The sequence below is a fragment of the Paraburkholderia sp. UCT31 genome (assembly GCF_014397655.1).
GTDB lineage: Bacteria > Pseudomonadota > Gammaproteobacteria > Burkholderiales > Burkholderiaceae > Paraburkholderia > Paraburkholderia tuberum.
Genome location: NZ_VZQP01000041.1, coordinates 1 through 57,184, shown reverse-complemented (window position 1 = coordinate 57,184; position 57,184 = coordinate 1). Strand labels below are relative to the sequence as shown.

The 57,184-nt window shown below is 61.7% G+C and carries 51 protein-coding genes and 2 pseudogenes (1 of these 53 cut by a window edge); 30 read left to right on the top strand and 23 right to left on the bottom strand.

Annotated elements, in window-relative coordinates; translation table 11 throughout:
- Positions 1–183: the 3' portion of a nuclear transport factor 2 family protein gene (locus F6X40_RS28925; protein ID WP_187630165.1), read on the top strand. It extends 396 nt beyond the left edge of the window; the window shows 183 of its 579 coding nt (coding positions 397–579); its start codon lies off the left edge, out of view; the stop codon is at positions 181–183.
- A gap of 222 nt (positions 184–405) precedes the next feature.
- On the opposite strand, the gene F6X40_RS28920 is transcribed toward F6X40_RS28925, so the two are convergent.
- From F6X40_RS28920 to F6X40_RS28910, 3 genes are all read right to left on the bottom strand, one after another.
- On the bottom strand, positions 406–726 hold the full coding sequence (locus F6X40_RS28920) for a 2Fe-2S iron-sulfur cluster-binding protein (protein WP_184032234.1): 321 nt from the start codon (positions 724–726) through the stop codon (positions 406–408).
- 31 nt (positions 727–757) lie between these two features.
- Positions 758–2,011 (bottom strand): NAD(P)/FAD-dependent oxidoreductase, encoded by a 1,254-nt coding sequence (locus tag F6X40_RS28915; protein WP_184064357.1) that lies wholly within the window; start codon positions 2,009–2,011, stop codon positions 758–760.
- A 100-nt stretch (positions 2,012–2,111) separates the two neighbouring features.
- Positions 2,112–2,720 carry a TetR/AcrR family transcriptional regulator gene (locus tag F6X40_RS28910; protein ID WP_262421579.1) on the bottom strand — a complete coding sequence of 203 codons (609 nt, stop codon included), beginning with the start codon at positions 2,718–2,720 and terminating at the stop codon, positions 2,112–2,114.
- Positions 2,721–3,007: 287 nt separating this feature from the next.
- On the opposite strand from F6X40_RS28910, the gene F6X40_RS28905 reads away from it, so the two are divergent.
- From F6X40_RS28905 to F6X40_RS28880, 6 genes are all read left to right on the top strand, one after another.
- Positions 3,008–4,252: a cytochrome P450 gene (locus F6X40_RS28905; RefSeq protein ID WP_187630188.1), complete on the top strand. Its 1,245-nt coding sequence runs from the start codon at positions 3,008–3,010 to the stop codon at positions 4,250–4,252.
- Between the two features lie 72 nt (positions 4,253–4,324).
- A complete protein-coding gene (locus F6X40_RS28900; RefSeq protein WP_187630164.1) occupies positions 4,325–5,926 on the top strand; it encodes a GMC family oxidoreductase in 1,602 nt (533 codons plus the stop codon).
- Positions 5,923–6,693 carry an enoyl-CoA hydratase/isomerase family protein gene (locus F6X40_RS28895; RefSeq protein WP_187630163.1) on the top strand — a complete coding sequence of 257 codons (771 nt, stop codon included), beginning with the start codon at positions 5,923–5,925 and terminating at the stop codon, positions 6,691–6,693. Before F6X40_RS28900 ends, F6X40_RS28895 begins: the two co-directional genes overlap by 4 nt.
- Positions 6,694–6,730: 37 nt before the next feature.
- A complete protein-coding gene (locus tag F6X40_RS28890) occupies positions 6,731–7,897 on the top strand; it encodes a serine hydrolase domain-containing protein (protein WP_187630162.1) in 1,167 nt (388 codons plus the stop codon).
- 8 nt (positions 7,898–7,905) lie between these two features.
- Positions 7,906–8,763, top strand: coding sequence for a MaoC family dehydratase N-terminal domain-containing protein (locus tag F6X40_RS28885; protein ID WP_187630187.1), 858 nt, complete (start codon positions 7,906–7,908; stop codon positions 8,761–8,763).
- 62 nt (positions 8,764–8,825) lie between these two features.
- Entirely contained in the window at positions 8,826–9,647 is an 822-nt protein-coding gene (locus F6X40_RS28880; RefSeq protein WP_187630186.1) for an HpcH/HpaI aldolase/citrate lyase family protein, read from the top strand.
- Between the two features lie 74 nt (positions 9,648–9,721).
- Here the strand turns inward: F6X40_RS28880 and F6X40_RS28875 are convergent, their stop codons facing one another.
- Complete coding sequence (locus tag F6X40_RS28875; RefSeq protein WP_184064369.1) at positions 9,722–10,627, bottom strand: SDR family NAD(P)-dependent oxidoreductase; 906 nt, start codon at positions 10,625–10,627, stop codon at positions 9,722–9,724.
- Between the two features lie 152 nt (positions 10,628–10,779).
- Between F6X40_RS28875 and F6X40_RS28870 the strand changes: the two genes are divergently transcribed.
- Positions 10,780–11,982, top strand: a complete 1,203-nt coding sequence (locus F6X40_RS28870; RefSeq protein WP_187630161.1) for a cytochrome P450 — start codon at positions 10,780–10,782, stop codon at positions 11,980–11,982.
- A 33-nt stretch (positions 11,983–12,015) separates the two neighbouring features.
- Positions 12,016–12,186: a rubredoxin gene (locus tag F6X40_RS28865; protein ID WP_090808851.1), complete on the top strand. Its 171-nt coding sequence runs from the start codon at positions 12,016–12,018 to the stop codon at positions 12,184–12,186.
- Between the two features lie 52 nt (positions 12,187–12,238).
- On the opposite strand, the gene F6X40_RS28860 is transcribed toward F6X40_RS28865, so the two are convergent.
- The 5 genes from F6X40_RS28860 to F6X40_RS28840 form a co-directional block, all read right to left on the bottom strand.
- Entirely contained in the window at positions 12,239–13,435 is a 1,197-nt protein-coding gene (locus tag F6X40_RS28860) for an acetyl-CoA C-acetyltransferase (protein ID WP_187630160.1), read from the bottom strand.
- 49 nt (positions 13,436–13,484) lie between these two features.
- Complete coding sequence (locus F6X40_RS28855; protein WP_187630159.1) at positions 13,485–14,777, bottom strand: acetyl-CoA hydrolase/transferase family protein; 1,293 nt, start codon at positions 14,775–14,777, stop codon at positions 13,485–13,487.
- A 13-nt stretch (positions 14,778–14,790) separates the two neighbouring features.
- Positions 14,791–15,978: a CaiB/BaiF CoA transferase family protein gene (locus F6X40_RS28850; RefSeq protein ID WP_187630158.1), complete on the bottom strand. Its 1,188-nt coding sequence runs from the start codon at positions 15,976–15,978 to the stop codon at positions 14,791–14,793.
- Positions 15,975–16,961, bottom strand: a complete 987-nt coding sequence (locus F6X40_RS28845) for an NAD(P)H-dependent flavin oxidoreductase (protein WP_187630157.1) — start codon at positions 16,959–16,961, stop codon at positions 15,975–15,977. Before F6X40_RS28845 ends, F6X40_RS28850 begins: the two co-directional genes overlap by 4 nt.
- Before the next feature lie 107 nt (positions 16,962–17,068).
- A complete protein-coding gene (locus F6X40_RS28840; RefSeq protein WP_187630156.1) occupies positions 17,069–17,845 on the bottom strand; it encodes an enoyl-CoA hydratase in 777 nt (258 codons plus the stop codon).
- 218 nt (positions 17,846–18,063) lie between these two features.
- Here F6X40_RS28840 and F6X40_RS28835 point away from each other — a divergent pair, with 218 nt between their 5' ends.
- Together F6X40_RS28835 and F6X40_RS28830 are read left to right on the top strand one after the other, a co-directional pair.
- Positions 18,064–18,858: a crotonase/enoyl-CoA hydratase family protein gene (locus tag F6X40_RS28835; protein ID WP_187630185.1), complete on the top strand. Its 795-nt coding sequence runs from the start codon at positions 18,064–18,066 to the stop codon at positions 18,856–18,858.
- Positions 18,859–18,906: 48 nt separating this feature from the next.
- Complete coding sequence (locus F6X40_RS28830; protein WP_187630155.1) at positions 18,907–20,148, top strand: CaiB/BaiF CoA transferase family protein; 1,242 nt, start codon at positions 18,907–18,909, stop codon at positions 20,146–20,148.
- 338 nt (positions 20,149–20,486) lie between these two features.
- Here F6X40_RS28830 and F6X40_RS28825 read toward each other — a convergent pair whose 3' ends face one another.
- Entirely contained in the window at positions 20,487–21,251 is a 765-nt protein-coding gene (locus F6X40_RS28825; RefSeq protein ID WP_187630154.1) for an SDR family NAD(P)-dependent oxidoreductase, read from the bottom strand.
- Between the two features lie 248 nt (positions 21,252–21,499).
- Between F6X40_RS28825 and F6X40_RS28820 the strand changes: the two genes are divergently transcribed.
- Complete coding sequence (locus F6X40_RS28820; RefSeq protein ID WP_187630153.1) at positions 21,500–22,294, top strand: IclR family transcriptional regulator; 795 nt, start codon at positions 21,500–21,502, stop codon at positions 22,292–22,294.
- A gap of 109 nt (positions 22,295–22,403) precedes the next feature.
- Here F6X40_RS28820 and F6X40_RS28815 read toward each other — a convergent pair whose 3' ends face one another.
- Entirely contained in the window at positions 22,404–23,825 is a 1,422-nt protein-coding gene (locus F6X40_RS28815; RefSeq protein ID WP_262421578.1) for an MFS transporter, read from the bottom strand.
- A 236-nt stretch (positions 23,826–24,061) separates the two neighbouring features.
- Here F6X40_RS28815 and F6X40_RS28810 point away from each other — a divergent pair, with 236 nt between their 5' ends.
- The 3 genes from F6X40_RS28810 to F6X40_RS28800 all read left to right on the top strand — a co-directional run bounded on the left by F6X40_RS28810 (position 24,062) and on the right by F6X40_RS28800 (position 26,887).
- Positions 24,062–25,258 carry an amidohydrolase family protein gene (locus F6X40_RS28810; RefSeq protein WP_187630152.1) on the top strand — a complete coding sequence of 399 codons (1,197 nt, stop codon included), beginning with the start codon at positions 24,062–24,064 and terminating at the stop codon, positions 25,256–25,258.
- Between the two features lie 75 nt (positions 25,259–25,333).
- Positions 25,334–26,128: an enoyl-CoA hydratase/isomerase family protein gene (locus F6X40_RS28805; RefSeq protein ID WP_187630151.1), complete on the top strand. Its 795-nt coding sequence runs from the start codon at positions 25,334–25,336 to the stop codon at positions 26,126–26,128.
- 63 nt (positions 26,129–26,191) lie between these two features.
- The gene (locus F6X40_RS28800) at positions 26,192–26,887 is read left to right on the top strand and encodes an SDR family NAD(P)-dependent oxidoreductase (RefSeq protein WP_187630150.1); all 696 of its coding nucleotides are present in this window, start codon (positions 26,192–26,194) and stop codon (positions 26,885–26,887) included.
- Between the two features lie 61 nt (positions 26,888–26,948).
- On the opposite strand, the gene F6X40_RS28795 is transcribed toward F6X40_RS28800, so the two are convergent.
- From F6X40_RS28795 to F6X40_RS28765, 7 genes are all read right to left on the bottom strand, one after another.
- Entirely contained in the window at positions 26,949–28,100 is a 1,152-nt protein-coding gene (locus F6X40_RS28795) for an NADH:flavin oxidoreductase (RefSeq protein ID WP_187630149.1), read from the bottom strand.
- 375 nt (positions 28,101–28,475) lie between these two features.
- Positions 28,476–29,081, bottom strand: coding sequence for a TetR/AcrR family transcriptional regulator (locus tag F6X40_RS28790; protein ID WP_262421577.1), 606 nt, complete (start codon positions 29,079–29,081; stop codon positions 28,476–28,478).
- A 206-nt stretch (positions 29,082–29,287) separates the two neighbouring features.
- Positions 29,288–30,652: a hypothetical protein gene (locus F6X40_RS28785; protein ID WP_187630148.1), complete on the bottom strand. Its 1,365-nt coding sequence runs from the start codon at positions 30,650–30,652 to the stop codon at positions 29,288–29,290.
- Positions 30,653–30,682: 30 nt separating this feature from the next.
- Positions 30,683–31,534, bottom strand: coding sequence for an oxidoreductase (locus tag F6X40_RS28780; protein ID WP_187630147.1), 852 nt, complete (start codon positions 31,532–31,534; stop codon positions 30,683–30,685).
- Positions 31,535–31,570: 36 nt separating this feature from the next.
- On the bottom strand, positions 31,571–32,956 hold the full coding sequence (locus F6X40_RS28775) for a hypothetical protein (protein WP_187630146.1): 1,386 nt from the start codon (positions 32,954–32,956) through the stop codon (positions 31,571–31,573).
- The gene (locus tag F6X40_RS28770; protein WP_316251858.1) at positions 32,956–34,293 is read right to left on the bottom strand and encodes an acyl-CoA reductase; all 1,338 of its coding nucleotides are present in this window, start codon (positions 34,291–34,293) and stop codon (positions 32,956–32,958) included. Before F6X40_RS28770 ends, F6X40_RS28775 begins: the two co-directional genes overlap by 1 nt.
- Before the next feature lie 200 nt (positions 34,294–34,493).
- Entirely contained in the window at positions 34,494–34,991 is a 498-nt protein-coding gene (locus F6X40_RS28765) for a MarR family winged helix-turn-helix transcriptional regulator (RefSeq protein WP_187630145.1), read from the bottom strand.
- A gap of 112 nt (positions 34,992–35,103) precedes the next feature.
- On the opposite strand from F6X40_RS28765, the gene F6X40_RS28760 reads away from it, so the two are divergent.
- Both F6X40_RS28760 and F6X40_RS28755 read left to right on the top strand, forming a co-directional pair.
- Complete coding sequence (locus F6X40_RS28760; RefSeq protein ID WP_262421575.1) at positions 35,104–36,243, top strand: phosphotransferase; 1,140 nt, start codon at positions 35,104–35,106, stop codon at positions 36,241–36,243.
- 22 nt (positions 36,244–36,265) lie between these two features.
- Positions 36,266–37,219 carry an SDR family oxidoreductase gene (locus tag F6X40_RS28755; protein ID WP_262421574.1) on the top strand — a complete coding sequence of 318 codons (954 nt, stop codon included), beginning with the start codon at positions 36,266–36,268 and terminating at the stop codon, positions 37,217–37,219.
- A 270-nt stretch (positions 37,220–37,489) separates the two neighbouring features.
- Here F6X40_RS28755 and F6X40_RS28750 read toward each other — a convergent pair whose 3' ends face one another.
- Entirely contained in the window at positions 37,490–37,834 is a 345-nt protein-coding gene (locus tag F6X40_RS28750) for a BON domain-containing protein (protein WP_184032291.1), read from the bottom strand.
- Between the two features lie 495 nt (positions 37,835–38,329).
- Between F6X40_RS28750 and F6X40_RS28745 the strand changes: the two are divergent.
- A pseudogene (locus F6X40_RS28745) lies at positions 38,330–39,883 on the top strand (methyl-accepting chemotaxis protein).
- A 72-nt stretch (positions 39,884–39,955) separates the two neighbouring features.
- Complete coding sequence (locus tag F6X40_RS28740; protein ID WP_187630144.1) at positions 39,956–40,156, top strand: hypothetical protein; 201 nt, start codon at positions 39,956–39,958, stop codon at positions 40,154–40,156.
- A gap of 398 nt (positions 40,157–40,554) precedes the next feature.
- Here the strand turns inward: F6X40_RS28740 and F6X40_RS28735 are convergent, their stop codons facing one another.
- Genes F6X40_RS28735 through F6X40_RS28725 form a run of 3 tightly spaced genes read right to left on the bottom strand, consistent with a single transcriptional unit; the run spans position 40,555 to position 46,403 of the window.
- Positions 40,555–42,063 (bottom strand): efflux transporter outer membrane subunit, encoded by a 1,509-nt coding sequence (locus F6X40_RS28735; RefSeq protein WP_187630143.1) that lies wholly within the window; start codon positions 42,061–42,063, stop codon positions 40,555–40,557.
- Positions 42,064–42,092: 29 nt separating this feature from the next.
- Complete coding sequence (locus F6X40_RS28730; protein ID WP_187630142.1) at positions 42,093–43,235, bottom strand: efflux RND transporter periplasmic adaptor subunit; 1,143 nt, start codon at positions 43,233–43,235, stop codon at positions 42,093–42,095.
- Positions 43,236–43,253: 18 nt separating this feature from the next.
- Entirely contained in the window at positions 43,254–46,403 is a 3,150-nt protein-coding gene (locus tag F6X40_RS28725; RefSeq protein WP_187630141.1) for an efflux RND transporter permease subunit, read from the bottom strand.
- A gap of 87 nt (positions 46,404–46,490) precedes the next feature.
- On the opposite strand from F6X40_RS28725, the gene F6X40_RS28720 reads away from it, so the two are divergent.
- The 6 genes from F6X40_RS28720 (at position 46,491) to F6X40_RS28695 (ending at position 51,872) form a co-directional block, all read left to right on the top strand.
- Positions 46,491–47,150 (top strand): TetR/AcrR family transcriptional regulator, encoded by a 660-nt coding sequence (locus F6X40_RS28720; RefSeq protein ID WP_316251690.1) that lies wholly within the window; start codon positions 46,491–46,493, stop codon positions 47,148–47,150.
- A 323-nt stretch (positions 47,151–47,473) separates the two neighbouring features.
- Complete coding sequence (gene pdhA, locus F6X40_RS28715) at positions 47,474–48,562, top strand: pyruvate dehydrogenase (acetyl-transferring) E1 component subunit alpha (RefSeq protein ID WP_187630140.1); 1,089 nt, start codon at positions 47,474–47,476, stop codon at positions 48,560–48,562.
- Positions 48,555–49,532, top strand: a complete 978-nt coding sequence (locus tag F6X40_RS28710) for an alpha-ketoacid dehydrogenase subunit beta (RefSeq protein ID WP_187630139.1) — start codon at positions 48,555–48,557, stop codon at positions 49,530–49,532. Before pdhA ends, F6X40_RS28710 begins: the two co-directional genes overlap by 8 nt.
- A gap of 7 nt (positions 49,533–49,539) precedes the next feature.
- On the top strand, positions 49,540–50,655 hold the full coding sequence (locus F6X40_RS28705; RefSeq protein WP_187630138.1) for a dihydrolipoamide acetyltransferase family protein: 1,116 nt from the start codon (positions 49,540–49,542) through the stop codon (positions 50,653–50,655).
- 512 nt (positions 50,656–51,167) lie between these two features.
- Positions 51,168–51,371 (top strand): cold-shock protein, encoded by a 204-nt coding sequence (locus tag F6X40_RS28700; RefSeq protein ID WP_012428559.1) that lies wholly within the window; start codon positions 51,168–51,170, stop codon positions 51,369–51,371.
- A 276-nt stretch (positions 51,372–51,647) separates the two neighbouring features.
- Complete coding sequence (locus tag F6X40_RS28695) at positions 51,648–51,872, top strand: hypothetical protein (protein WP_184032310.1); 225 nt, start codon at positions 51,648–51,650, stop codon at positions 51,870–51,872.
- Between the two features lie 443 nt (positions 51,873–52,315).
- On the opposite strand, the gene F6X40_RS28690 is transcribed toward F6X40_RS28695, so the two are convergent.
- Positions 52,316–52,600 (bottom strand): hypothetical protein, encoded by a 285-nt coding sequence (locus tag F6X40_RS28690; protein WP_187630137.1) that lies wholly within the window; start codon positions 52,598–52,600, stop codon positions 52,316–52,318.
- Between the two features lie 536 nt (positions 52,601–53,136).
- Between F6X40_RS28690 and F6X40_RS28685 the strand changes: the two genes are divergently transcribed.
- From F6X40_RS28685 to F6X40_RS28665, 5 genes and pseudogenes are all read left to right on the top strand, one after another.
- Positions 53,137–53,424 (top strand): hypothetical protein, encoded by a 288-nt coding sequence (locus tag F6X40_RS28685; RefSeq protein WP_090810393.1) that lies wholly within the window; start codon positions 53,137–53,139, stop codon positions 53,422–53,424.
- Positions 53,425–53,795: 371 nt separating this feature from the next.
- Positions 53,796–54,067, top strand: a pseudogene (locus tag F6X40_RS43315) (translation initiation factor IF-1).
- Between the two features lie 493 nt (positions 54,068–54,560).
- A complete protein-coding gene (locus F6X40_RS28675) occupies positions 54,561–54,800 on the top strand; it encodes a hypothetical protein (protein ID WP_187630136.1) in 240 nt (79 codons plus the stop codon).
- Between the two features lie 62 nt (positions 54,801–54,862).
- The gene (locus tag F6X40_RS28670) at positions 54,863–55,078 is read left to right on the top strand and encodes a hypothetical protein (protein ID WP_184064443.1); all 216 of its coding nucleotides are present in this window, start codon (positions 54,863–54,865) and stop codon (positions 55,076–55,078) included.
- A 636-nt stretch (positions 55,079–55,714) separates the two neighbouring features.
- Entirely contained in the window at positions 55,715–56,836 is a 1,122-nt protein-coding gene (locus F6X40_RS28665; RefSeq protein ID WP_187630135.1) for a sensor histidine kinase, read from the top strand.
- The last annotated feature ends 348 nt before the right edge of the window (positions 56,837–57,184 follow it).

Sequence of the window (57,184 nt, the reverse complement as noted above, 5' to 3'; positions counted from 1 at the left end):
GAACAGCATTGGTATTCGACGGACTGGCTCGCTCGGCCCGGTGCGCCGCGCTTGCAGAACTGGCCCGGCAAGTATGAAGGCGATCGGTATCAGCCGCGTCTTCCGCAAGGATTTCCGACGTGGGCGGCGTTCTGGAGCAACAGCGAACAGCACGCGATCGACGCGTTGACGAAAGCGCCGTAAGCGCGGTCTCGTCTTCGGCTCCTGGCCCGCCACGTAGCCATTCGTGGGACTGGCGAGGAATGCAAGGAGTGAGGTCCGCGCAAACTTCCGCATCGTTTAGATCGACGCCGATCCCCTGTTCGCCGAGCGTCGTCAGATACGGCGACAGCGCCGCGCCGATGCCTGAGGCAGCGCCGGCGCCGGTGATCAGCGTCGTGCGGGAGGCCTCTGTGCCCGTTGCGCTTACGCCGTCAGATCGGGCAGGCGCACCACCAGCCCGTCCAGTTCCGGCGTCATGAAGATCTGGCATGTCAGACGGCTGTTTTCGCGCACGTCCATCGCGCAGGTGAGCATGTCGACTTCATAGGATTGCGCCGCTGGCATGTGGCTGCTCCAGGTGTCGTCGACATACGCGTGACAGGTTGCGCAACTGCAGCTGCCGCCGCAATCGCCGAGAATGCCTGGGATCTGATTGTTCACCGCTGTTTGCATGACTGAGTCGCCAACGTTGGCGCTTACGGCGGCCTCGCTGCCGTCCGGCTGGATGAATCGAATGAGCGGCATGGCTTGTGAACCTCATGAAAAATGAATTGGACTAGGGAAGCAGGCTTTTCAACGGGATCGATTCGTTGGCGAGATCGGCGGCGCGGACCGGAATTTTCTCGGCAACGAAACGCTTGGCCAGCACGAATTCGGGTACACGGCTGACCGTATCGGCTGCGAGCATGACGCCGTCCTTGAGATAAAACGCCGAGAAAGAGCGGGCTTTGGGATCGCCGCGCAGGACGAACTCGTCGTAGCCGAGGGACAAGCCGACCATCTTGAGCTTCAGATCGTATTGGTCGGACCAGAACCACGGCACGCTGTTGTAGACACGCTCCTTGCCGCACAACGACGCAGCGGCGGTGCGGGCCTGCTCCAGCGCGTTAGGGACCGACTCGAGGCGCAGGCGGCGTCCAAGGGAAGGGTTGGGGTGGTTGGTGCAATCCCCGACCGCAAAAATGTCCGGGTCGGACGTGCGCGTGTGTTCGTCGACCATGATGCCGTTGTCGACAGCAAGGCCGGCCGCTTGCGCGAGTTCGGTGGCGGGCTCCAGTCCCACGCCGACGATGACGAGATCCGCGGCGACGCGCGTGCCGTCCGCGCAGCACACGGCGGCAACGGCGTCGCCGGATGCGTCGAGTTCGAACCCACTCACGATCGCGTTGGTACGGATGTCGACTCCGGCTTCGCGGTGAACTTCCTCGTAGAACCTGGAAAGCTCGGGAGCCGTGACGCGCGCGAGGACGCGCGGCAACGCCTCGAGCACGGTGACGCGCAAGCCGCGCTTCACGGCTACCGCAGCCACTTCCAGCCCGATATATCCACCGCCGATGATCACGAGGCGCGAGCCGGCATGAAACTGGTTTCGAATGCGCGCGACGTGATCGAGCGTGCGAAGGTAGTGAAAATTCTGCAGCTTCTCGGTCGCTTCGATACCCGGCAACGCGAGGCGCCGCGCGCGACCGCCGGTGGCCAGAACCAGTTTCGTATAGCTGATTTCGCTGCCGTTGGACAGCGTGACCCGTTTCGCGTCACGGTCGATGCGCTGCGCGCGCGTGTTCGGGATGAACTCGACGCGCGCTTTGTCGTACGTCGACAGCGGTTTCAGGTACAGCTGCTCGGCGGTCGATTCGCCCGACAGGAATGCCTTGGAGAGCGGCGGCCGTTGGTAGGGCAAATGCGGTTCTTCTCCCACCATCACGATGCGTCCCGTCCATCCCTGTTCGCGGATCGCGGTCGCGCATTCTCCTGCTGCATGACCCGCCCCGACGATCAACGCGATGTTCTCTGCGTCTCCAGCTGTCATGAGGCTAACTCCATCTCGCACGGCCGCAGGCTCGCTGCGGCCACAGTAAGTCTGAATAATGTTCTAAATTGTGAACGACGGTCGCTGCGACTGTCAATGCTCATGAACCCCGTTGGGCCGAGGCGGAACTGACCATCGCCTCGATGCCGCCAACCGCGAAACGAATCAAATAGGTGCGCATGCGCTCGATATGTGCTGTCGCGAGTGCCTTGGCTCCGGAGCGCGCTTCCTGCGCGTAAAGCTCGTTGAGCACGAGATGAAACACGGACTCGACGAAATGCTGCACCAGTTCGACGGTCTCCCGCGTGACGTGCGGAAGTGCCTTGGCGAAGGCGTCACGGTAGCGCGCGGCCGCAGGCGCGTATTGATCATAAAACGGCGCCGTGAGATCGGGGCGCTCCAGAAGACAGCCAATCTGGGTTAGCAGGCGCAAGTAATTTCGCCACCCCGGGTCGCCGCTCTTCAGATGCGCGAAGGCCGGTGCGGAAAGTGCGGTCACGATTGCTTCCACGTCGGGGCGCTTGCCTTGCAGGGGTGCCAGTTCGGCCTCGAGCGAGTCGATGACCTGCCGGCTGATCACCGCGGCGCGACGGCCGATCGCCTGCTGAAACAGCGCGTCTTTGCTGCCGAAGTGGTACCGCGCGAGGCTCAGCTCCATGCCACAGCTCTGCATGATGTCGCGAATCGACGTGCCGAAGTAGCCGTGCATCGCGAACAGCCGCTCGGCCGTATCGAGAATGCGCTCTGGCGTCGTGCTGCGCGCCGCGGCACGCGGCTCATTGATGGCAGTCGCCCGTCTGCTGGCGGCGTGCGTGGTGCTGGACGGCATGGTTTCCCTTTGATGGCGGGGCGCGAGCCAGAAAGCGCGCAACATCCCCTTCCGCGAATGATAAATCGATCTTGCACACTTGTGCAAAATAGAACATAGTTCAACTATTGGTACCTCGCGCAAAAGCAGAGGTGCCTGCAAACAAACGATTAATGGAGACGGGAACCATGGCCGGCGCGCTGCGACTCGAGGACTTCGACGATCCTAGGTTCAACCCCTTTTTCGAGGATTCACTCGCTTACGGTGCCGATGCGGACCCTTATCCACGCATTGCGGAACTGCGGGAAAAGGCCGTGGTTCAGGAAGGTGACTACCGTGTGCTGATGGGCGGCGCGGCGGACCTGACCATGTCCGATGTCGCGCACTATTCCGTATTCGGATACGACGAAGTCTCGAAGGTGCTTGGCGACCCGGCAACGTTTTCAAACAAGTCTTACGAGCGCAATCTCGGCATCAGCTTCGGGCGCAGTATCTCGACGATGGATGCGCCCGAGCACCCGCGCTACCGCCGCATCTTCCAGAAGGCCTTTTTGCCGCACACCGTCGCGGCATGGGGCGATACGCTGGTCGACCCAGTGGTGAGCGAGCTGATGTCGAAGTTCATGGATCGCGGACATGCGGATCTCGTCAACGAGTTCACGCTTCACTACCCGTTCAACATCATCTATCGGCAACTGGCATTGCCGCCGGAAGATGTGAAGATCTTTCACAAGCTCGCCATCGCACAGACGCTGGTTTCGATCGATGTCGAGCATGGCGTGGAGGCATCGGCGAAGCTGGGCACCTATTTCGCGCGGCTCGTCGACGAGCGCCGCAGTCATCCCGGCGACGATCTGGTGAGCTCGCTGGCCACCGCGGAGGTGGACGGCGAGCGGCTACCGGACGAAGTCGTCATTTCGTTTCTTCGCCAACTGGTGAATGCGGGCGGCGACACGACCTATCGCGCGACCAGCGTACTGTTGCTCGCGTTGCTGCGCGATCCGGTACAGCTCGAAGCGGTGCGCCAGGATCGCACGCTGGTCGCGGCGGCGATCGAAGAGGCTCTGCGCTGGGACGGGCCCGTGCTGATGCAGTCGCGTATGGCGACGCGTGATGTCACGCTCGGCGGTGTCGAGATTCCTGCCGGCGCATTTCTCGACGTGGTAGCGGGCAGCGCCAATCGCGACCCCAGCCGTTTCGCCGATCCGGACAGGTTCGATATCTATCGCAAGGCTGGTCACCGGCACTTTGCATTCGCCTATGGCCCGCACGTGTGCATCGGCCAGCACCTGGCGCGCGTGGAAATGACGCGCGCGCTCAACGCGATTCTCGATCGCCTGCCCGATCTTCGGCTCGATCCGGCCGCGCCAGCTCCACCGATCAACGGGATCATGATGCGCGTTCCGCATTCGATTCCCGTCATCTTCGGCTAACAGGAACAACGCCGGCCTCGCGTGCTATGGATGGGGCTGGCCGACAAGGCGCGGACGGTGGAGAACGCATAGATGACCGAGTTTGACTTTATCGTGATTGGCGCGGGTGCGGCGGGTTGCGTGCTAGCCAATCGTCTTTCGGAGAGCGGGCACCATACCGTGCTACTCATCGAGGCAGGTCCGGAAGATCGCAATCCGTTGATCCGGATGCCAAAAGGCTTTGGCAAGCTGCTCGGCGATCCAGCTCATGCCTGGTTCATTCCGGTGCAGCCCGATCATGGGAACGAGCATCGCAACGAAATCTGGCTTCGCGGCAAGATGCTCGGCGGTTCCAGCAGCATCAACGGCATGGTGTATATGCGAGGTCATCCCGAGGACTACGACGGATGGGCCGAACTGGGGGTCGAGGGCTGGAGCTGGCAGAACCTGGCGCCCTGCTTCCGGCGCATCGAAGATCACGCGCTCGGCGCCGATGAGCTGCGTGGAGAGGGCGGCCCGCTGAAAGTGTCACCGTACGCGCAGCGCAATCGAATTGGCGAGGCCGTACTCGAAGCGTGCCGGTCGCTCGGCGTGCGGCGCTTGGAAGATATCAACAGGCTCGATCATGAGGGCGTGGCCTATCTGATCTATACGATACGCAACGGTCGTCGGCAAAGCTCGGCCGAAGCCTTTCTGAAGCCCGCGAGGGCGCGCAAGAACCTCACAGTCGCTACCGGCACGCAAGCCGCGCGAATCGTGTTTGACGGCACGCGCGCCGTCGGCGTGCAGTGCGAAAGCGCGGGGCAGCAGATCGCTTACCGTGCGCGTCGCGAGGTCGTGCTCTCGGCGGGCGCGATCGAGTCGCCGCGGCTTTTGCAGTTGTCGGGCGTGGGCGATCCCGGCCATCTGCAATCGCTTGGCATTCCTGTCGTGGCAGCAAGCCCGGGGGTCGGACGGAACCTGCGCGAGCACTATCTATATATGCTGCAGGCTCGCCTGCGGCACTGGCGCGATTCGCAGAACCGGCAGTTCAGCGGCATGCGCTTATGGCGCAACGCGATGCAGTATCTGCTGTTTCGCCGTGGCGTGATGTCGCTCGGCTCGTACCAGGTGGGCGGCTTCGTCAAGACCGCGGCGGATGCGATGCGTCCCGATGTTCAACTGATGATGGCGCCGTACTCGATGGATTTCGGCGCGGCCGGTTACGCGTTCGAGTCGTTCCCCGGCATGCAGCTCTTCAGCTACCCGCTGCGCCCGCGCAGCGAAGGGCACGTCAGGATCCAGTCCGCGGACCCCCGCGTGCCGCCCGAAGTCGTCGCGAACTACCTTGCCGATCCGTACGACCGGCAGATGGCTGTCAACGCATTCCGGTTCATGCGCAGCGTGCTGGCCGCCGAGCCGCTTGCCAGCCTGCTGGCAGGGGAGACACGCCCAGGCCCCGCCGTCCAGACCGATGACGAGATTCTCGACCTCTACCGGCGTGAAGGCCAATCCGGCTATCACGCTTGCGGTACCTGCAAGATGGGATCGGACACGCTTGCCGTGCTCGATTCGCGGCTGCGCGTGCGCGGTGTCGAACGCCTGCGCGTGATGGATCTCTCCGTAACACCCACGATGATCTCCGGCAACACGAATGGCCCCATGATGGCGATGGCATGGCGCGCCGCCGGCCTGATCCTGGAGGACGCGCGATGAGCCGCCTTGAAGCCTACAGCGGGCGCTTTACGAACATCGACTTCGAGCGACGCGACGGTGTTTTGCAAGTGCGCCTGCATACCGATGGCGGCCCGCTCAAGTGGGGCGCGCTCGATCGCAGCATTCACAGCCAGCTAGGCGAGGCGTTCTACCAGATCGCACGCGACCTCGATAATCGCGTAGTCATCCTGACCGGCACCGGCGATTCGTTCTGCGACGCGATGAATGACGCCGAGTTGCCGGCCGAGCCGCTTGTGCAAGTCTGGCCGCGCTTGCAGCGCGAAGGGCAGGACCTGCTGATGCAACTGCTGGACATTCCGGTTCCGGTTATCGGCGCGATCAACGGGCCGGCACTCATTCATGCCGAGTTGCTCGTGCTGTCCGATATCGTGCTGGCCTCCAGTCGCGCCGAAATCTCGGACCAGGCGCACTTCGTTCACGGCGTCGTGCCGGCGGACGGCGTGCAGATCGTCTGGCCGATGCTGATTGGCCACAACCGCGCCCGCTATTTTCTTCTCAGCGGCGAGCGCATCACGGCGCAGCGCGCGTGGGAGCTTGGCGTCGTCGGCGAAGTCGTCGCGCACGACACCTTGCTCGAACGTGCGTGGCAAATGGCGCAGGAACTCGCGGCGAAGCCGATCGAAACGCTGCGATACACGCGCGCGGTCTTCACGCAGCCGTTCAAGCGCCGCATGGTCGACGAACTGGGCTACGGGCTCGCGCTAGAAGGGCTCGCCGGTATTGCCGCGCAGTCCGGCAAGACGTAGTCGGTCAACGCGAATGTTCACGAATGGGAGACACGATATGACCTTGGTAGTGCAAGCATCAACGGAGCGCAACGCGATCGTTCAGCAGGCGCTCGACCGCGCCACACGGGAAGGCGGTGAGGTCGGCGTGCAGGTGGCGGCCTATCTGAACGGCAAGCTCATGATCGACGCATGGAGCGGCGTGGCCGATCCGTCCACCGGCCGTCCGGTCGACGGCGAAACGCTGTTCAATGTGTATTCGGTGACGAAGGCGGTTGCAGCAACCGCGTTGCATATCCTGACCGACCGCGGGCTCATCGAATACGACGCGCCGGTGACGCGCTACTGGCCAGAGTACGGTGCGCACGGCAAGCAGAAAACGACCGTGCGCGATGTGCTGACTCATCGCGCGTGTGTGCCGCAAATGCCCGAAGGCGTCACGCCGGAGCTGATGTGTGACTGGCAGTGGATGACCAGCGCCATCGCCAACCTTGAGCCGCTTGCGGAGCCGGGGACGAAGACGCTGTACCTCTCGATGACGTTCGGCTGGATCGTTGGCGAGCTGGTGCGGCGCGCCGATCCGAAGAAGCGCTCGCTGGGCCGTTTTGTCCGGGAGGAGATTGCAATGCCACTCGGCATCGACGATCTATGGATCGGCATTCCCGACGAAGTCGAACCGCGCATCGCACGTCTCACCGATGCAATGCTGCCGGTTCCCGCGGAATACCTGCCGCCGCTGTTCCTGCGCTCGATGCCGCAACAGGTCGCATTGGCGCCGCAAGTGTTCGAGCGCCCAGACGTGCGGCGCGCGGAAGTGGCGGGCGTTGGCGGGATCTTCAACGCACGCAGTGAGGCGCGCTTCTGGGCAATGCTGGCATGCGGCGGCGAGTTGGACGGCGTGAGGATCCTCTCGAAGGAGCTCGTCGCCACGCTGAACACGCCACGCGCCAATAGCGAGGAACCCGACCCGGTGATGTTCGGCTTTCCGATTCCAATCACGATCGGTGGCTTCTGGTTCGGCGGCAACCATCCGCCGGTGACGGCGGCACGCTCGCCGCGCGCTTTGTGCCATCCGGGGCAGGGCAATTCGATCGGCTGGGCGGACCCGGATACCGGGCTCGCCGTCGCGATCTGCCATAACAAGCTGTTCAACCCGGCCACGCCGGAAGAAGATCCGCTGCTTCCGATCGCTGCGGCGATTCGCGACGCACTGGATCTGAAGTGATTGGCACGATGCGCATGGATATCGAGTATTTGCAGCAATGGACTGGGCGCACTGAGGAAGTGCAGGACCAGCTCACCTCCACGCCGATGGCGGCCCTCAGCGCCATGCTTGACCACGATGACGTGCTTTCAGCACGTGGCGATGACTTGCCGCCGTTGTGGCACTGGCTTTATTTTCTGCCGGTTCATCGCCAGTCGATGGTGGGGGCGGACGGTCATCCGAAACGCGGCGGCTTTCTGCCGCCGGTCGATTTGCCTCGCCGCATGTGGGCGGGCAGTCAACTCGAGTTTCTACGGCCGCTGAAAGCAGGGAGTGCGATCACGCGTCTTTCATGCATCGAGAGTGTTGCGCACAAGCGTGGACGTACCGGCGATCTCGTGTTCGTCAAGGTCAAGCACGAGGTCAGCGACGCTGCTGGCCTTGCGATCGTCGAACGCCAGGATATCGTGTATCGCGATCATGCGGCTGCCAGCGAAAAGCCTGCAGCATTCCAGGCCGCGCCCATGGGCGCTCAATGGGCACGCGAGGTCAATCCCGATCCGGTGCTGCTGTTTCGCTACTCGGCGCTTACGTTGAATGGTCATCGCATTCACTACGATCGGCCTTACGCGATCGGCGCAGAGGGATACGAGGGACTCGTCGTGCATGGCCCGCTGCTCGCCACGCTACTGATGGACTCGCTCGGATCGGAGTTGCCGGGCGCGCGCGTCGGAGCGTTTTCGTTCCGCGCGATCAAACCGGTGGTGGACACTTCGCCTTTCTATGTTTGCGGAAAGCAACACGAATCGGACCAAAGCAAGGTGAGCTTGTGGATCGCCGGCAGCGACGGATCGTTGCGCATGGAAGCCACGGCTGTTCTGATCTGATCGTCGAGCCGGTCCGCTGGCGGGGTCGCCATAGCCGGACCGGACGCTGAATGGGAGACTTTATGCGTTCGTTTCTTTTTGTGCCGGGCAGCAAGCCTGAACGATTCGCCAAGGCGCTCGCGGCAGGCGCCGATGCGGTGATCGTGGACCTCGAGGACGCTGTTGCAGATGCGGACAAAGCGTCGGCGCGTGCATATGTTGCCGACGCGGTACGTACATTTTTGGCATCGACGGTTCGGGTACTTTTGCGCATCAATGGCGCGGGGACGCAGTCGTTCCAGCGGGACCTCTCGCTCGCAGCGTTCGATGGTATCGATGGCGTGGTGTTGCCAAAGGCTGAGAATCCGGCTGCTTTGGCCGCTGTCGCGGCGGCAACGGCGAAACCCATATTGCCGATCATCGAATCTGCCGAGGGCGTCTGGAACGCACTGGACGTGGCGCGCATGCCCGGCGTCGAGCGACTCATATTCGGTTCGGTTGACTTCGAACTCGATCTGGATTGTGACGGTTCATGGGATGCGTTGTTGTTCGCGCGTTCGCGTATTGTGCTGGCCTCCCGCGTAGCGGGCATTCAGTCTCCCGTGGATGGCGTTAGCGTGGCAATCGATGACGAACGGCAACTCGCGCACGATTCGTCGAAGGCGCGATCGCTGGGCTTTGGCGGGAAGCTGTGCATTCATCCGCGCCAGATTGCAGCGGTCAATGCGGCGTTCAGCCCGAGCGCGGATGAAATTGCCAAGGCGCGGCGAATCGTCGACGCGTATGAGCGGGCAGAAGGCGGGGCGGTGTCCGTAGATGGACGGATGGTGGACTTGCCGGTATTGCTCAAGGCAAGACGCATCGTTGGCTTGTCTGAAAGCGTGCGAGGTTCAGAGGAAGGGTAAGTGGTGCGGCGGGTGAGCGCCGCACCGCCCGCGCCACCACCGCATCATGTGGCGCGGGCGTGACACGGTATCGCTTACACCGGATCCCAGGGCGTGAGCGCCATGGACGGCACGTTCGGGAAAAAGCTCGACTCGAACGCCGGCATGACCTGCTCGGCAATCGCTTCAGGCGTCCAGCCGCCGTCGCGATGCAGCGAGCGGATCATGCGGATCTGGTTGAAGAAGTAGATCTCGTTGGCGCGCACGCCGAAGATCTGACCCGAAACCTTTGCGGCCTGGTCGGACGCAAGGTAGACCGCGAGCGGCGCGATCTTGCGCGATTCCATGCGCTTGAGAATTTCGACGCGTGCTTTTTGCTCAGGCGTCTCCGAGGGGATCGAGGCCGTCATTGCGGTCCATGCCCACGGCGCGATGCAGTTCGAGCGCACGTTGAATTTCGCCATGTCGAGGGCAATCGACTTCGACAGACCGACGACCCCCATTTTGGCGGCGGAGTAGTTGGCCTGTCCGATGTTGCCGATCAGACCCGAGGTGGAGGTCATGTGAACGAAGCTGCCGCCGTTTTGTGCCTTGAAATGCGGAGCCGCCGCGCGTGCCACGAAAAACGACCCGTTCAGATGCACGTCGACTACGGCCTTCCACTCGTCGAGGCTCATGTTGAAGAACATGCGGTCACGCACGATGCCGGCGTTGTTGACCACACAGTCGATGCGGCCGAACGTGTCCAGCGCGGCCTGCACGATCTTCTGCGCGCAATCCCATTCAGCGACGCTATCCGTCGAGGCAAGCGCTTGCCCGCCGGCCTCCTTGATTTCTTCGACGACGCGCTCTGCGGCGAACTGGCCGGATTCGGCGTTGCGACCCAGGTCGTTGACGATGACCTTTGCGCCGTTCGCCGCGAATTGCAACGCAAAATCGCGCCCGATGCCGGCACCCGCACCCGTGACCACTACCACCTTGTCCTTGACGAAATCGCTCACTCTTGTCTCCGTTCGATAAGCGTTGATGTAGAAAAGCTCGCTTCGGTATAATATCAAAACTGAACGGCGTTGCATAATATGAACGCTGGCACGTTGATGCAAAGTGTGACGATTGATCCATTCGAAGACGACCAAATGATAGGAGACGCGAGATGAACCCTACGAAAGACTGGACCGTGCCGGACCATGTTCCGCGAGAACTCGTGGTCGATTTCGACTATATGAATCCGCCCGGTGCGCAAGACGACGTCCATCTGGCGTGGAAGAGGCTGCATACCGGGCCTGATATCGTCTGGTCCCCGTACCATGGCGGCCACTGGATCGCCACGCGCGGCGAAGACATCGAGGCCATGCAGAAGGACCACACCCATTTTTCGCATCGCAGTGTCAACATCCCGCCGCTCAACGAAACGCAGCTCGTGCCGCTCGAGCTTGACCCGCCCGAACATACCGCGTACCGCAACCTGATCACTCCCGCTTTCCTGCCGCAAGCTATCTCCTCGTTGGAAAGCGACGTGCGCAAGCTCGCAATCGAGCTGATCGAAAAAATCGCTCCACGAGGCGAATGCGAGTTCGTCTCGGAGTTCTCGAAGATCCTGCCGATCGTGATTTTCCTGCGTCTTGCCGATCTTCCGTTGAGCGATCGAGGACAATTGCTCGAATGGGCGGAATGGGCCGTGCGCGGCAACTTCGAGCAGCGCAACGAATCCCAGCACCGGCTGATTGGCTATATCTCCACCTGGGTGGACAAGCGCAAGGCAGAGGCGGGCGGCGATCTCGTCAGCCTCATCGCCAACGCGCAGATCGACGGCAAGCCGATCAGCCCCGAGCGCATGTTTGGGATGTTTATCGTCGTGCTGTTCGGTGGCCTCGATACCGTCGCGTCGATGATGGGTTTCATCGCGCGCTTTCTGGCGGAGAATCCGGCGCACCGGAGGCAACTGATCGAGAATCCCGATCTGATGGTGTCGTCGGTCGATGAGATGATTCGTCGCTTTGGCGTGGCGAACACCGCGCGGCTCATCACGCAGGACATGGAATACAAGGGCATCCAGTTCAGGAAGGGTGACCAGATTCAATTGCCGAACTCCCTGTTTGGCCTCGACGACCGCAAGTTCAGCGATCCGCTCGCCGTCGATCTGACGCGCAAGCCAGTGCTGCACGCAGCGTTCGGCAACGGCCCGCATCGCTGCCCGGGGTCGTTCCTTGCGCGTACGGAGATCAAGGTTTTTCTCCAGGAGTGGCTCAAACGCATTCCCGATTTTCGCATTCGCGAGGGCGACAAGCCCCGATGCGGCTCGGGCTCCGTCAACGGCATGCTCTATCTGCCGCTCGTCTGGGACGTAGCGCCCTGAAGTATCCCCACCCTCAACGACTCATCGACGATCATGAAAAAGTGGCAATGCATTTTTTGCGGTTTTTACTACGACGAAGCAGCGGGACTTCCCGCGGAGGGCATCGCGCCTGGCACTCGCTGGGAAGACATCCCGGATGACTGGGCCTGCCCCGAGTGCGGCGCGACCAAGGCCGACTTCGTGATGTTCGAAGTGGAGGCCTGAGCGGGCGGGCGCACGGCGCACGGCGCAAGGCCGTGCGCTTCATCGCTCAGGATCAGGCGCGCTCGAACACGGCGGCAATACCCTGGCCACCGCCGATGCACATGGTCTCGAGTGCATAACGTCCTTTCCGGCGCGTCAACTCGTGCAACAGCGTTGTCATGATGCGCACGCCCGTCGCGCCAATCGGGTGGCCCAGCGATATGCCAGAGCCGTTCACGTTGAGCCGGTCGGTATCGTGCCAGTTCCAGCCTTTGAGGACTGCCAGCACCTGACACGCGAATGCTTCGTTTACTTCGACAAGATCCATCTGCTCGAGCGTGAGCCCGATGCGCGTCATCAGCTTCTGCACTGCGGGCACGGGCCCAATGCCCATGCGTGATGGCTCGCATCCGGCTGCGGCCCAGCCGGTCAGCCAGGCCATGGGTTCGAGTCCGAGCGCTTCGAGGCGGTCTTCCGCGACGACGAGGCAAGCGGCAGCGGCATCGTTTTGCTGGCTGGAGTTGCCTGCGGTGACTGTGCCGCCCGGCATCAACGCGCGAAGCTTGCCGAGGCTTTCCATGCTGGCGTCGGCGCGGAATCCTTCGTCTTTGGAAAACAGAAGCGGCTGGCCTTTTTTCTGAGGAACGCTGACCGCCACGACCTCTTCGGCCATCTGGCCGGACTCCCATGCGGCGGCCGCGCGCTGATGGCTGCGCAGCGCGAACTCGTCGGCGGCCTCGCGGCTGATGCCATAGTCGGTGGCCAGATTTTCCGCGGTCTCGATCATGCCGGAGATAAAGCCGAAGCGCGATTCCGGCTGTGAGCGCTCGCGGCCTCGCGCGAGCCGGTCGTGAAACTGGACGGAGCCCGACCGTGCGCCCCAGCGCATGTCCGTGCTGTAGTACTCGATATTGCTCATACTTTCCACGCCGCCGGCCAACACCACGTCGGCGGCGCCGGTCTGCACCATCATCGCGGCGGTGACGAGCGCCTGCAGGCCCCCGCCGCAACGTCGATCAAGCTGCATGCCCGGCACCTCCACCGGCAGGCCGGCCTGCAGCGCAATCCAGCGGCCCACGCAAGGTGTTTCGCTGTTCGCGTACGATTGCGCGAAGACGACGTCGTCGATGCGAGCGGGATCGAGTCCTGCGCGCCGGATCGTTTCATTCGCAACGAGCGCGCCGAGATCTTCGACGCAAACGCCGCGCAGGCTACCGCCAAAGGTGCCGACGGGCGTTCGTACAGGGGAGACAATTGCCGCGCGTTTCATCGGACGTTTCCTTGCAAAGTTTGAAGTTCTGATTCGGGTGCGGTTGCAATCAGCCGACGAGCGTCGCGCTTCTTAAGCGATTGGAAGGCGGGACGCCCGCCATCTGATCGAGAGCGCTGCGATGGTCCGGATGGGCGATTGCCAGCATGCGTTCGCGCCTTTCGCGCAGCGTCAGGCCGCGCAGATCGGCCACGCCGTATTCGGTCACCACGATGGCGGCGTCGCTGCGCGGCGTGCTGACCGGTCCGTTCAACGACGCGACGATGCGGGTCGCGCCCTTGCCCGCTGTGGACGGCAATGCAATGACAGGAACGCCGCCACGCGAGCGCCGCGCGCCGCGCAGGAAATCCAGTGCGCCGCCCACCGCGCCCACATACACGCCACCGGCAATTTCGGCGTTGATCTGGCCACTCAGATCGACCTCGACCGCCGAGTTGATGGCGACGAAGCGGTCGATGCTTGCGAGCACGTTCGGATCGTGCGTGTAGCGGGTCGAACGAAACTGCACGGCGTCGTTTCGATGCGCGAACTCGTGTATGCGGCGACCCCCCATCATCACGCCAGCAATGGTCTTGCCCGTGTCGATGGTTTTGCGCACATTGTTGATCACGCCGCTTTCCATCAGATCGGCGACTTTGTCGCCGATCGTGCCGGAATGGATGCCAAGGTCTCGCCGATCGCCCAGGCAGGCGAGGATCGCTTCCGGAATCGCGCCGAGGCCGAGTTGAATGGTGGCGCCGTCTTCGATCAAACCGGCCGTGTGCTGTGCAATCGCCAGCTCCGTCGGGCTGACGGCGCTGGGCGAACTCTCGGGCAAAGCGCGCGACGTCGGGACAATGAAGTCGAGGTCGTCGTCGCGAAGATATCGCTCGCCGTAGGTCCAGGGTGCCTGTTCGTTGACTTCCGCAATGATGACGCGCGCGCGCTCGAGCGCCGGGATCAGATACTCATGCGCGACGGACAAGCTGTAGCGGCCGTGTGCATCGGGTGGCGCCAACTGCAGCAGCAGGACGTCGATCGATAGCTGACCCGACTCCATCATCTCTGGCAACTGCGAATAATGGCAGGGCAGGATATCAAGCGCGCCAGCCTTGGCCAGTGCGCGGTTGGAGCCGCTCCCGCAGTACGAAACGAAATCGATGCAGTCCGCGTGCTCAGGCCGGCACGTGTCGTAGTTGCCGGCGCCGAGAAAGACCCGGAACGCGCCGATGCTGTGCCGCTGCTGAAGTAGAGTGCGCGTGAGCGCAAGGGGCTCTGCGTTCGATTGGCCCCATGCGACGGTATCGCCGGGGCGGATGATGGACGCGAAATCGACGGCGTCCGCCGCTAGCTGTAAGGGCATGGTGTTGTTTGCGTCAGGTGGCGGGTTGCGCAAGGGCCTGGGCTTCGTCGTGCTGCCCACGTACTGCGCCTGTCGCGACGAGTTCCGCAATCCGTTCGTCGCTGTAGCCGATGCTCCGCAGCACGAGTTCTGTGTGCTCGCCAAGGTGTGGAACGGCGAGCGGTGGCGACCCAGGCTCCAAACGGAAGTGAATCGGGCTTGCAACGTGGTTGCCTCCGGACGGATCCACCTGGACCATCCCGCGCTCGTGCGCATGCGGATGGTCGAGCGCTTCGTCGAGCGAGAGCACCGGCGCCACACTGATGTTTCGGCCTTCGAACCAGCAGAGCCATTCATCGAGTGTGCGAGTCAGGAAGATTTGCGTCAGGAACGCCCGGACGCGTATCTGGCCTTCACCGGCTGGGCCGATCGCGTCGGCGACGAGATCCGGACGGCCGAGCGGTGTAAGCAGGTTGGTTGCGAAGCTGTGTTCCCGGCCGCCAAGGCAGAGCCACTTCGAATCGGCGGTCTCATAGGTGTCGAGCAACGCGAGCCCGCTGTCGCCTTCAGTCGGCCCTCGCAATTGACTGTCCGGCGCGTTGAGCAAGCGGCCGCTCAGATACGGCTGCGATGTGAGCGCCGCATCGAAAAGCGCCATGTCGATGTAGTCGCCGCGCCCCGTTTCCCGCGCGCGCAGCAGCGCCATCAACACGGCGGACAACGCCGTCAATGAACCGGCCAGCGCAGCGAGCGACGGCCCCGTGGCAATTGGGATTCCCCGGCCATCGCGCGGCAGCGTGCCTGCAAGCGATTGAACTACCGGATCGTGTGCGGGCAATTGAGAGAGCGGGCCGGTTTGGCCGAATGCGGTAATCGCACAATAAACGACTCCCGGGTTCGTCCGGCTGATCGTGTCGTAGTCGATGCCAAGCCGAGCGGCCACGCCCGGCCTCGACGATTCGATCACGACGTCGGCCTCGCTCATCAGCTTGAGCGCGACCTCGCGTGCGTCCGGATGTTTCAGATCGAGCGCGATGCTGCGCTTGCCGCGGTTGATCGCGGCGAAGAACGCGCCGTCGGTGCCGGGTGCGCCGCGGGTGGGGTCGCCGGTGACCGGTTCGATCTTGACGACGTGCGCGCCGTGATCGGCGAGGTTGGCGGCGAGGAACGGACCCGGCATGAATTGCGACAGGTCCACGACGCGAAGGCCGGTCAGTTTCATGCCAGAGCAGCGCTGAAGCCGAGCTGGCGTTGCGCAATCGCGGCGGCTTCCTTCACGATGCGACCGATCAATTCCGCACAGGTCGGCAAGTCGTGAATGAGGCCGGTCACGATACCGGCGGGGAAGGCGCCGCCTTCCACTTCTCCCGTCACGAATGCGTCCATCCAGCGCTGTGCTCCGGTCAGCGCGTAGAGGTCCGAGCGCGTCACGTTGCCGGCGCGCTCGAGTTCGAGCGCGGCGAGACTCACGCTGTTCCTGACCACCCGGCTTGAATCGCCGATCGAGCGGCCAACCAGCACCGTATCGCGCTCGCTCGCTTCCAGCAGCCGTTGCTTGATCGCAGGGTGGACGGGGGACTCCTGCGTGAGCATGAATCGGGTTCCCATGTTGATGCCGTCCGCGCCGAGCGCGAGAGCCGCCATCAGCCCGCGCCCATCGGCAAAGCCGCCGGACGCGAGAATCGGCACCTTCAGCTTGTCGGCGGCGGCGGGAATCAGGATCAGTCCAGGGATGTCGTCTTCGCCAGGGTGCCCCGCGCATTCGAACCCGTCGATGCTGACGGCGTCCGCGCCGAGCGATTCGGCCTTCACCGCGTGGCGAACCGTCACGCACTTGTGCACGACCTTGACGCCCTGCGCCTTGAACTCGGCGATGTATTTCGCCGGATTGCTGCCTGCTGTCTCGACGACCTGGACGCCTTGAGACACGATCGTGCGCACATACGCGTCATAGTCGAGACCGACATTGGCGCCGAGAACGGTCAGGTTGACGCCAAAGGGCTTGTCGGTGAGCGAACGCACCCTGTCGATTTCGCGCGCGAGTGCATCGGCGCTTGCATGGGTGTGCGCGGAGATGAAGCCGAGACCGCCGGCATTGCCCACGGCCGCCGCCAGTTCGGCTCGCGCCACCCAGCGCATGCCGCCTTGAATGATGGGATATTGAATGCCGAGTAATTCAGTAATTCGATTGACATACGGTTTCATCGCGCGCCTGTAGCCTGGATAGGAAGTATGGGTGCCAGAGAAATGCGCGTGACGCGCGTGACCTGGCGGGCTCTGTTCGCCACGACAGCGTGGCGCTTTTTAGCAATTCAACAATCGCGAAACTGGGGTTTGCGCTTTTCGGCGAAGGCTGCCATGCCTTCCTTTCGATCTTCCGTGGCGAAGGTCGAATACGCCATACGCCGCTCGAACAGGATGCCTTCCGCCAGGCTCGATTCGTAGGCGCGGTTGACGCACTCTTTGGCCATCGCTACGACGGGTTGCGAGTATCGCGCGATCTCGTCGGCCGTTTTCAGCGCTTCCTCGACGAGCGTGTCGGCGGGCACGATGCGGCTCACGAGGCCGCATCGTTCGGCTTCAATGGCGTCCATCCTGCGGCCGGTGAGGATCATTTCCATCGCCTTCGATTTGCCGAGCGCGCGCGTAAGGCGCTGCGTGCCGCCGGCGCCGGGAATGGTCGCGAGCGTGATTTCGGGCAGGGCGAAACGGGCGTTGTCGGCGGCGAGAATGAAGTCGCACATCATGGCCAGTTCGCAGCCTCCGCCTAACGCAAGACCCGCGACCGCGGCGATGACCGGCTTGCGACAACGCGACGTGCGTTCCCAGTTCGACGTGATGAACTGATTCTTGTACACGTCCATGTACGTCCATTCGTTCATCATCTTGATGTCGGCGCCGGCGGCGAACGCCTTTTCGCTACCGGTCATCACGATGGCGCCGATGGCGGGGTCGGTTTCGAGGTCGTCGAGTGCCGCCGTCAGCTCATCCATCAGCTGGTTGTTCAGTGCGTTGTAGGCTTGCGGACGGTGCAACCTGATCAAGCCGGTTTTCCCGTGCGTTTCGACGATGATCGTCTCGTAGGCCATGGTTCTTCCTTGAACGAATGAGGGTGAACACCTAGGCCCGGATGGGGCCTGCTCGCCGATGATTTGCGTGTCTGCGGTGCGCCGCGCGGCAGCGTCGGAGCGTATCGTGCGTTGCCAATTTTGTGAACGACGTTTATGATTCTGAATGTGCGACCCAGCTTTGTCAATTGAGCGCGAGGTCAGAATTGCTAACGGAAAACACCGCGAGGAGACACTGCATGACCACTCGTCACGAGGACGGACAGATTCGCGTTGAGCAGCGTGGGAACCTGCTCTTGATGGGCATTGACCGGCCGGAAAAGCGCAATGGTTTCACGCCGAAAATGTTCAGAGAGCTTGCCATGGCTTACACGCAGCTCGAGAAGAGCGGCGATATTTTTTGCGGGCTGGTATACGCCGAAGGCGATCACTTTACGGCAGGGCTCGACATGCCAAAGGTCGCGCCGTTGCGCCGCGAAGGGAAACCGCTGCTTCCTGAAGGCGAGGTCGATCCGTTCAACTTGCGCGCGCCGCTGCGTACCAAGCCGGTCGTCATTGCGCTGAAGGGAATCTGCTTCACGGTCGCGGTCGAATTGATGCTTGCATCGGAAGTGGCTGTTGCGGCCGACAACTGCCGTTTCTCCCAGCTTGAAGTCAAGCGGGGGATCATGGCAGGTTGTGGTGCGACGTTCCGCATGGTGCAGCGAGCCGGCTGGGGCAACGCAATGAAGGTACTGCTTACCGGCGACGAATTCACCGCAGACGAGGCACGGCACATGAACTTCGTGCAGGATGTCGTGCCTGCGGGGCAGGAGTTCGACCGGGCGTTCGCGATCGCCGAGCGAATCGCGGCGCAGGCACCGCTAGCCGTGCAGGCCACGATGCAGAACGCGCGCGTTTCGCTGGGACAAGGCTGGCAGGATGCTTACGCGACGATTCAGTCGACCCAGCAGTTTCTCTACAACACTGAAGACGCGAAGGAAGGCGTTCAGTCCTTCATCGAAAAACGTACGGCGAAGTTCGTCGGACGCTGATGCAAGGCTTCCGGGGCAGCCGGTGTGAATTCAAGGGGACCGTTTGCTATGACAAAAGGCGCGTTGGCGGGTGTTCGCGTACTCGACCTGAGCCGTATTCTCGCCGGGCCTTGGGGGGCTCAGATGCTGGCGGATCTCGGCGCGGAGGTCATCAAGGTCGAGCGTCCCGGCAAGGGCGACGATTCGCGGCAATTCGGCCCCCCGTTCCTGATGGATCGGGAGGGAAAGGTCACGCGCGAGTCGACGTTTTTTATCAGCGCGAACCGAGGCAAGAAGTCGATCACGTGCGATATCTCCACGGCCGAAGGCCAGGCGCTGATCCGCTCGTTGGCGGCGCACTGCGACGTGTTGCTCGAGAACTATAAGGTTGGCGACCTCAAGCGTTACGGGCTCGACTACGACAGCCTCAAGCTGGTCAATCCGCGCCTGATCTACTGTTCGATAACCGGGTTCGGTCAGACCGGACCGTATAGCCCGCGCCCCGGCTACGACTCGATTTTCCAGGCGATGGGTGGCCTGATGAGCGTGACCGGAAACGGCGACGACGTGCCGGGTGGCGGGCCAATGAAAACCGGCCCCAGTCTTGCGGACATCCTGTGTGGTCAGTACGCCGCTTCGGCGATCATCGCAGCGCTTTATCATCGCGACGCGGCGCAAGGCGGTACCGGGCAGGGACAGTACATCGACCTTGCATTGCTGGACGCGATGATTGCTGCCACATCGCACTATGCAAGCCAGTATCTCGTTTCAGGCCAGATTCCTATCCGGCGCGGTACCGAGGGCAACGGTGGGATGCCGTCCCGCATGTTCCGCTGCGCCGATCGCGACATCATGATCGTGGCGGGCAACAACGAGCAATACGCGCGGATGTGTGACGTTCTGGGGCACCCCGAGCTCGCTAGCGATCCACGATTCAGCGAGATTGCGCTGCGCGTGAAGAATCGTCGCGCGCTGGGCGAAGTGTTCGAGCCGCTGATCCTTCAATGGCAGAGCGACGAACTGCTCGCAGCACTCGACGCCGCCGGGGTGCCGGCCGGACCGATCAACAATCTGGAGCAGGTGTTCGCAGATCCGCATGTGCAGGCACGCGCGATGTGCGTCGAAGTTGCGCACCCGCTCACGGATAAGGCGGTTCGGATGGTCGCCAACCCGGTCAAGATGTCGGGCACGCCTATCGATTCGTACGGGGCGCCGCCGACGCTCGGACAACATACGGACGACGTGCTGCGTGATGTGCTGAGTATGTCGCAGTCGGATATCGATATCCTGCGCGAAAAGAAAGTTCTATAGAAAGGGCAAAGCCTGCGACGCAACAGCCGTATCGTATGTACAGACCACGTAGAAGTCGGGTGTATCCACTCCGGTAGGGACGCCCCGAATATCTCGCGTCCGCATCAACGTTCGGACGCTCCCGTGCGCAGCGGAAAGTCACCTCATTGGGCTTGGGCGAACTGCCGCAGCGAGTTCGACTGGATGGACGTGCACTTGCCGTTCTTCACGTCGGAATGGTTTTAAGAAATTTCTCAACAGACGCGGTACGCGCCCGGCGGGAAGCTCACTCCTCGGATCGCGGCTCGCGATAATGCAACTGGACGTTTCATATATTGCACCGTGTTCAAAAAGACGCACTAAAGCATTGACTGTCCGCCGTCCACGCTGATAGTCTGCCCGGTTATGAAATTAGCGTCGTCACTACATAGAAATGCAACTGTTCGTCCAATATCGCGCTGAGGATCGCCGAAGCGGCCAAGCGCAATTTCCGAGAGATAGCGAGTGCGTTCCTGAGGATTGGCTTCGAGGTAGGCTTCGGCGGCAGGCGTGAGCGCTGCCGGGCAAATGACGTTGACGGTAATGCCGTAGATGCCCCATTCGCGCGCGGCAACACGCGAGAGCCCACGAATGCCCTCCTTGGTTGCGGCGTACGCGCCGAATCCCTTGAGGCCTTCGATACCGGTGCGCGAGCCGAAGTTGATGATGGCGCCGCGGCCCTGCGACTTCATCCGCGGCAATGCGGCCTGCATGAAATACAGCGTGCCGTACAAGCCCGATTCGAGCGTGTTGCTCCAGTCATCGTCGGTAACGGACTCGAGCGGCACCCCCGGGCTGCTGCTTTGGGCATTGTTGATGAGTGCGTCCACACGTCCGAATCGCTCGACGGCAAGCTCGACCGTCCGCACGGCGTCGGCGCGATTGCGCGTATCGCCGGGCACGACCAGCACTTGCGAACCGAGGGCGCTCAATTGCTCAGCAGCCCGCGTGAGTTTGGCCTCCGTGCGACCAGTGAGGACCAGACTCGCCCCCTCGGTGGCAAGCGCAAGGGCGATGCCGAGCCCAACGCCTTGCCCGCCTCCGGTCACGATGGCGACCTTTTCTGCCAGTTTTTTCGTGTACATGAGTGAATCCAGAAGTGAAGGTTGATGTTGCTGTTCGACGCGCGAGCGTATTGCGTAAAGGGTCTGGAAGATGATGCTTCTGAATTCCAGATTTGTGAACGTCGTTCAAATATATCCCAAGCTGTGTGAGGGGGCGCCCTGGCGTATTCCCGAATTCGGGTGGTGTTAAAGTGTGCCAAATTGTGATCGATGTAAAACTATGTGAATAGTTCACGTATAATCGATACAGTCAATTCATGGGGAAAATCATGTTGAAAGAGACCTCAGCGCCGGCGGACCGGGACGTCAGCGGGCCGCGCTCGCTGACCCGACTCCTCGGAATTTTCGATGTGCTGGCGAAGTCTCCGGACGGGATGTCGCTAGCAGAACTGAATGTCGCTCTCGAGTCACCGAAGAGCAGCCTGCTCAATCTGCTGAGACCTCTGGTGGCGGAGGGGTACTTGATGCACGACATAGGCCGCTATCGCCTGGGACCGTCGATCTTCCGGTTGTCGGCAGGCGTGATGGCCGCGTGGAATTTTTCGAAGATACTGCGCCCGTTCCTGGTGGATCTCTCGAAGAGCACCAATGAAACCGTGTATGTCGGTGTCCTTGACGTCGAACACAAAGAGATCACCTATGTCGACGTGATCGAGAGCGAGCAATCGGTGCGCTATTCAATGCACATCGGTTTGCGTCGCCCGCTCTATTGCACGGCTGCGGGCCGCGTGCTGCTCGCCCATGCACCGGACGCTTTCGTTACCGACTACATGAAGACGGTCAAATTCGAGCGCCGCACCCCGCAAACGATCGCAACGAAGAAGGCGTTGCGTGACGAACTCGACCACATCCTCGAAAGCGGCCTGTCGGTGAGTCGCGGTGAACTACTGCCGGATTCGGCCGGCGTGTCGTCGCCGATCTTCGGACCGAATGGCAATGTCATCGCGGCGATGGCAATTGGTGCGCCGCTCGAACGCTTCGACCGCGAACGTCGCCGGCTCGAAGAGCACATGATCAGAGTCGCCCAGCGGGCGTCTGCGTTGGGTCAGGCAGAAGAGGAGTGACTCGCCAGTCGGCCGGCGGCGCAGTGAAGCGGGTGCTTCAATGCGCCGCGGTCGCGGTGCGGTCGAAGAAGCGTTACACCCGCGCGCAACGGATCGGTCGCAACGACCGTCAGTGTGTACGGCGCTTCGGCAGCATGAAGGCGACCAGCAGTCCGGCGATTGAACTGCAGGCGATGTAGACGAATACCGAAACATAGCCACTATCGGCCGGAAACGATGCACCGTCGTGTCCCGCCGTCGCGCTGCGCAGCAGCGCAAATACCGCCTGGGCACCTACCGCGAAGAAACACGAGAAGAAAACGTAGAGCATGCCCGTCGCCTCGCCTGTCTGATGTGCAGGCGTCGCTTCCACGATCTGGTTGTACAGCGCCGTGCTTGCGAAGGCGAGGCCGAACGAGCACAGCACCGCACCTGGAACGAAGAGCAGCAGGCTGCGATGAAGCACGATCAGCGAGGCCCAGCCCAGGGCCAGTATGAGCATGCCAATCAAGGCAGCGGGCCGGGCCTTGTAGCGGGCCGCAACCCGGCCGCTCCATGGGCTCGCGACCAGCGCGACGATGTTGATGCTGAACATCAGTAATCCGGCTGCCGTCGCGCTCAACCCGAATCCGGCGTGCGTGCCGGCAGGTTGCTGGGCGAGCAGCGAGAAGACCTGTCCTAGTTGCATGGCGCCTGCCGCGAGGAATGCCATGCATGCATTGGCCAACACGACCTCGCGCGTCTTCAGCAGACGCACATTGATGAGCGGATGACGCGCCCCGTGTTGATGGCGTGCCCAGAGTCCGAGCACGATCATCCCGCCAGCGATCAAGCCCCACAGCCGCGGATCGCCGAGCCCCCACGTGCGGATTTGCTGCACGGCGAAGAGGATGGCGCAAAGCGCTGGAGCGAACGCGAGACCTCGAATGTAGTCGATCCGTACGCCGGGATTCGGTGGCGACGGCGGTGCCCACGCGCGTACCGCCGCGACGGCCACGACGCAAAGCGCGACTTTGAACCAGAAGCCGCCCTGCCACGAATAGTGATCCACGACAACGCCCGCGCAAATGTAGATCAGCCCCGCCGACACCATGCCCGCCGCGCTGATCAACCCCACCGCGGCAGGCAGTCTCGCGGGTGGCAGATTCTCACGAACCAGCCCGATGGAGAGTGGCGTAATGCCTGCCGCGATCGATTGCATCGCACACCCCGCGACGAGCATGCCGACATCGGTCGCGCATGCGGCCACGACTGCGCCCGCCGCAGCGACCGATATCACCACGAGCAGGATGCGGCGGTAGCCCAACAGGTCGCCGAGTCGCCCGCTCACGGCGGCAAAGACGGCCGAGCCGAGCCAGTACGCGGTGACGGTCCAGCTCACGGAGTTCGACGCAGGAAAAGCCTTGTAGAGCGTGACCAGCACGGTGTAGATGACGGTGATGCCGGACGAGGCCGCTACCGCGGCAAGCAGGATCGCCATCGTGAACCCGCGCGGTGGACCCGCTACCGGTTGCGCTCGGTGTGCCGGCTGGGAGAGTACTTCGGCTTGCATAAACGTCTCCGGTTGCGTGTCTTCGCTTCGATTATACTTATATGCGAACGTCGTTCGTATTGATGTTTTTTGGAGGGTTCGATACCGACCGCAAGGGTCGCGAGGCCACCGCCCGATATCAAATCGATATCGACGTTTTCGAGTTCGATATGAGAGTTTTTTGGTCGATGGCTTGACCCGATACTTCTCTCAAGGGCGCACGTTCAGCAGCGCTCCGCACAATCAGGAGAGAGCTCATGCAAACATATCAAGGGAAGATCTACGACGCCGACACGCACTTCTACGAAGTCGAGGACGCATTCAACCGTCATTTGCCCGAGAAGTTCAGGAAGGACTGGTCTTTTACCAGCCGTGTCACGGCAGACGGCAACCGCTGCATGTATGTGGGCGACCGGAAGGTGGAAATCAGCGAGGGATACACATCGGCCGAGGGGCACGTTCCGCCGCCGGGCAAGCTGCACGAATGGCTGCGCGCGATGAAGGATGGCAAGGATAACGTCGATATGCGGGTTTCGCCGACGCCGGACATGTTCAATCGCGACGCGCGCCTGAAGAAGATGGACGATTTCGGTGTTGAAGCCTGCACGATGTACATCGGCGAAATGGTCGCGTGTATTTCCTACCTCAACGAGCCCGTTGCGGCAAATGCGGTGTTGCATGCGTATAACCAGTGGATGCTCGACGACTGGGGCTTCAACTACAAAGACCGCATCTACACGACGCCGGTCGTCACGCTCGACGATCTCGATGCGGCTGTCGCCGAGGCCGGGTGGCTGGTTGCGAACGGTGTGCGGGTGATCCTGATGCCGATGGGGCCGTTCAATGGCCGTGCACCTGCGGATCCGTACTTCGATCCGTTCTGGTCGATCCTCAACGAAGCGGGCGTGCGCGTCACCTTCCATGTGTCGGAAGCGATCTACATGAAGGATCATATGGCGGTGTGGGGCGAGCCCGTGCAGCAGTCGCGCCAGCGTCAGACCGCCTTTGTCTGGATGCACGGTTACGGCGAGCGGCCGGTCATGGAAACGCTGTCGTCGTTCATCTTCTACAACTTCTTCGAGCGTTTCCCGCGGGTCAAGCTGTGCAGCGCCGAAAACGGTGCCGAGTGGGTGCCTTCGCTGCTCGTCAAAATGGACAAGTGCCGGGGGATGGCGAAGAATGGCTACTGGCCGTGCGGTCAACTGAAGAAACGCCCGAGCCAGATCTTCAAGGAAAATGTCTTCGTGGTCGCGTATCCGGAGGACGACATCGCCCAGATCATCGCTCAAACGGGATCGTCGGACTTCCTGTTGATGGGCTCCGACTATCCGCACGCGGAAGGCGTGCCCGAACCGAAGGACTTCGCGTCGGAAGCATGCAATGGTCTCTCGGAAGAAGACACGCGCAAGATCATGTACGACAACGGCCGCCGGTTCATTCCGCTGCAGGTGTAATCGGTCTTGTACCGGTCGGCGGCGGCAGACGGTCTTTCCGTCCCGCGCGATTTCTTCATTATGAACAGGTTAGCCATGGATATTTCGGACTATCAGGCGCTATTGCTCGAACGCGAAGGCGGCGTCTTGACCGTTACGCTCAACCGCCCGGAAACGTTGAACGCGTTCGATGAGCAAATGGACATTGAGATGTCGCGGCTCTTTCTCGATGTCGCCGAGGACGTTGAGACCCGTGTCGTGGTGTTGACGGGCGCAGGGCGGGCTTTTAGCGCGGGCGGCGATATCGAGCATATGCAGCAGGTCATCGACAACCCCACGCTGTTCCTCGAAGGCATGCAGCGTGCAAAGAAAATTGTCTTCTCGATGCTCGATTGTCCGAAGCCGGTCATCGCCAAGATCAACGGTCATGCAATCGGTCTCGGCGCGACGATCGCGCTGTTCTCGGATCTGAGCTACGCGGCCAATCACGCAAAGATCGGCGATCCGCACGTGAAAGTCGGCTTCGTGGCGGGCGATGGCGGCGCGGTGATCTGGCCGCAGCTCGTGGGCTATGCGAAGGCCAAGGAATACCTGTTGACGGGGGATCTCGTCACCGCGGAAGAGGCGGCACGACTGGGGCTCATCAATCATGCCGTACCGGCCGACCAGCTGGATGCCGTGGTCGACGCGATGGCGAAGCGTCTCGCAAACGGCGCTTCGCGCGCCATCCAGTGGACCAAGGCGTCGATCAACATCGGCCTGAAGCAACTTGCGCATGCCATTCTCGACGCGTCGATTGCATACGAGGCGCTGTCGAACCTGACGGAAGACCATCAAGAGGCGGTCAACGCGTTTCGCGAGAAACGCGAGCCGGTGTTCAAGGGACGTTGAGCTTTTACAGTGTCCGGCGCCAGCGGTACCCGCGGCGCCGGGCGCGGCGAGGGAGGGATGCTCATGCAACGGGTAGTGGCGATAACGGGTGGATTCGGCACGCTTGGGCGCACGGTTGGTCGCGTGTTTGCCGAGAACGGCTGGAAGGTCGCGCTGATCGACAAGGCGCTCGAGCCGGAGAAGGCGAGCGCGGAGCAACTGCACGCTTCCTGGTGGCGAGGAGGCGTCGAGCTGACTGATCTCGATGCGGCGCGCTCGGCGCTTTCCGCGGTCGTCGAGCAGCTTGGCAAGCTCGATGCGATCGTCAATGTAGCGGGAGGCTTTCGCTGGGAAACGCTGGCGGACGGCAGTCTCGACACCTGGGATCTGATGTACCGGACGAACGTGCGCACGGCGGCGACTGCGTCGAAAGCGGCACTCGACCATATTGCCGACAGCGCGGAGGGCGGACGCATCATCAATATTGGAGCCGGCGCTGCGCTGAAGGCGGGCGCGGGCATGGGAGCGTATGCGGCCTCGAAGTCGGGGGTGATGCGTTTGACTGAGGCGCTGGCCGAAGAACTCAAAGGCCGTTCCATTACCGTCAACGCTATCTTGCCAGGCATCATCGATACGCCACAGAACCGCAAGGATATGCCCGACGCTGACTTTTCCCGCTGGGTGCGGCCTGAAGAAATTGCCGAGGTGATTCTCTTTCTCGCGTCTGGCGCCGCGTCGGGGGTGACCGGTGCGTTGATTCCTGTCACCGGGCGTACGTAAAGATCCCGAACCGGAAATAGCAGTTGATGCCCGAGTCAAGGTGCCAACTGCAAATCGCGTTTCAGGTGAGGTGTGCGAGCGAGTCGTTGCTGAACCCGAGGAACGGCTCGCCAAGCCGTACGCGCCGCGCCCAGTTCGGATCATGTAGAAGCGAGCGTCCCACGCCAACAAGATCGAACTCGCTGCGTGAGAAACGATCGAGCAGGGCAGTGAGGTCGGGCTGCGCCGCTGTCGCGGCCCCGGCCATTGAATCGTAGTAGCCCTTGTTAATGCCGATCCCACCAACAGTCATCGAAAGCTTGCCGGTTACCTTCTTCACCCAACCGGCGAGATTCATCTCTGAGCCCGCGAATTCCGCCCGGTTGAAATAGCGGGTGCTCGCCTCGAAGATGTCGACGCCAGCATCCGCGAGCGGCGCGAGAATGTGCTCGAGTTCGTGCGGGTCGTTGGCGAGACGCGCGCGGAAATCCTGCTGCTTCCACTGGGAGAAGCGGAACGTGATCGGCATCGTCGCACCGATCGCTTCGCGGATGGCACGGACAACCTCGGCGGCAAAGCGGCTGCGCGCCGTGAGATCCTTGCCCCATCGATCCGTGCGTTGATTGGTTTCTGCCCACAAAAAAGCGTCGATCAGATAGCCGTGAGCTCCGTGAATCGCGATGCCATCGAAGCCGGCGGCCGTCGCATAGCGCGCGCTTCGACCATAGGCTGCAATGACGTCCGCGATCTCGGCATCGGTCATCGGGCGCGTTGGCGGCATGACGCGCTCCATGTAACCTGCGTTGAGCGATGTCGTTCGTCCTGCCGGTCCCCACAGTCCCGATGGGCGCAGTGGCGAGGCGGCCGGGAAGGGGCCCGTATTCGCCTCTTTCATGGGTCCCATATGCCACAACTGAGGAAAGATGATTCCGCCGCTAGCGTGAACTTCGTCCGTCACGCGTCGCCACGCGGCAACTGATTCCTCTCCGGCGAGCTCTGGAATCGAATTTTCTCCGAGTCCGGCTTCGCCGAGCGCCGCGGGGTGATCGACGCCGACGCCTTCCGTGATGATCAGGCCTGTCTCGCCCTGCGCACGCCGCTTGTAGTAGGCGGCGACGTCACTACCGGGCAATCCGTTCGGCGAAAAGCCGCGAGTCATGGGTGACATGACGATACGGTTGGCAAGCGTGACCCCGCGCACGGTGAGGGGTGAAAAGAGCGACGTGGTATCCATTGGTCATTCACATATCTGACTTGTGTGCGGATAATGATACGCTATGTTCTTTCGATGAAAAAGCAATATTGGCACCGTCTCGCAGGCGGCGTTGAACAGGAGGATTGCATTGGAGCAAGCAGACTCATTGGCGGTAGACGCGCTCGAAGAGAGCGGCGCAAAGCTCATCCCGGAGGGCTTTGCATTGATGCCGGAGTTCGGTCCCTTCCATCGGATGTTCGGACCTACCTACTTTCGCAAGAGCGAATGCGGACTTTCTCCGACTGCCGGATCTGGGCGAATGCGAAATGCATCGCCCAGGCGTCGGGGCAATTCCAGGTGATGGGAGAAATTGACAGCTAGTGCGTCGGCGAGACCTGGATGGCCGCGCGAACGTTACGGCATTGACCGGGCTCGAACCTTATCTAGTGCCGCACGGTACCTCCACGCGGTCAACAGAAGCCGATGAATCCGCTCAGCCCGGCGTTTCCGTTCGGAACGGGTGGTCTGAACCGCGAGGTGCACTTCGGGCGCGCCTGTGACCAGTGTGAGAAGATCGCGCGCCGCGTTCGAGGGATCGTCGATGGCGATCACGCCGCTGAGCGCGGCGGCTTCCAGAACGCCGGTTAGCGGCTCCAGCATCGTCACCACGAACTGCAGAAACTGCTTTGCGACATCGGGAAAGCGAATCGCCTCGCCAATGACCATGCGTGAAGTGTGCATGCTGTCCGGTATTGCCATGTGTTCGACGAGCGCATCGATAAGGGATGCCAGGTTCGTCGAAAAATCGCGGCCCGGTTCCAGATGTTCCGAGATCTTGCCCCGCAGATCGGCCATCCCGCGCCAGACGATGGAGCGAAACAGCTCTTCTTTCGTGCCGAACTGGCGATACACGGTCGTTTTGCTGACGCCAGCCAGCGATGCGATTTCCTCGACCCTGGCGGCGCCGAAACCTTCTCTGATGAACACGGATTTGGCGGCTTCGAGCAGCCGCTCGCGCAACTGAACTGCATCGTCGTGGGTGGGCCGGCCAGCCGTTCGAGGTTTGTCCGCCGCAGCGAGCCGCGAGGCTCCGTTGGGAGCCTGAACTGACATAGGTTTGTACATCGGGGAGTGTTTGATGTCGGAATCAGGACATCAGTATACTCATGAGCCCAAGGGGGCGCCAGTCATGGCGCCCCTGGGGCTCGGACCGCGCGCAGCAGGGCTCAAACGTTGATCATGCCACGTACATACGACTCCATCGTGCCGGCGCACGAGAGCTTGTCTTCGCCTTCTTCGAGATCGGCGTAGCGGCCGACTTGACGGACCAGCGGCCCTTGCAGGCCGTCGGTGTTTCCCGCCGGTGAAAAGTCGACCACGACCTTGTCGCCGGTGATGAAACCACCCCAGTATCCTTCGGCCAGCAGATCGAAAAACGCGAAGCGCCCCTCAACGACGCCCAGTCCATCCGCAGGATTCAGCAGTTGCTCTCCCGCCTTGTCGAGGACGAACGGGACGATCCACGGGCAGATTGCATAGCCCTGCGCAACTTCCGACCAGGGGCCGGTTCCGATCATCTCGGACATGCCATAACTGTTCTGGACGTTCTCGGCACGAATACCGTAGAAGCGGATGATTTGCTCCCGATAGTCGGCGGGGGCCGAGGTGCCCTTCAAGCCGCCACCGGTGGTGATTACCGTGTCCGGATGGCAGATGCCATCGGCGATGCCGCGCTGACGGGCGCGCTCGGCGAGCGTCCAGTGCAACGACCAGTTGCCCTGGACGAGCACCGGAACTTCGCGCTGCGCGGTGAGCTTGTCGAGAAACCGGTCGATCATCTTGCCGGTATGACGTTGGCGCGCCACCGCCTGCTCCTGAAACGCCGCGACCTCGCTCGGTTTCGCGGAGCCGTCGGCGATTGCGCGGCGCATGCGGCCCATCGAAATCGTTGCGGATGCGAGCACCGGTTCGTCGAACATCAGCGTGGTTTCCGCGCCGAGCCGTTGCGCTGCGTTCAGTACCGGTTCGATATGCCGATGCGCGCCGGCAGGCGGCATCATGAGGAAAGCCGGGCGCTTGCCGAAATCTCTTTGGATCATTGCGTTGCCGTAGACGCCCAGCTTCACGCACGACTCGGTGACATTGTCGAGATCGGCTTGCGTCTGACTGATGAAGCTGCACTTGCCGGATGTGCCGCTCGAGCTGAAAACATGGTGTCCCGCTGTGCGCAGACGGTCCATCCATGCGTCGACGTTGTCCGCGCCGTCCAGATCGACTTCGGCTACCCGTTTGCTCGATAGCGTTTGCAGCCATGCCGAAAGATGCTTCCAGCGGCCGTTGTCGATGAATGACTCGGGGTAGCTCTTGTAGATCTGATGCGCGAACAGCAGCGGCACCATATCTTCATGGCGGGTCACCTCGTTGACGCCGACATCTTCCGCTCTGCGACGCAGTAGCCTGATCTGTTCGCGGCGCTCGGCGAAGCGCTCTTTCATGGCAGCGAGCTGAAGCTCGCGAAGGTTCTCGGGGTGCTTGCGAAACGGGTCGCTTTCATCGCGCAGCATTGCATAGAACGGGTCCAAAGCGGACATGTCGTCTCCAGGGCTATGAGTTGCCAGGCGTCAGTGGTCGAAGTTGGTGGAACTCGACACGTCGAGCCAGGCTTCGAGGTTGTGTTGCACGGACGAAAGTTTCTTCCGAACGACGTCGACGGCGTCCGGACCTAGTGGTAGCCGCAGCGGCGGGCTGTCTGCGGAAACCGCGCGCACGATGGCGTCGGCAGCCTTTGCCGGATCGCCCGTTTGCGTGCCGTGGTAGCTGCTCATGTAACGACGCATCTTGCCCACGGTCTCCGTATAGACGGGTGATTCGACCTCGCTCCACTTCAGCGATCCGCCTGCGAAATTGGTGCGGAAGCCACCCGGCTCGACCACGGTCACTCGAATCCCGAACGGGCTCAGTTCACGAGCGAGCGATTCCGAAAGCCCTTCGATCGCATGCTTCGAAGCGCAATAGAAACTGCAGCCCGCGATGCCGATCACGCCGGCGACCGACGAGAAGTTCACGATATGACCGCAATTGCGCTCGCGAAAATGAGGCAGTACGGCGCGTATCACGTTGACCGTTCCAAACACGTTGGTATCGAACAGCTGACGTGCTTCCGCGTCGGAGACCTCTTCAAATGCGCCGAAGAGACCGTAGCCCGCATTGTTGACGAGTACGTCGATCGGTCCCGCGCGCTCGATGGCCTGCTCGACGCCGCGACGCACCGCTGCCGCGTCGGTCACGTCAAGCAGCACACCGTGCGCGCGTCCGGATGCGAGATTTTCGAACGGCGTGATCTGTGCGTCATTCCGAACGGTCCCGACCACTTTGTCGCCACGGGCGAGGACCGCCTGCGCAAGCGAACGGCCGAAGCCGGACGAAACGCCGGTAATGAACCACACGGCTGGGCTTGTCTGTGTTTCAGTCATTGTCGATTGGCCTTCAAATGAGTAGGAAACATCGATTTAGTTGGCGGTCCGGGCCTCGGTCATGTCGGCGATCTCTCCGCGGACGTAGGCGTCGATCGTTCCCGCGCATGACAGCTTGTCGTCGCCGCCGGGCAAATCCTTGTAGCGCACCACGTCGCGAATGATGGGCGTGCGCACGCCGTCGATGCCGTGACCGAACTCCACGATGACCTTGTCGCCGCTGATCACACCGCCCCAGCGCCCATCCGCGAGCAGGTCGATGATGGCGAGCCGTCCCTCGACGATGCCTTTCCCGTCCGCAGGATTAAGCAGTTGTTCGCCGGTCGAGTCGAGCACCAGCGGGACGAGCCAGGGCGGGACCGTCCACGCCTTCGCTTCGTGAAACCACGGGCAAAAGCCCGATACTTCACCCATGCCGTAGCCGTCGTTGAAGTTGGTCGCGTTGAAGTTGAAGAAGCGCTCGCACTGTTGCTGGAAATCTTCTGGCAGGTTCGCACCTTTCTTGCCGCCGCCGATACTAATGATCGTGTCGGGGTGAAAGTCGGCGTCGGGAATGCCACGCTGGCGCGCCGTGGCGACGATCTGATAAAGCATCCCCATCATGCCCATGATGAACATGGGCTCGCGACGCCGTTCGAGCAGTTGGTCGATGAACTGCCGGAAATCGGCTTGTACGCGTTCGCCGCGTTCTCGGCTTTCGTTCTGGAAGGCTTCGATTTCACTCGGGAGCGCGGTGCCGTCCGCGATAGCCCGCCGCATGCGCGCCATGCGCGTGGTGTGCGCGGCGCTTTGCGGCACATCCGACATGTAATGAAGGTCGCCCGGCATCGCAATCGATTCGGCGAATTTCGCCATGCGCTCCGTTCCGGTGTAAGAGCCGGAGGAGGGCGTCAGAAGGAACACGGGATAGCGACGCGACGGATCGCGCATGCCCCTCGCCGCCCAGCGAATGCCTTGGGAGAGGAGGCGCCAGCCGAGTTCGCGGTCGGCTTCGCTCTGGTAAATGAAGGACTGCTTGCCCGAGGTCCCGCTCGAGCTCATCACATAATGGCCGTTTCGACGCAGCGCATGGATCCAGTCGTCGAGATCGGCGATCGTGCCGTAGTCGAATCCGTCGATCTTGCGGGTTGTGAGCGTTTGAAGCCACGCTGTGAGGTGGCGCCATTTTCCCTGCTCGATGAACGAATCGGGATAGCTCTTGTAGACGGAGTCGGCAAAAAGCAATGGCACGGCGTCGCTCATGCTCTTCACTTCCGTCACTCCGGCTTCGCTGGCTCGCTTGTCGAGAATGCGAATCTGCTGCCGGCGCTGCGCGAAGCGCTCGCGCACGGCTTGCAGTTGCGCGGCATGGAGGCTTTCCGGCGCGTTGCGGAAGGGGTCTTGAAGATCCGTGAGTTGAAGCAGCGTGGAAAGGGCTTGCATTATTGGGTCTCCTCCGGATTCGGGCCCGATTCCTCCGAGATCCATTTCATGAATCGATGGATCGGGAACATGCCGTCATGCGGATAGCCGCCAACCCCATCTGAAATAGACTCGCCCAGCGCCACGATGCGTTGCACGCCAGCGCACGCGAGCGCGTCGCGCACCTCTGTGACCCGGTGCGGCGGATAGATGCCGACCGTTTGCGTGGCGACGGTCGCATAGCGCGCGCCGTCGCGCAGGCTTGCCACGGGAACGACGTTGACGGTCTTGCAAATGGGATGAAAATCGACCATTTCTTCCGAGCGAATGACGAGCCCCTTGCCGTCGTATCCGCCGAACACCCGGTAGAGCGGCTCCATCTCACGCAGCACATCAACCGCTTCGCGAATGTCGCTGGGCACCAGCGGGCCCTGGCCGTCGCCATAGCGAAAGTCCTGGCCGAGTGCCAGCGCCAGTTGCTCCGCATAGCGGTCGGCGTCGTCTTCGTCGCCTTCGATGAATTGATACCGGCTCGCATTGCACGCGTCCTGGTTGAACGACAGCACATCGGCTGCGCCGGCACGCGCGACGTCGCGCAGCACCTCGTCGGATGCAAAGGCTTCACGGCCGACCAGCGAGATAGATACCTTCGGATCGAACGCGACCAGCTCGAGCCCGGGGCCAGCGTAGCGCATCACGTGCCGAACCGCGCTGTCGCCGCCCCATACGACAATCTTGTCGAAGTACTGCGGACGATAAAGAATCGACTCGACATGTTCGTCTCCACCGCGCCAATACGCAGCCGAAAACGACTGGGTGACGGGATGATCCGGGTCGATGTCGGCCATCGTGCGCAGAATTGCAGTGGCCGTGAAAAGATCGTTCGAAGGCAGCTTGAGCAGGTGGACGCCTTTCGTCAGCGCCGCGCGCATGACCGTCATGGCTGCCACCATCGGCGAGTTGCCTGCGAGCACATGTACGAGGCGCGGTGCAAACGCGCGCAGACGACTCGGGCGCCCGCGCAGCGTGCGTGCCACCCAACCGTCGACGAGGCGCGCGTCGCCAAGACTTACGCGCAACTCGTCCTCGATCACCTCGCGTGCGAAAAGGTTGGGAATGTCGCGATAGCAGTTTGCCAGAATCCGTCGCCCGAGCGGACTCACTTTGATCATTGACTCGAGCGCGGCCTGCATCAGCAAATTGACGTCCAGATGCAAACGCGGCCCCAGTTCGACAAGAAAGTCGATAACCTTCGCAATCGGCAAATCGAAGGCGGGGCCTGACTCAGCTCGCGGCCACACGAGGTCGTCAAGGTCGATCCTGGGCGTGCAGAAACCTTGGCCAAGATCACGCGACACGTGTCTGATGGCGCTTCCGGTGACAGTGCGACCGCGGTATACGTGAGGAACCGGCAGCGGCGCGAGGCTGGGCTCCTGCGCCGGGTTCCCGCGTTGCCTTTCTGTTGTTTCGGGGTGCTCCATAAAAGCTCCTTTTCAAATATCGATACGCGTTAATTTGCGGCGCAGATGCTGGTCCATTCCGAGCTTGCTATCGCTAGTCAGCTCAGGTTGACGATCATCCGATCGAGTAAATGTTTGACGGTTCGGACTTCTTCGACCGTGAAGCCGCGAAGCTGCCGATTGCTTGCATCGACGATGTGCGGCAGGGTTCCGCGCAACAACTGGCGGCCGTTTGCAGTCAGTGTGAGCTCGACACAGCGTCGGTCGGAAGTGCTGCGAATTCGTTCAATCAAGCCTCTTTTTTCAAGCGAATCGAGCTTGCGGGTCATGATGCTGCTGTCAGCGAGCAGCACCCGGCACAAGGCAGTAGGTGTGCGAGCACGTCCGTCGGACAGTGCTTTCAGGATTCCCCACTGTATTGCTGAAAGCTCGCTCGCAGCGAGCTTTCCGTCGATTTCCGCGCCAAGCAGAAGATGAACCAGGTTCATCTTGAACGCGACACTATCTTCAGTACGGTATTCCTCTGGCGCAAGTCTCTGTGCGAGTTCGGCGCCAGCCGGTTCTCGCTCGAGCGTGACGGAGTCGGATAGATTCATCGATTTCCTGCCAAAAAAGTAGCTGCATTTGCAAGCAACTATATGCACGGCATTCAAAATATGCAACGATAGGCGGGGTGTGGTTTTCCCCATGTTGCGACGGGGAGCAGGTATGCGCGACGATGCGCACGCGTCTTTTTGTTTGCAATCTTCGGGAGGAACCTTGTCGGAATCTGGTGTGGTAAGTGACATGGCGTTGCCTGTCGCTGTTGAGGAAGTGACCGCAAAGTGGCTAACCTCCGCGATCGCGTTCCGCTTTCCCGGCGCCGAAGTAACTTCGTGCAGGCACGTGGAGGTATTGCCGGGTACGTCGACCAAGGTACGCGTCGCACTCGAGTACAACGACGCGGGACAGGCAATGGCGCTGCCGGCGCGCATGATCGTCAAGGGCGGTTTCGAGGATCACAGTCCTTCGATGAGAGACATGTATCGCAATGAAATGCGTTTTTATCGCGACGTTCTACCGTTCATCAATATGAACGCGCCTAGATGCTTCTTTGCAGGCACGGATCCTGACGCCTGGCAATCGGTCGTAGTGATGGAAGACCTGAGCGAGCGTAACGTTCAGTTTTGCCGTGCCCAGCAATCGCAGGGCTACGAACAAGTCGCCCTACGGTTGAGTGCGATGGCGCGCTATCACGCGCAAACATGGAATAGCCGGGAGTTCGACAAGGGCGGTCGGCTCGAATGGGTGGGAGAGCGCTTTTCGGACTGGTCGCTGGAATACCAGAACCGATACCTCGAACCGGACGTCTGGGCCCACTACATCTCGCTGCCGAGAGGAGCGGCAGTAAGCCGGTATCTGCACGATAGGGACTGGATGATGGCATCTCTCGCGCGCATTGCGCGCGAACATAAGAGCAAACCGGTATGCCTTATTCACGGCGATACGCATCTGGGAAATCTGTACGTCGAAGCTGACGGGACGCCAGGTTTTTTCGATGCCCAGGTCAGTCGGGCGCCTTGGAGCCTCGAGGTTGCCTATCACATAGGGTGCGCACTCGATATCGAGGACCGTCGCTCATGGGAGCGGTCGCTGCTCGAACACTATCTTTCGCAACTGGCGATTAGCGGGGTCGAGGCGCCTGATTTCGACGAAGCGTGGAACGACTATCGACGCGATCTCGCGTATGGATACTTCATCTTTGCGATTAACGAAACCCGCTTCCAGACCGAAGCAGTGAACACCGCGTATGCGGCACGCTTTGGCGCGGCATTGTTGGATCACGGCACGGTGCGCGAATCGACATGATCCAGGCCAATAATGCAACCGTATGTTGCATTATTGGCTTCGCGAGACTAAGCTCGACCATCGGCAGCCTCCTGGCGAGTTATGGCTTGAACGTGAACGTGCCGGTGCTCGCTCGAACGTTCAAGATGACAGTCGACTTTCATCAACCGATTACAGCATGCCTGTTCCGAAAATCTTTCATCAACGTTTAAGCGGCAAGATCGCGATCGTGACCGGCGCAGGATCGCTCGGTCAGGGATTTGGCACGGGCAAGGCCATTGCCTGTCTTTTTGCGGCGGAGGGCGCGTCCGTCTGTCTCGTCGATCAGCAGTACGAGCGGGCGGCGGAAACGCTCGCGCTGATCACGGAAGCGGGCGGCCGAGCGTTCGTATCGACCGGCGATGTCACGGACGGCGCTGTCTGTGCGCGCATTGTGGAAGAGACCGTTCAGCGGTATGGAGGTCTGGACATTCTCATCAACAACGTCGGTATCTCAGGCGCACCGGGGAGATTGCAGGACGTCGACGAAGCGTCCTGGGACCGTGTGATCGACGTCAATCTGAAAAGTGCGTTCTTGATGAGCCGAAGTGCGGTGCCGAATATCGTGGCACGCGGGGGCGGGGCCATCGTCAACATCGGTTCGGTCGCAGGCATCCGCAGCCACGGGTCGGCCGCGTATGGCTCGTCAAAGGCGGGAATGGTCGGCTTTACGCGTGAACTCGCGGTGATGTACGGCCGCGATCAGGTTCGTGCCAACGCGATTGCTCCGGGGCATATTTTTACGCCAATGGTGGAAAGCATGCTTGACGATAAGGCTCGCGAACGGCGCCGCAAGATCGCGCCCCTCCCTTTGGAGGGAGATGCATGGGACGTCGCGGCCGCCGCGCTGTTTCTCGCCAGCGACGAATCGCGATTCATTACTGGCACGTGCTTACCCGTGGACGGTGGCGTGACGCAGATTGCGGCGCTTGCGGCGTACGATCTGGTCCAGCAATAGCCACCGTATCGGGCGGGGTACGTCGGGCAGCAAAGCGTCACTTTCCGCTGTGCTTTCCTGGCCAAATTTTCTGGTAACTTAGCGGGGCCGAATTGGACCCGCGTTACAGGAAACGGCACCTGTCTGGCACTGGCATGGCCGTCTAATTGCGGTTCATGCCAATCGCCCCTTTGCTCGGCCCTGGATAAATATCGCGCTCGATCCGAACGATCTGTCGATGTTCGTCCAGGTCGTCCGCGCCTGGTTCATCTGTTTTTCGGCAAACGCGCGTCATTGCGGCCTGAGGTGCAGATCGTTGCTCACGGATTGCACCCCCGGCACGCCGCGCGTCACGGCAAGCGCTTTCTGAATCTGTGCCTCCGAATCCACGTATCCTGACAACTGCACGACGCCTCGATACGTCGCGACGCTCATCGGCAAGGGTCTCAGTTCCGGGTTCGCGACGAGCGCCTGCTTCACCCGGGCGGCGAGCGCAGCGTCGTCAGCGGCGATCTTCCCCGGCGCTGTCAAGGGCGGCGTCACCGTGGACTTACAGCCGCTGGTGAACACGAACGCTGGCAATGCGAACGCCGCGACGATCAGCAATCGGCTTTTGATGTATGGCGCGTTTCGCATGTCGGCTATGAAATCCTGATTCGATAGGCGCTAAATGGTGGACTGAAAAGCGGGCCGAGTGGCGAAGGGATACGGCGCATCTCGGCTTACAAGCTACCTGTATTGGCAGGGCACAACCCTTCGCGTCGATTTGGCGAGGCGAATCAGGCGTAGCAATTGCGCAGGTACGAGAGAACGAGTATCTGACTATCGCCATTGCAGTTTCCCACGAACTGCATACGTTAGCCGAAGACGGTATCTGAAGAAGTTTTCCCATGTCTGAGCCTGTCAATCCTCCCAATACCCGGGCGAGCGGGTTTCAAGGTGTCACGCGGAGGGTCGCACTGTCATCGGTCCGCTGGTCAAAGCGCCGCACGGGGGCAACGAAGACCCTTGAAGCGCCCCACCAGAAGTCTGATGTCCCGGCATAAAGCCTATCTGCATGCCCATTTTCTGAAGAGATCGCGGAACCTGCCGATAAACAGGTCATCGTACAACACCGGGTTGAAAAGCGGCATGAGAAACGTATCGGTTCGAAATAGTCTCCTGACTGTCTTCCTGATCTTTGCGGCGATGATTTTGCTGGGCGGCGTGATCGGTGTCGCCACGCTCAGCCGCGCGAATGCCAGTCTCAACCGCATCCATCAGATTGCGACGCAGGAAATTCTCGTCAACGACGCATACAAGGACTCCACACGCACTCGAGCCGCGTTGACACGAGCCTACTCAGCCCTAAAGGAGCGCAACGACGAGACGACGCGAGACTCGGCATTGAAGAGCGCCGAAACGACGATGAACCGGGCGGCTGCGGAAACCGAGTCGTTTCGAAGCGCCGCCGCTTTTCGTGGCCAGGACGACGAGTTGAAGCAGCAGTTGATCGAATCGTCAGTCAACCTCGCCGCGATTCTGAAGAAAGCCTCCGATGCTCTGCGTGCCGGCGATACGAACGCCTACGCCGCTATCAACGATCACGACATTACGTCAACCGGTGTGGCGTATTCGGTGAATGTCGAGAAATTCCAGAGCATGGCTAACACGTTGTCGAACGATGCCATCGCGCAGGTCGATCGCGAATATACGTGGGTCGTCAGCCTGGTCATTTTCGGAGTGAGCGCGGCGCTGGTCCTGATCGTCGCTGCGCATTTCGCGCTGCGGCGCATCGTGACGACTCCGCTGAACGACGCCGCCAATCTGCTCGATCGAATCGCGGCGAATGATCTGACAGCGCGCATCCCCGAGGCGAGCGGCAACGAGATCGGTCAGCTATTCGCGGCGATGTAGCGGATGCAGCGTGGTTTGGCTCAGACAGTGGCGAACGTGCGCAACAGTTGCGAGGCCATTTACGGCGGCGCGCGCGAGATTGCCGCGGGCAATGTGGATCTGTCGAGCCGCACAGAGCAGCAATCAGCGGCACTGGAAGAAACCGCGGCCAGCATGGAGCAGTTGACGTCCACCGTCAAACAGAACGCGGATAACGCGCAGCAGGCAAGTGCACAGGCTTCGAGCGCAGCCGATGTCGCCGAGCAGGGCGGCGAAGTGGTCGAGCGCGCCATCCAGACCATGAATTCAATCAGCCAGAGTTCGCGGAGGATCGCCGAGATCACTGGGATGATCGACAGCATCGCATTTCAGACCAATATCCTTGCGCTGAATGCGGCGGTCGAATCGGCACGGGCCGGTGAGCAGGGACGCGGCTTCGCCGTGGTCGCAAGCGAAGTTCGCAGTCTGGCTCTGCGCAGCGCGGACGCCGCCCGAGAGATCAAGACCTTGATCGGCGCCTCGGTCGAGGACGTGGCTAACGGCAATAGCCTGGTCGCGCAGGCGGGTCAGTCGATGAAGGAGATTGTTAGCGCCGTGCGCGGCGTGGCCACCATCATGAATGAAATCAAGGCGGCAACGATCGAGCAGAGCACGGGCATCGAACAGGTCGGCCAGGCGGTTACGCAGATGGACCAGGTGACTCAACAGAATGCGGCACTCGTCGAAGAAGCCGCTGCCGCGAGTGCGCTCGAACAGCAGGCGCAGTCAATGACGAATGCAGTCTCGGCATTCCGCCTCGCCGCGCAATAGAGGCTCCGATTGACCGACGCAAAGCGCTGGTCGATTCAGACAATCTAAGGCATTTCTAACTGGAGTATGAACATGAACGTTAAAGGCGTGCTGGGCGCCACCGCAATTCTGATTGCCGGTGCTTCCCTCTCCTGCGTGTCACAGGCCGCGACGTATGCATATGTATCGAATGCAGATAGCCGGGATATCTCGGTTTTCAGTCTCGACAAGTCGAACGGCTCGCTTGCGCCCGTGGAGACTGTGTCTGTCGGTGCCACGGTGATGCGTTCCTGATTCGGCTTTCACTGGGCGCCACGATTTGCGTTTTGTCGGCGGTGATGCGTCCAGTCTTCCGGGAGGTGACCTCGCTCGTTCGGACAGTCAGTTGAGATTTTAAGTGGAACGTCCGAGGCAATGATGCTGCCGATTTGATCGGCAGCGTCGCGAAGTATGCCTCGTCCGGCGTCTGAACCGCCAGGCTTGAACGGGGCTGCCTTGGAAAGCACCCGGCGCCCCGTTGCAGAAGGTCGGCCCTCCACTTACGGCCACTCTGAACCACTCGAACCAGATTTGCCACGGTCTGCTTGCGGGCCGACAGGATGTCAATCCGAGCGGTCCGGAATGGCTTGCCAGGACCATGACTGTGCCGCATGGTTCCGGGCGACTGGAGGGCATGCCCGCGATGAGGATCATTAGCCGCGGTCACGCATCACATCGCTGCGGTTCCACCATCCGCCGCCGACAGCCTGAAAGAGTGCGACGGTATCGGAATACCGGGTGGCCTGAGTCTGGACGAGGCTGATGCGGGCCTGCTGGTACGTCCGCTGCGCGTCGAGCAGCGCAAGATAGCTGATCGCGCCAACGTGGAACTCGCGCTGGGACACAGCGAGGCTGTCCGCCGCCGCCCGCTCGGCTGCCGCCTCGGCCACCACTGCGTCCGCATCTGATTGCAGCGCTCGCAACGCATCAGCCACGTTCTGAAACGCCGAGATGACGGTGTTGCGATACTGCGCCGCTGCTGCATCGAAAGCGTCAATTGCGGCGCGGCGCCGGTGCAGCAACGTTCCACCTTCGAAGAGGGGCTGCGTGAGTCCCGCTCCCAGGTTCCAGATCGCGCTTCCCGGCGAAAACAGCGCATCGTTGGTCTCGCTGCCATAGGCGGCGCTGAGCGTGAGTTGCGGCAACATATTGGCGGTCGCGACGCCGATCTCTGCGCTTGCGGCGTGCAGTTGCGCTTTCGACGCGCGAATGTCCGGACGCTGCTCGACGAGTGTCGACGGCAGGCTGACCGGCAACGTGTCGGGCAACTGCAGCGACGCGAGATCAAACGTCTCGACCAGCTCGTCACTCGGGAAGCGGCCAAGATAGGCCGTGAGCTGATCGCGGGTCAGCGCCAGTTGCTTTTGCAGCGGCGGCAACTGCGCGCGGGTTTGCGCCAGCGTGGCCGCCTGCGCGAGTACCGCCGCATTGGCGACGGCGCCGATCGCGAATTGTCGTTTCAATCCCGCGAGTTGCTGCGTTTCGATGTCGACGATCTCCTCTGTGGCTGCAATCTGCGCCCGCAACGAAGCCTCCTGTACGGCGGCCGTGGCGACGTTCGACGTCAAGCTCAGATAGCTCGCCTCGAGTTCGAAGCGTTCGTACTCGGCTTGCGCGGCGAGCGATTCGATCTGCCGGCGCGTACCGCCCCAGATATCGAGCAGGTAGGTGACGCTCAACGATGCGTTGTTGAGCCTGAAGACCGGCACCGTGGTCGAGATCCCGAACGGCGAGCCCGAAATCTTCTCGCGAGCAGTCGAGATGTCCGCACTCACCGTCGGGAACAGCGCCCCTTGTGCTGCGTAAAGCGCTTCGTTGGCCTCGCGAAGGGTGGCCTGCGCCGCCTGCAGGCTCGGGTTGGCCTCAAGCGCACGTTCTACGAGTGCGTTCAGCGCAGCCGAGTGGAATAGCGTCCACCATTGCCCCGGAATGTCGAGAGCTTGCACGAAGCGCTGCGCCTCGCCGCCGTGGACGTCCGACGCGACGGTTCGCTCCGGCAGCGGCTCCCGCGTATAGCCGCTGACCTGCGGCGGCCCGGGTGGCGCGAAGTCAGGTCCGACTTCGCAGCCGCCAAGCAGCGTCGCCGCCGAAAGCGCCGCGCAGGCGGCGCTGCGGCAACATGCTGCCCGGGGGTGACGCGCAAAGCCGGGGTTTGATGTCATTGCTGCGCGCTCCTCATGTTACGGGCCGTTTACGAAGGCTTCGCCGCAACCGGTTTCACGGCCATGCCGGGGCTGAGCTTGAGGAGATTGCCGACAACGACCGAATCGTCCCGAACGACGCCCTTCCTGACCGCAACAAGTGGCCCGTAGTCCGAGCCGAGGGTCACGTAGCGCTGCTCGACCCGCTTGTCTGCGCCGACGACGTAGACGTATTTGCCAAGCTGGTTGGAGCCGACGGCCACTTGTGGCACCAGCAGCGTGTTGGGTGCGTCCGCGACGTGCAGGCGCACGCGGATGAATTGCCCCGGCAGCAACGTGTGATCCGGGTTCTCGACGGTCGCGCGCGCGGTGATGGTGCCGCTGCTGCGCCCCACGTTGTTGTCGAGAAACGTGAGCCTGCCACGGTACTGCGGGCTCGCGCCCTGACCGACGATGACCTCGGCCGCGATGGTCCCCTTCGCCTGATCCTGCTGGATGGTGGCGAGATCGGTGTCCGGCGGATTGAAGGTGGCATAGATCGGGTCGAGCTGCACGAGGGTGTTGAGCTGGGTCCCCGTGCTGCTGATGAGCGCACCTTCATGCACCTGACTCAGGCTGAGACGCCCGGAGAACGGCGCGCGGATCTTCGTAAAGTCGAGATTGAGCAGCGCCGTCTCGATGAGCGCACGATCCGCCGCGAGCGCGGCCAGGTCTTGATGCTCGGTGCTCGCGGACTGCTGCAGCGTATCGATCGACACGTCGCCCGTCTCGCTCATCAGCGTATTGCGGCGATGGCTGGCGATGGCATATTCGAGCGCAGCCGCATCCTTTGCCGCCTGCGCCCTCGCCTGATCGAGCGCCGCCTGATAACTGCGCGGATCGATCTCATACAGGAGCGTGCCCTTGCTCACGTCCGAGCCATCGGACACCCCCTGCTTCGCCAGGTAGCCGGTCACCTGCGCCTGAAGCGTGACGGTGCGGATCGCGTCCGTGGTGCCGACATATTCGAGGTAAACCGGCACGGTATGCTCGACCACCTGGGTTACGGGCACCTCGGTGGGGGCGGCTGGGTCCGGCGCGGGCGGGCTGCCGGTAGCATGTCGCGCTCCCCCACCTGTGAACGACAGGACGCAGACGACTACGGCGATCGCCAGGCCTGTTGTGGCTACAACGCGAAGTTTGCCGACTCTCATTGCGCCGTTGCTCCCCGATCAATCCCCGGACGCCGCCTCGCCGCCATCGCGAGGCGCGCGACCGATACGTTTGAGCGCGGCCTCACGCAAGTGCTCGATCACCGTGTAGAAGATCGGCACGAATCCCAGGCTGAGCAGGGTGGCGGCGAGCATGCCGCCTACCACCGTCGTCCCGATCGACCGGCGGCTCGCGGCGCCCGCGCCGGAGGCGATCATCAATGGGACGGCGCCAAAGATGAACGCGAACGCGGTCATGAGGATCGGGCGCAGACGCAGGCGTGCCGCCTCGGTCACCGCCGCGACGATATCGAGGCCGGCTTCGCGGCGCCGCTTGGCAAATTCGACGATCAGGATCGCGTTCTTCGCCGCCAGCCCGATCAGCAGGACGAAACCAATCTGCGCATAGATGTCGACCTGCATGTGGCGCAGCCACAGCAGCCCCAGCGCGCCGAACAGGGCTAGCGGCACCGTGAGGATGATGGTGAACGGCAACGTCCAGCTCTCGTATTGCGCGGCGAGGAACAGGAACACGAAGGACAGCGCGAGCGCGAAGACCATGCCCGCGACCGAGCCGGCCTGCAACTCCTGATAGGTAATGCCCGTCCAGTCATAGCCGAAATCCGCCGGCAAAACGCGCGCCGCGCGCTCCATCGCCGCGATCGCCTGGCCCGAACTGTAGCCCGGCGCGGCACTGCCGGTGATCTCCGCGGCACCGTAGAGGTTGTAATGAGGCACCGTGTCCGGCCCCACCGTCGGTTCGAGCCGGCCGAGCGTGCCCAGCGGCACCATGCTTCCCGCGGCGTTGCGCACGTAGAGCCGCGACAGGTCGCTGCGGTTCCCGCGGGCGTTGTCGTCGGCCTCGAGCAACACCTCGAAGGTGCGGCCGAACAGCGTCACATTGTTCACGTACAGCGAGCCGAGATAGATCTGCATCGTATTGAACACATCGCTCAGGTTGAGCCCGAGCAGCTTCGCCTTCACGCGGTCGAGATTGAAATCGTATTGCGGCGTCGACGTGTTGTAGCTGGTGAGCAGGGTGCGCCGCTCGAGTTCGGGCTGTTGCCGCGCCTGGGCGAGAAAGGCCTGGGTCGCCTCGCCGAGTGCGGCACTGCCCCGGCCGCTCAGGTCCTCGATTTCGAAATCGAAGCCGCCGAAGGTGCCGAGGCCGGCAATAGTCGGTGGAATCAGTGCAAGCGCCACCGCCTCCGGAATCTGATTGAGCTTCGGCTGTACCGTGGCGATGAGGTTGGCGACGCTCTGCTTCGCACCTCGCTCGTCCCACGGCTTGAGGATCACAAACTGGGCCGCACTGTTCGACGTCGTGCTGCGAGTGATGAAATTCAGACCGCTGATGGACAGCACGTTCGCCACGCCGGGTGTCGCCCTCAGGATCGCGCGGGTCTTCTCCACCACGGCTTCGGTGCGTTGCAGCGAAGCGCCATACGGGAGTTGCGTAATCACATAGAAATAGCCGGGATCTTCAACCGGCAAAAAGGCGGAAGGAATCGTCGAATGGAGCAGCCAGGTCACACCCAGGCCACACGCGAAGACCGCCAGCGCGAGCCAGCGCAGCCGGATCAAGCCGCGCAGCGAATTCGCGTAGTGGCTGCGCGCCCAGTTAAAGCCTTGATTGAACTTGCGAAACAGGATGAACCGTGGCGGCCTGTCCCGTCGCAACAGCAACGCGCAGAGCGCCGGACTGAGCGTCAGGGAATTGAACGCCGAGAGCGCCACCGAAATGGCGATGGTCAACGCAAACTGATTGTAGAGACGGCCCGTCACGCCCGGCAGGAAGGCGATCGGCACGAACACGGCGCCGAGCACTGCCGAGGTGGCAACGATCGGCCCCGTCACTTCCCGCATCGCCGCCTTGGCCGCAGCCATGGGCGTAAGCCCGCTCTCGAGTTGGCGTTCGACATTCTCGACCACGACGATCGCATCGTCGACGACGAGGCCGATAGCGAGGACCATGCCGAGCAGGCTGACCGTGTTCAGCGAAAAGTCGAGCACCAGCATGATCGCGAGGGTGCCGATGAGCGCCACTGGAATGGCGATCATCGGAATGAACGTGGTCCGCCAGCTCTGCAGGAACAGGAACACGACGCCCAGCACCAGCAGCAGCGCAAAGCTAAGCGTCTTCATCACCTCGACCATCGAGGCGGACACGAACATGGTGGTGTCGTAGGTGATGCCCCACGCGATCCCTTTCGGGAAGCGCTTTGCAAGCGTCTGCATCGTGGCCTTGACACGCTGGTCGAGGTCGAGCGCATTAGCGCTCGGCAACTGGAAGACGGCGAGCAGCGCCGCCGGGTGTTCGTTCACGGAGGCGCTAGAGGTGTACTGAAGTGCGCCCAGATCGATGCGCGCCACGTCGCGCAGATACACAGTTGCGTCGCTCGCCGTGCCGGCGCGCAGCACGATATTGCCGAATTGCTGCGCGTCCGCCAACTGGCCGTGGGTGTTGATCTGGTATTGAAACGTCGTGCCCGCCGGCGCCGGCGCCTCGCCGAACTTGCCTGCGGCGACCTGCACATTCTGCTCGGCGATCGCATGCTGGACATCGGTGGCTGTCATGCCGAGCGCGGCGAGCTTGTCGGGGTCGAGCCAGATGCGCATCGAGTAGCGGCGTTCGCCGAAGATCGTGACATCGCTCACGCCGGGCAGGCGCTTGAGCGAGTCGACGAGTTGGAGATAAGCGTAGTTGCTGAGGGTGACAGGATCGATCGAGCCGTCTGGCGAATAGAGATTCACCGCCAGAACAAAGTTCGGGTTCTGCTTCTGGATGGTGATGCCGGCCTGATTGACGATGCTGGGAAGCTGCGCCGTCGCCTGCGAGATGCGGTTCTGCACGTCGACCGCGCCGATGTCGATGTTGTAGCCGACGTTGAACGTGACGGTGATCGTGGACGTGCCGTCGTTGGCACTCACCGACGACAGGTAGCTCATACCCGGCACGCCGTTGATCTGCTCTTCGAGCGGCGCGGTGACGGTGTCCGCCACGACCTGCGCGCTCGCACCCGTATAGGTCGACTTGACCAGAACCTGTGGCGGCGTGATCTGCGGAAACCGCTCCACCGGCAGGTTGAACCAGGCAATGAGCCCCGCGAGCACCATGATGATGGCGATCGACGATGCGAAGATCGGACGCTCGATAAAGAAATCGACCATTGACCTCGCCCCGAGTCCCAGGTAGCTTGACGGAAACGCGCCGGTATAGTTTCCGCCGTCGGTAGACATTGTCAATAGGCCTGGATCGTGACGCGCGAAACACAGACTCAACCTATCCGATCAGGCGGGCGTCCTACGCTGCGAGAGTCCGAAATTCGTCTGCAGCGCCTGCTCGATGTTGCGCAGCGCCATTTTCTTGCCGCTGGATATCGCGAGACCAGCCTTGAAGGCATCGCGCGAGAGGCGGGTATTGCAAAAAAAACGCTGTACGATCGATTCGGCAGCAAGGCGGGCCTGTTCAGCGCAATCGTCGAGACGCTGCGTCGTTCATGGATCACGCAACTCGGCGATATCGTGCTCGATGCGCGCCGTCCGGAGCACGTCCTCGAGAAGGTCGCGCTCCATCTGCTGGATGTGGGCACGCGGCCTGACATGATCGCATTGCATCGCCTGCTTCTGACCGAGGCCTATCGTTTTCCCGAACTCATCAGCGGGTATTACAACAAGGCGGGTGGACTACGCGGCATGGAGCCGCTTTCGGACTATCTTCGTTCGGCAGTCGCCGATGGCGCATTGCAACTCGATGACGTTGCGCTGGCTACCGAGCAGTTTCTACACCTGGTACTCGGCGGGGTCCGCGCGCGGCTGCTGCTTGGCGCCACCAGGAGGCGCCCCGGCGCATCGGAGCGCAACAGAATCGCGCGTGAGGCGGTTCGCATCTTCCTCGCTGGATGCAAGGTGCTTTGAGCGAGCGCGTTCCGGTCTTCGTCCGATTCTGCCCGGCCGATATTCGCCTGGAGCGGCCGCGGCCGGCGGGATGCCGGCCCAATTCCCGTCTGCTTCCGGGGCCGCGCAACCGGCCACCCGCTGCTGCATTGCGACAATCGGGCGTTCGTATTCCTGGTTGCCGTGCCGCGTGTGGTTGAGGCGGCGAGGAATTGGCCCCTGTACGTGTTTCCCTTGCCTAAACTCAAGTTGGTACGCGCCGAACTCTGACGGCACAAACGCGGTAGCGCTCGCGCGCGAACTCCGGCACGTATTTGAAATCTGAAAGAACATGGGAGGCGGACATGACGACGGCTGTCAGCTTTCATATCGGCTATACGCAATACCTTGGCCCCGATGGCGAGCCTGTCCAGTCATTGCCAGCCTTCGCACGTGACCCGGCGGCGCTGATTCCGCTCTATCGCGCCATGGTGCTGACACGGGCGTTCGACACGAAGGCGGTCGCGCTGCAGCGTACCGGCAAGCTCGGCACCTTTGCGTCGTCGGTCGGCCAAGAGGCGATCGGTGTCGGTGTCGCCAGCGCGATGCAGTCCGACGACGTGCTGTTCCCTTCGTATCGCGATCACGCCGCGCAATTGCTGCGCGGCGTCACGATGACGGAAAGTCTCCTGTATTGGGGCGGCGACGAGCGCGGCAGCGATTTCAGCGTGCCCCGTAACGATTTTCCGAACTGTGTGCCGATCGGCACACAGGTGTGCCATGCGGCCGGCGCAGCCTACGCGTTCCTGCTGCGTCACGAGCCGCGCGTTGCGGTGGCGATCTTCGGCGACGGCGGCACATCCAAGGGCGATTTCTACGAGGCGATGAACATGGCCGGTGTCTGGCAGGCGCCGCTTGTGCTCGTCGTCAATAACAACCAGTGGGCGATTTCGGTACCACGCAGCCACCAGAGCGCTGCGCAAACGCTCGCGCAAAAAGCGATCGCTGCAGGAATAGAGGGGCTGCAGGTCGACGGCAACGACGTGATCGCCGTGCATCAGGTTGTCCACGCGGCGCTCGCCAAGGCTCGCCGCGGCGATGGCCCGACGCTGATCGAGGCGCTCAGCTATCGCCTTGGTGATCACACGACGGCCGATGACGCGACGCGCTATCGCGACGCCGAGGTCATCGGCAAGCAATGGGAATACGAACCGCTGCTTCGTTTGCGCACCTACCTGATGCACGTGAACGTCTGGACCAAGGCGCAGGACGAGGAACTCGGTAAGGCGTGCCGGGCGCAGGTCGAGCAGGCCGTCGACGCGTACCTGGCGATACCGCCTCCGGGCCCGTCCGCGATGTTCGATCACCTGTATGAGGCGTTGCCCGCAGCGATGCGTGAGCAACTGGCGATGGCGCAACGTTTCGCGCCGGCTAAGGGGCACGGCGATGGCTGACCTCAACATGGTCGAGGCCCTCAATCAGGCGCTCGCATATGAACTGGCGCACGACCCTGCCGTCGTGCTGCTCGGAGAGGACATTGGCGTGAACGGCGGCGTATTTCGCGCGACCGTCGGGTTGCAGACGCGCTTTGGCGCTCAGCGGGTGATCGACACGCCGCTGGCCGAAACCGCCCTCGCCGGCTGCGCGATCGGCATGGCGGCGATGGGCGTCAAGCCCGTTGTGGAGATCCAGTTCGCCGGGTTTGTCTATCCGACCATCGATCACATCCTGAATCATGCGTCGCGTCTGCGGCATCGAACGCGCGGACGACTGACGTGTCCGCTGGTGATCCGTGCGCCATGCGGCGCAGGCATTCACGCACCGGAGCACCATTCCGAAAGCCCTGAAGCGCTGTTCACCCACATACCCGGGCTGCGCGTCGTGACGCCGTCGTCGCCAGCACGCGCGTACGGCTTGCTGCTGGCGGCGATCCGGGACCCGGACCCGGTGATCTTCTTCGAGCCGACGCGGCTGTACAGGCTCTTCAGGCAGCCGGTGGAGGATGACGGCGAAGCGCTGCCGCTCGACAGTTGCTTTACGTTGCGCGATGGGGCAGACGTCACACTGGTGGGTTGGGGAGGCGCGTTGCAAGACGTGCAGGCCGCGGCCGATCTGCTCGCGCAGGAAGGCGTAATGGCCGAGGTGATCGACGTGGCGACGCTCAAGCCGCTCGACATGAACACCATTCTCGCGTCGGTGGCGAAAACCGGACGCTGCGTGATCGTGCATGAGGGCTCGCATGCCGGAGGGGTCGGCGCGGAGATCGCCGCCAACATCGCCGAGCGCGGACTGTACTCGCTGCTCGCACCAGTGCAGCGCGTCACCGGTTATGACGTGGTGGTGCCGCTGTACAGACTCGAGAATCAATACATGCCAGGCACTGAGCGCATCGTTGGCGCGGTCAGGCAGGCGCTGCAAGCGTAGGGATGCCATGAAAATCTTCAAACTGCCTGATCTCGGCGAAGGATTGCAGGAAGCGGAGATCGTCGAGTGGCACGTCAGGAGCGGCGAAGACATTCGCGCGGATCAACCGCTGTTGTCGGTCGAAACGGCGAAGGCGATCGTCGATATTCCGTCGCCTCAATCCGGCCGCGTCGTGAAACTGTTCGGCCAGGTGGGCGACATCGTGCATCTGGGGGCGCCGCTCGTCGCATTCGAAGGAGCGGCCGACGAAGCCGATGCCGGTACCGTGGTCGGTCATATGGAGGTCGGCCAGCATGTGGTGCACGAAGCGCCGGCGGCGCTCGGCGGCAGCCCGGGCACGGGTGTCGGCACAATCAAGGCGATCCCGGCGGTGCGGGCGCTCGCACGCAAGCTTGATGTCGATCTTGCGATGGTGACACCGTCGGGGGCGGAGGGTGTCATCACGGCGGCTGACGTGCAGCGCGTCGCGAAGATACTCGCTCAGCTCGGTCCGCCCGAAGTGCTGCGCGGCGTGCGGCGCGCGATGGCGCAGAACATGGCGCGCGCGCAGAGCGAAGTGGCGGCCGCGACCGTCATCGACGACGCCGACATTCACGAGTGGCCGCCACATACCGATGTGACGATCCGCCTGATCCGTGCGCTGGTAGCAGGATGCAGCGCCGAACCCGGGCTCAACGCATGGTTCGACGGACATGCGGGACGGCGTCACGTACTGGAAAAGATCGACCTCGGCATTGCCGTCGATCTACCGGATGGCCTCTTTGTACCGGTATTGCGCGACGTTGCACACCGCAACGCAGCGGATCTGCGTGGCGGCCTCGACCGGATGCGTGTCGACATCCGGGCACGCAAGATTCCACCGGAGGAACTGCGCGGCAATACGATCACGTTGTCGAACTTCGGCATGATCGCCGGCAAATACGCAGCTCCCGTGGTCGTGCCGCCCACTGTCGCGATCCTCGGAGCGGGGCGCATTCACGAGCAGGTCGTGGCGGTAAGTGGCGTTCCGGCCGTGCATCGGATCTTGCCGCTTAGTCTGACGTTCGACCATCGGGTCGTCACGGGCGGCGAAGCAGCACGGTTTCTCGCCGCGGCGATCGTGGATCTGCAGATGGCGCAGTAGCTGTGACTGCGCGAATTCAAAAATTCAGAAGGTGTATGCGTTGTGTCCAGCTTGGGACGTTCGCAGATTTCTGCTGCCAAGCCGTAACGGGTGGGGGGACAGCCCTTCAACGATAGCGCCTGTTCAATTTGCTCGGGAGCGTGTCTTTTGCTAACTGCGATTGCGACAATATGGCGTCCGTTCTGCATATAGAGCATGTCGGCCATACAGGCACAGCGAAATCGTATGCCAATCCGTAAATCGATCGAGGCGTGCCGGTTCGCAGCTTCGTGCAGCGCACCCGGTCTTTGGATCGCTTCGTCTGCAAAACGGCCCCGCCCCGTGAAACAGTTACAAGATAAGTATTGACGCTGGTACCACTTGGCGGTTAAGGTGCCGCATGAAGTTCAAGAAGTTCGATTGCTGTTCATCAATTGCTCGCTCCTCAGCGGTATTCGTTGTCCTCTCCCTCCTTGACGCTTCATACGCTCTTCAACGGAGCACATTTTCCCGTTTTTTCTCAAGGATTCTTCATGGATACCGGTACCGTTAAGTGGTTCAACGATAGCAAAGGTTTTGGCTTCATCACCCCGGACAAGGGCGGTGACGACCTTTTCGCTCACTTCTCCGAAATCAGCGGCGACGGCTTCAAGACGCTGGCTGAAAATCAGAAGGTGAGCTTCGAAACGAAGCAAGGCCCGAAGGGTCTGCAGGCAGCTAACATCAAGCCGCTGTAAAGTTTGAAGAGCCCGGCGTTCCGCGACGGACGCCGGGTTGCAGGGACATCCTTACGGAGCGTTGTTTCCCGAAGTGGCGTGTTCGCTCCTGGCTGCATCGGTTTCGCCGGCAGCTTGCCAAGCGCCATACGTCTCATTGCGCTCATTTTCCCCTCTGGCATTAGCGCCACGTCTTCGCTTTCCGACTGCTTCAGATTCGGCCTGAGATGCCTTTGAATCGGCGTACCTGTGCACATTTCGCAAGGCACGCGCGCACTCGACATTATTAAAACTAAAATGCAGAACAAACAAATTCAACAATACAACGGCTATGCCGTCCAGCCCTCGGCGCATCGTTTGCCCGACGGCAGTTTTTCCTCCAACCTGCTGCTAGAACGCGCCGATAGCGAGCGCGCGGACGGCCGCTACCAGTTCTATTCGCTCGATTACTTCACGAGTGAGGAGCAGGCGTTGCAGCACTCGACACGCTGGGCACGCAACTGGGTCGACACGCGCGGTTAACGGCGACGCCCCAGTTCTGCACGCTCAACGCATCTTAGGCGTCAGGACGCGTGCAATAAGGCGCGCGCAAACATCACGCGCGATCGATCGGTTACTTTCCGATTTGAGCGGGCGCTCAGTGCGAACTTCTTTGAGCTTTCAGAATGGGTCGAAGTGTGAACGCAGGCGCGGGCGGACGGCAATCACCCATCGGTCACTATGCGGCCGAGATGGAATGGACATGGCTTCCCTTCGGGCATGACGGCATCTACTTCGTGGTCGACGCCTGAGGAGGCGATGACCGGAACTGGCAGCAATGCGGTCGCACCGGCATAGCCTGCCGAGCATCTGGCGACTGACGATCAGAAGGTCAACTTCTTTATCACACACATTGTTGATGGCGTGCCCCTGGCGCGCGCGAACACGGGTACCTTCTGCATAGACTCGGGTTCTGGCTTTAGCACTCAGGGGGATTCCAGGATGGTGCGATCAAAGCCGTCAGTATCAATCAGCATTTCGGCGTAGGCCACCGACGCGCGCCTTGCGTCGCCGGCATTCACGAACGGCCTCTTGCCGGGCACACGGAATAAGCGACTTCGCGGGTTGTCCGTCATGGAATCCGGGTCGCTGATGCGGATCGACGCATCGAATCCTTCCTCGTAATTGTGACCATGTCCCGGTTGAGTCGTGCGATGCGGATACACGAGTAGGGAAATATCGAGACCGCGATAATGGCGAATGGTTGTCATCAGGTCACTCCTTTTGGCCGCAGCAAGCAGCACGTTTTTGATCGTTGTGCAGGTTTGGCCGAAGGAGATACGCCCCCGAGCCACACCGACGAGGCGACCGGAACGAAGTTTCCTGGCTGGCTGTCCGGTACGCGGATACCCGAGCTTCGTGCTTAACATCCGCAAGCGTTCCCTCACCCGGCATTCCGCTCACGTTTGTCCGATCGGGCACCACACTGTCCCGAACTCACGAAGTGGGTCGCTCCCGTATCCTTGGCCAGCCTCATCGCGCGTGGCAAGCAGACGCTGTTGATCGTGGTGTTCTTGAAGGGTTTGCAACGTAAGCGCAGAGGTGGAACCAGGCAGGCAGTCGTCGCCGGCCATCTAAGCCAACGCTATGACAATCCGGGCAGTGCCCCGCTTTGCCGACCCCACGTTTCAAGGTACGCGCGACAGTACTATCGGTCAATACAATTCTGGTAACAGTCTCCGCGTCTGCGCGGCCCGATGTAACCCGTTCCAGCGTATAGTGAGCCATACCCTGTGGAGTGACCAACATGTCGACACACCCGATTCTTCTCTACAAGGGGTACGAACTTCATCCCCTTGTCTTTCCCCGCACATTCAGTCGCTTTGACGGACATTCCCGTTACGCGGAAGGTTACGAAATTGCAGTACGGATATGTCGTCCGGCGGCGACAGCAATTCCCTCCGCAAGCCGGGTCTTCAGGCTGAACCAAACGCATACGTTCTCTGACTTCGGTACGGCAAGGCGAGCCGCCCGGCAGCAGGGAAAGGACATCGTCGACGGAAAGGTGAGCGGCGCTTCGGTCATCGACATATGAAAACGCCGCTGACGGACAGCATCCATCGATGTGCTCGATCGTGCGACGAATTACTGTCTGCCTGATGGCCGATCTGATCGCCGCTCGCACATAAAAGGCGGCCGGCACCTCCCGCTCTTTGGCGACCGGTATGGCCGCATTCCGCTGCGCAACGGACCCTTTACCCGGCGGTGAGCATACCTCATTGCCGCAATAGCGGGACAGGGCTGCGATCGACATGCTGCCCGGGACGCTCGCCGGCGATCATCCTCCCGAACGATTCGCGATTTGGCCATCCCCGAAGATTCGATGTGGCCGGCTGCAAAAACGTACCGCAGACCTGCAAGTCGAGCAGCAATTGGCGTCGCTGGCTCACGCCGTCTCGTCGCCCAATCGGGCCACGCGTTCCCGGCGGTTCCGCGACGAACACGTACCCCCGAAATGAAGTCGGTCCGGATAGCCGTTGCGTGTCACGCTCGGCAATGGCGTGGTCGCGGGCGCGTCCGCGTCGTGCCAGAGGCGCAAACATCGCATCGGTCTCCTCGCAGGCGGCCGGGTAACGCTGGAACGCCTTATGACCTGACGAAAGGGTGAATCGATTTCCGCCAAAAAGGGCGAACGGGGCTGCACTGCAGTTTCGCGCGCTGCGTTTCGCCGTCGTTGAATTGTTGACGTCGAGACTGCTTGCCGCGCATGTCGGAGGCGCACTCTGCGTCGCCACATGATGAGCCTGAGGAGAGAGGCAGTCCGATGTGGATCTTCGGATCGCCGCCGCCTACCGGCGCTGCGGTACGTAAGTGCCGGGTTGACTTGCATGGTCCCCGTGATTCTCTGACGGCGCCTGGAGCACGAGTTTATCTGTACAAATCCATCAATGGGCGTAGCATGAAATCGTCACTCGACCTGCGACCGTTCCTCGCGTCCCCAAGCTGCTTACCCGACGGAACCGGAGATCCGCTTTCACCCAAAACCGAGACGTGGCACACCTCCTGAAGGGCTGCGGACGCAGTGGCCCACGTCGCTACGCTCCGTCTTTTCCGCTACACAATGAGACGGCCTCAAAGGCACCGATCACAACCGGTTCCCGTCTCTACCGCAGGCTCGAACTTCATCCGCTGGTGGTTGACTCAGAGCCGTTGCAAACATTGGAGTCTGGTATGGAAAGAAACGACCTGCTGAAATGGGTTCGGTGCAATGGTGCTGACATCGTCGATCGGTTTCTGCCGCCCGGCGCGCAGGGCGAACTGGATAGCCTCATCCATGACCACCGTCACGAGATCGATGCGGGCGCGTTTCTGATGTTCATGTCGATTCGTGCGCTTCTATGCGAACGCGGCATGGCAAGCTGCGATTCGGATCGTGAGGCCGGACAAATCATGGCCATGCTGAGCACTTAGGTCGCGCTTTTCGACGCCCCTCTGCGACAGTCGCAATCGAGCGATAACCCCAAAGGAATACCATGCGCTTCAATTCCACCCTGATCGTTATCGACCCGACCCCCCGGCGGGCCGACGGCGAGTACATGGCCCACGCACGCATCAGCGGCAGCCGTGCCGACGGCACCGGGTACGAGATTCATTCGAGTGGCGATCTGGCAGGCTTCGACGCACGCGAGGACGCGGTAGCCTATGCGAAGAACTGGGCGCAGGACTGGCTGCACGCGCGCTTCGGGTGACAGACGTCTCGCCTACGGACGCAACGAGAGAGGGATTGGCGTGCAGGCCGGCCATTCGCCATCAGAGGAAGATGCAGCGGGGTGTTGGTCACGCGTTTCGATCCAATCGCTTACCCATCGGTTCTGGTAAACCGGTGCCTTTGCTTGACGGCCGCAGTACCCGAGAGAGTAGAACTCGAAAAGCAGGGGGCCGTACGGACATCGGATCACCTAAGCGTCAGGTCTAAAGAGAAAGAGCCGTCGGAGACTGCGTGGGCCGCATTGTCGGGCGAACACCCTTTGCGCGACATCGACCGAATCAGCTTCGCGTCGCGCGTACGTGAGAGCCACCCCGGCCAGCGACGTCTTCTCCCGGATGTCGTGTTCAAGCTGCAATTGGCGGATATCGCGTCGAAGCGATTCGACCTGCCGCTCCAGTTCTCCCCGCTCAGGGGCGTGCGGCGAATCGTTGTGGCGTTTCATGAAAGGCCGGACACGAACGCTCACCACTGTCGAGAAAATCCAGGCGGTTCATTACGAGTACATGGACTACCTCTAGGTAGTCCAAGACGGTGTAAACCCGATGGATCCCGCGACGAACTGGCGCGTAATATCGGTTCGGCTAAAAATCTCCTCAATTTCTTCGCCGGAGCAGGCATGCGACTGTCCGATTTTATCGTGCAGGAAATGGAGCCCATTCTGGCGCAGTGGGAGGCGTTTGCCGCCACGCTGCTGCCAGCCGCTGGCAACATGGGCACCCTCGCGTTGCGCGACCACGCCCAGCAGATTCTGGAAGCAGTAGCCAGGGATTTGCAGACTTCGCAGACCAGGGAAGCGCAGCACGAAAAATCCTTGGGGCGGGCACCCCGGCTGACGGATGCGCCGGAGACAGCTGCGCAATCCCATGCGGTCCTGCGCGCTCGAGGCGGTTTCAACATCAACCAGCTGGCCGCGGAATACCGCGCTTTGCGTGCAAGCGTGCTGCGTTTGTGGATGGATGAGTGTCAGCCCGATGCGCCTCATCTGGATGACATCGTCCGCTTCAACGAGGCCATCGATCAGGCGCTGGCCGAATCACTCGGTTTTTTCAGCACACAAGTCGATCAGGCTCGCAACCTGTTGCTTGGGATGCTCGGACACGACATGCGGAGCCCGCTGCAGACGATCCAGGTGACAGCTTCATATCTGTCCGCGCTCAACGCGGGGGAGCGCGTTTCAGAAGCTGCAGCCCGTCTGGTGCGCAGCGGCGCCCGGATGCAGGCACTTCTGGATGATCTGTGCGATTTCAACCGAACAAGGCTCGGGCTAGGTATTAACGTCATACCTGCTCCCGTTGATCTGACGAAAGTGTTCACCGATGAGCTGGACCAGTTGCGCGCAGTCCATCCAGACCGGCAGATCGAGCTCGAGGTGCACGGTGACGTTCAGGGTGTCTGGGACGGTCCGCGTCTGCAGCAACTGCTCGGCAATCTCGTTCTGAATGCGCTCAGATATGGCGCGCGAGACGCGCCCGTTCGCGTCGTGGTGACTGGCGACGAGGCCGAGGTGCGCTTCGAAGTCTGCAATAGCGGACCAGCCATCGAGGGACTGTTGCTGGAGCGCATCTTTGATCCTCTTCAGCGAGGTCCAGAGCGAAAAATCAACGAGGACGCGCAAGGCAGCCTTGGGCTCGGACTGTATATCGCGAGCGAAATCGCCAAGGCGCATCACGGCGCGATCGAGGCGCGGTCAGATAAAGAAGAGACCGCATTCGCCGTACGTCTGCCGCGCCGGGCGTAGCAGGGGAGCCCGGCTTGGTAACGGGCATGCCACGAATTATGTGGGGATCTGCTGGTGGTTTTACACCTGCCGAGACGCGCCTATTCCATCGCCGGTCCTCACAGACCGACCACGACTGCATGAAGCAAATCCGCGGCATCGTCGCAACAGGAAGGGTGCACGCCCCGATTACCTATTCGGTTCGTGCCGCTCCATGCGCGCGATCAGGCTCGACCATTAGATCATACTTCGGCCTCTCAAACAGCCGGAACCCCCGTCGGCACTGGGTTTCGGCTATTTTTTGGGGACTATCGTGTAGCCATGTAAATTAGTATTTTTATATTGCTTTTGCTGGATATTTTGCTTTAA

Coding starts and splice junctions, on each gene's coding strand:
- F6X40_RS28920 (WP_184032234.1), bottom strand. CDS start 726: ATGCCGCTCATTCGATTCATCCAGCCGGACGGCAGCGAGGCCGCCGTA.
- F6X40_RS28915 (WP_184064357.1), bottom strand. CDS start 2,011: ATGACAGCTGGAGACGCAGAGAACATCGCGTTGATCGTCGGGGCGGGT.
- F6X40_RS28910 (WP_262421579.1), bottom strand. CDS start 2,720: ATGCACGGCTACTTCGGCACGTCGATTCGCGACATCATGCAGAGCTGT.
- F6X40_RS28905 (WP_187630188.1), top strand. CDS start 3,008: ATGGCCGGCGCGCTGCGACTCGAGGACTTCGACGATCCTAGGTTCAAC.
- F6X40_RS28900 (WP_187630164.1), top strand. CDS start 4,325: ATGACCGAGTTTGACTTTATCGTGATTGGCGCGGGTGCGGCGGGTTGC.
- F6X40_RS28895 (WP_187630163.1), top strand. CDS start 5,923: ATGAGCCGCCTTGAAGCCTACAGCGGGCGCTTTACGAACATCGACTTC.
- F6X40_RS28890 (WP_187630162.1), top strand. CDS start 6,731: ATGACCTTGGTAGTGCAAGCATCAACGGAGCGCAACGCGATCGTTCAG.
- F6X40_RS28885 (WP_187630187.1), top strand. CDS start 7,906: ATGCGCATGGATATCGAGTATTTGCAGCAATGGACTGGGCGCACTGAG.
- F6X40_RS28880 (WP_187630186.1), top strand. CDS start 8,826: ATGCGTTCGTTTCTTTTTGTGCCGGGCAGCAAGCCTGAACGATTCGCC.
- F6X40_RS28870 (WP_187630161.1), top strand. CDS start 10,780: ATGAACCCTACGAAAGACTGGACCGTGCCGGACCATGTTCCGCGAGAA.
- F6X40_RS28865 (WP_090808851.1), top strand. CDS start 12,016: ATGAAAAAGTGGCAATGCATTTTTTGCGGTTTTTACTACGACGAAGCA.
- F6X40_RS28860 (WP_187630160.1), bottom strand. CDS start 13,435: ATGAAACGCGCGGCAATTGTCTCCCCTGTACGAACGCCCGTCGGCACC.
- F6X40_RS28855 (WP_187630159.1), bottom strand. CDS start 14,777: ATGCCCTTACAGCTAGCGGCGGACGCCGTCGATTTCGCGTCCATCATC.
- F6X40_RS28850 (WP_187630158.1), bottom strand. CDS start 15,978: ATGAAACTGACCGGCCTTCGCGTCGTGGACCTGTCGCAATTCATGCCG.
- F6X40_RS28845 (WP_187630157.1), bottom strand. CDS start 16,961: ATGAAACCGTATGTCAATCGAATTACTGAATTACTCGGCATTCAATAT.
- F6X40_RS28840 (WP_187630156.1), bottom strand. CDS start 17,845: ATGGCCTACGAGACGATCATCGTCGAAACGCACGGGAAAACCGGCTTG.
- F6X40_RS28835 (WP_187630185.1), top strand. CDS start 18,064: ATGACCACTCGTCACGAGGACGGACAGATTCGCGTTGAGCAGCGTGGG.
- F6X40_RS28830 (WP_187630155.1), top strand. CDS start 18,907: ATGACAAAAGGCGCGTTGGCGGGTGTTCGCGTACTCGACCTGAGCCGT.
- F6X40_RS28825 (WP_187630154.1), bottom strand. CDS start 21,251: ATGTACACGAAAAAACTGGCAGAAAAGGTCGCCATCGTGACCGGAGGC.
- F6X40_RS28820 (WP_187630153.1), top strand. CDS start 21,500: ATGTTGAAAGAGACCTCAGCGCCGGCGGACCGGGACGTCAGCGGGCCG.
- F6X40_RS28815 (WP_262421578.1), bottom strand. CDS start 23,825: ATGCAAGCCGAAGTACTCTCCCAGCCGGCACACCGAGCGCAACCGGTA.
- F6X40_RS28810 (WP_187630152.1), top strand. CDS start 24,062: ATGCAAACATATCAAGGGAAGATCTACGACGCCGACACGCACTTCTAC.
- F6X40_RS28805 (WP_187630151.1), top strand. CDS start 25,334: ATGGATATTTCGGACTATCAGGCGCTATTGCTCGAACGCGAAGGCGGC.
- F6X40_RS28800 (WP_187630150.1), top strand. CDS start 26,192: ATGCAACGGGTAGTGGCGATAACGGGTGGATTCGGCACGCTTGGGCGC.
- F6X40_RS28795 (WP_187630149.1), bottom strand. CDS start 28,100: ATGGATACCACGTCGCTCTTTTCACCCCTCACCGTGCGCGGGGTCACG.
- F6X40_RS28785 (WP_187630148.1), bottom strand. CDS start 30,652: ATGTCCGCTTTGGACCCGTTCTATGCAATGCTGCGCGATGAAAGCGAC.
- F6X40_RS28780 (WP_187630147.1), bottom strand. CDS start 31,534: ATGACTGAAACACAGACAAGCCCAGCCGTGTGGTTCATTACCGGCGTT.
- F6X40_RS28775 (WP_187630146.1), bottom strand. CDS start 32,956: ATGCAAGCCCTTTCCACGCTGCTTCAACTCACGGATCTTCAAGACCCC.
- F6X40_RS28765 (WP_187630145.1), bottom strand. CDS start 34,991: ATGAATCTATCCGACTCCGTCACGCTCGAGCGAGAACCGGCTGGCGCC.
- F6X40_RS28760 (WP_262421575.1), top strand. CDS start 35,104: ATGCGCGACGATGCGCACGCGTCTTTTTGTTTGCAATCTTCGGGAGGA.
- F6X40_RS28755 (WP_262421574.1), top strand. CDS start 36,266: ATGTTGCATTATTGGCTTCGCGAGACTAAGCTCGACCATCGGCAGCCT.
- F6X40_RS28750 (WP_184032291.1), bottom strand. CDS start 37,834: ATGCGAAACGCGCCATACATCAAAAGCCGATTGCTGATCGTCGCGGCG.
- F6X40_RS28740 (WP_187630144.1), top strand. CDS start 39,956: ATGAACGTTAAAGGCGTGCTGGGCGCCACCGCAATTCTGATTGCCGGT.
- F6X40_RS28735 (WP_187630143.1), bottom strand. CDS start 42,063: ATGACATCAAACCCCGGCTTTGCGCGTCACCCCCGGGCAGCATGTTGC.
- F6X40_RS28730 (WP_187630142.1), bottom strand. CDS start 43,235: ATGAGAGTCGGCAAACTTCGCGTTGTAGCCACAACAGGCCTGGCGATC.
- F6X40_RS28725 (WP_187630141.1), bottom strand. CDS start 46,403: ATGGTCGATTTCTTTATCGAGCGTCCGATCTTCGCATCGTCGATCGCC.
- pdhA (WP_187630140.1), top strand. CDS start 47,474: ATGACGACGGCTGTCAGCTTTCATATCGGCTATACGCAATACCTTGGC.
- F6X40_RS28710 (WP_187630139.1), top strand. CDS start 48,555: ATGGCTGACCTCAACATGGTCGAGGCCCTCAATCAGGCGCTCGCATAT.
- F6X40_RS28705 (WP_187630138.1), top strand. CDS start 49,540: ATGAAAATCTTCAAACTGCCTGATCTCGGCGAAGGATTGCAGGAAGCG.
- F6X40_RS28700 (WP_012428559.1), top strand. CDS start 51,168: ATGGATACCGGTACCGTTAAGTGGTTCAACGATAGCAAAGGTTTTGGC.
- F6X40_RS28695 (WP_184032310.1), top strand. CDS start 51,648: ATGCAGAACAAACAAATTCAACAATACAACGGCTATGCCGTCCAGCCC.
- F6X40_RS28690 (WP_187630137.1), bottom strand. CDS start 52,600: ATGACAACCATTCGCCATTATCGCGGTCTCGATATTTCCCTACTCGTG.
- F6X40_RS28685 (WP_090810393.1), top strand. CDS start 53,137: ATGTCGACACACCCGATTCTTCTCTACAAGGGGTACGAACTTCATCCC.
- F6X40_RS28675 (WP_187630136.1), top strand. CDS start 54,561: ATGGAAAGAAACGACCTGCTGAAATGGGTTCGGTGCAATGGTGCTGAC.
- F6X40_RS28670 (WP_184064443.1), top strand. CDS start 54,863: ATGCGCTTCAATTCCACCCTGATCGTTATCGACCCGACCCCCCGGCGG.
- F6X40_RS28665 (WP_187630135.1), top strand. CDS start 55,715: ATGCGACTGTCCGATTTTATCGTGCAGGAAATGGAGCCCATTCTGGCG.